We start from the raw sequence: 57,671 nt of genomic DNA on the forward strand, positions 1-57,671 counted from the left end.
CCCGCATATTGCCGTCAAACTTCTTCTCGACACCAGTCTGCATGTCGATAACCACGTAGCTGGTCCCCGACTCGTGGCCAGGCGCCGGCGATTCATCGGGCACCCCTGAAGCTTTTTCAGTCGTCCAGATGTAACCGCTGGTGACATTCCATTGACCTGCGAATTGCTTCTGCAGTTCGCGCGCGGCGCTCAGGGTGGGCAACCCACCATGGGTTTGCGCCTCGCGGGCGCAGTTGTTGTAGGTATCGGCATCAATCCGCTGGTATCCATCATTGTGCGTAGACATCAGGCTCTCCAGACACTTCGGGGCTAAGTTGAGCTTGAAAACTAACAGTAGCCACTTCGCCGCAGCACCTGACAGAAATGACAGTCCCGACAGACGGCGGCGCCTTGGCGTCGACCTTCACTCACACCTCCAACAACCGATACCCCACCCCCGCCTCGGTCACGATAAACCGAGGCCGTGTGGGATCATCCGCCAGTTTCTGCCGCAAATGCCCCACCACAATCCGCAGGTAATGGCTGTCCTCGGTGTGTGTCGGCCCCCAGATATCCTTGAGCAATTGCTGCTGAGTGATCACCCGCCCAGGATGCCGCGCCAGTTGCGCCAGCACCGCGTACTCCTTGCGGGTCAGCGCCACTTCTACGCCGTCGAGCAACACCCGCCGATAGGCCAGGTCCACAGTCAACGGGCCGAAATTCAACGCTGCCTGTTGCGCCTCGCCAGCAGGTGCCTGACGCAGCAGCGCACGCACCCGTGCGAGAAACTCCTGGATGCCAAACGGTTTGGTCACGTAGTCGTTGGCGCCGCCATCCAGCGCCTCGACCTTCTGCCCTTCGCCGGCGCGCACCGACAACACCAGTACTGGTGCCGTCGCCCATTCACGAAACTCGCGCAGCACTTGCTGGCCGTCCATGTCCGGCAGGCCAAGGTCGAGCACCAGCAGGTCGGGTTTGTTCAACGCTGCCTGCGCCAGGCCCTCGGCACCGGTGCCGGCCTCCAGCACTTTGTAGCCTTGCGAGGCGAGGCTGATGCGCAGGAATTTACGAATCTGCGGTTCGTCGTCAATGACCAGAATGGTCGAGGTCTGGCTCATGAATTCACATCGATACAAAAGATTGGCAAGAGAGTAGCGCAGTCGGCATCAGGCTTCATTGTCCATCCCCGGTTGCGCCTGCAACGGCAAGTGCAGGGTGATGCAGGTACCACGTCCTTCGATGCCGTCAGCGACAGTGATGCGCCCGCCATGCGCGCCGACCATGCCCTGACAAATCGCCAAGCCGAGGCCCGTGCCCTGGCCGCCACGATCACCACGCGCGGCGGTGTAGAACATGTCGAAAATCTTCGCCCGCTCGTCTTCGGGAATGCCCGGCCCTTCGTCGCTGACCGAGAAGAAAATCTCGCTGTCATCGGCCCCGGCGCGCAACGCCAGACGACCGTGAGGCGGTGAGAAACGTGCAGCGTTTTCCATCACATTGACCAGCGCCTGTTCGATCAGCGCCGCGTGCACAAACAGTAACGGCAACTCGGCCGGCACCTCGGTGCTGACCTGCAACGGCGCCAGCACCGCGCGCAGGCGATTGAGCGAACTGCCGACAATGTCGGCCGGCGACACCCAGTCCCGCGCAAGCTTTAAAGCACCGTGGCCGAGGCGGGTCATGTCGAGCAGATTCTGGATATAGCGGTCGAGGCGTTCGGCTTCATCGCGAGTGCCTTCAAGCAGCTCGCGGCGATCTTCCAGCGGGATGGCTTCGCCGAGCGCCAACAGGCTGTCGATACTGCCGCGCATGGCCGTCAACGGTGTGCGCAAATCATGCGAAACCGAGGCCAGCAGCGCACTGCGCAATTGTTCGGTTTCGCCATGCAGGCGCGCCGCCTCCAGATCATCCGCCAGTTGCGCGCGGGCCAGTGCCTGCGCCAGCGGCTGACTGAGCGCAGTCAGCAAACGCCGACGCTGGCCGCTCAAGGTCTGGCCCTCTTTAGCGCAGACACCGAGCAGCGCCAGCGGCCCGTCCTCGACGGAAAGCGGCCACCACCACCAACGCCCGAACGGCAATGTGCCGGTGCCCATACCCGCCGGTTGATCGTGTTGCCAGGCCCAATCGGCGGCGGCACGCTCAGACTCGGTGAACTGCAGCGGCCCGCCGGTTTCAACTTTCCAGCCGCCCTGCCCGTCACGATTGAGCAGGCACAGTTGCAAATCGCTCCAGCCGTTGAGGTGCTGCGCGGCGGCACTGACCACGGCTTGACGATCGGTCGCGGCGGTAAGTTTGCGCGACAGATCGAGCAGCTCGCTGGTCTCTTCCTGGGTGTCACGCAGCGCTTGTAATTGCCGACGCTGCCGCGCCGCGAGGTTGCCGGTGAGCGCCGCCATCAAGAGGAAAAACAGCAGTGTCAGTACGTCTTCTTCGCGCTGGATGCTGAAGGAAAAATTCGGTGGAATGAACAGAAAATCGTACGTCAGAAACGACAGCGCCGCACACGCCAGGGCCGGGCCCAGACTGCTGCGCACCGCCACCAGCAACACCGCGGCGAGGAACACCAGCGAGATGTTCGGCAGCGGCAACACACTCGACACCGCCCACGCCAAGGCACTGGCCAGCAGCGTGGCGACCAGCGCCAGCGCATAGTCGAACCACACCAGTGTCAGCGGGTTTCGCGGACGCGATTGCGGGTGTTCATGATCGTTGTCGAGGACGTTGATTTCCAGGCCATGGGCCTGACGCAACAGACGCGCGGCCAAGCCACCGCCGAACAGTCGACGGCGCAAACTTGGCCGCGACTGGCCGACCAGCACCAGACTCGCACGGCGTTCAGTCGCGTGCTGAATCAGGGTTTTCGCCACTTCACCGGCGCGCAATAACACCACTTCACCGCCGAGGCGTTCGGCCAACTGTTGCGCGCTTTGCAGGCGCAGGCGTGATTGCTCGTCGCGCACGCTGCCGTTGTCGACGTGCACCAGGCTCCACGGCAGATGCCGACGCTGGGCAACGCGACTGGCGTGACGCACCAGACGTTCGGCCTGCACATCGCCATCGACGCCGACCAACAATCGACCGCGCACCGCCGGCGCTGCCTGACCAAGCTGGCGATAGCCTTGAGCGAGATCGTTATCGACTTGCGCAGCGGCGGTTTGCATCGCCAGTTCGCGCAATGCCGTGAGGTTGGTCTGGGTAAAAAATGCGTCGATGGCCGCGCGTGCCTGCTCCGGGACGTAGACCTTGCCTTCACGCAAACGCTCGAGCAATTCGCGCGGCGGCAGGTCGATCAGCAGCAGTTCGTAGGCTTCTTGCAACACCCAGTCCGGCAGGGTTTCGCGCACCTGCACACCGGTGATGCCACGCACCTGGTCGTTGAGACTTTCGAGGTGCTGGACGTTGACCGTGGTGAACACATCGATGCCGGCGGCGAGCAGTTCCTGAATGTCTTGCCAGCGCTTGGCGTGACGACTGCCGGGGGCGTTGCTGTGGGCCAGTTCATCGACAAGTACAAGCTTCGGTCGGGCCGCCAGAATGCCGTCCAGGTCCATTTCTTCGAGCATCACGCCACGGTATTCCGAGCGCACCAGCGGTTGCTGCGGCAGGCCGCCGAGCAGCGCTTCGGTTTCAGCGCGGCCGTGGGTTTCGACGACCCCGGCGAGGACTTTCACGCCCTGGCGCAGTTGCGTGTGGGCGGCCTGGAGCATGGCGTAGGTTTTACCGACACCGGGGGCGGCGCCGAGGAACACCTTGAGGCGGCCACGGCCGTCGCGGGGCAGGTCTGCTAACAGTGCGTCGGCGCGCCCGGAGTCGCTCATGCTTGATGCTCTCTCTTCCTGATGATCGTTCCCACGCTCTGCGTGGGAATGCAGCCCGGGACGCTCTGCGTCCCACCAAAGCGGACGCGGAGCGTCCATTGATGCATTCCCACGCAGAGCGTGGGAACGATCATCTTCTACAGTTTTTCCAGGGCCATGTTCAGCTCAAGCACATTCACCACCGGCGGCCCCACCAGCGGCTGTTCGATGTGTTTATCAAGCAACTGCTGCAACGACGCTACCGGCAGATTACGCGCCGCCGCGACACGCGCCAGTTGATAGGCAATTGCCGCCGGTGGCAAGTGTGGATCGAGGCCGCTGCCCGAAGTCGTCAGCAGCGCCAGCGGCACCGGACCTTGCCCCGGAACCTGCAATTTATTGGCATCGTCGATCACCCGCGTGGCGAGTGCCGGATTGCTCGGTGCGAGGTTGCTCGCGCTGCTTGAAACAGTGGCAAACGCACCGGCGGAGGGACGCGGATGGAACCACGCATCGCCGACAAAATCCTGGGCGATCAGCGATGAGCCACGCACCTTGCCATCGGCATCGTGAACCAGACTGCCGTTGGCTTGCGCGGGGAACGCGACTTGCGCGACACCGGTCACCACCAGTGGATAGCCAACGCCGGTGACCAGGGTCATCAGCACCAGCAGGCTGAGGGCGGGACGTATCATTGTGGACATTTCAAAATCCTCGAATTCGTTGGGCAAAATTTTGTGGGGTGTCAGGGGCATCGTTTCCCCCTCACCTCAGCCCTCTCCCCAAGGGGGCGAGGGGGAAAGGGAGCCGATCTTCGTGCTCTTGGAGACCTGAGTTCGGCTCGGTATCTCAAGTCGGTGCAGCTCTCACAAACCCCTCGGTCAGTCCCCTCTCCCTCCGGGAGAGGGTTAGGGTGAGGGGCTCTTCAAGAATCAAACCAAATGCAACGCCGTGAGCAACATGTCGATCGCCTTGATCCCCACGAACGGCACCAGAATCCCGCCCACCCCGTAGATCAACAGATTGCGTCGCAACAACGCCGCCGCACTCGCCGCCTGCACGCGTACACCGCGCAAGGCCAGCGGAATCAGCACAACAATGATCAACGCGTTAAAGACGATGGCCGAGAGAATCGCGCTCTGCGGACTGCTCAGGTGCATGATGTTCAGCACCCCGAGTTGCGGGTAGATCGAGGCAAACAGCGCCGGCAGGATCGCGAAGTATTTGGCCACGTCATTGGCGATCGAAAACGTCGTCAACGCACCGCGCGTCACCAGCAATTCCTTGCCGATCTGCACCACGTCCAACAGCTTGGTCGGGTCGCTGTCGAGATCGACCATGTTCGCTGCTTCGCGCGCCGCTTGTGTACCGTCGTTCATCGCCATACCGACGTCAGCCTGGGCCAGTGCCGGAGCATCGTTGGCGCCATCGCCGCACATGGCGACCAGACGCCCGTCGTTTTGCTCATGACGAATGCGCGCGAGTTTTTTCTCTGGAGTCGCCTCAGCGAGAACGTCATCAACACCTGCTTCGGCAGCAATCGCAGCAGCTGTCAGCGGGTTGTCGCCGGTGACCATCACGGTACGAATCCCCAGTTTTCGCAGTTCGGCAAAACGTTCGCGGATACCCGGTTTGACCACGTCCTTGAGGTGGATCGCGCCGAGCAGTTTGCCGTCAGCACAGACCAGCAACGGCGTGCCGCCGCTCTGGGCGATTTTGTCGATTTCCCGCGACAGCGCCGGAGCCAGATCCGAGCGTTTCTGGCCAAGGAAACTCAGCAGCGAATCCACCGCGCCTTTGCGATACACACGACCTTGATAGTCGACGCCGGACAAGCGGGTTTCTGCACTGAACGGCACGGCAGTCAGGGTTTCCAGCGCCGGCTCAGCCTGTGGATGCAGACCGCGCAGGTACTCGACAATGGATTTGCCTTCCGCCGTGTCATCCGCCAGCGAGGCGAACAGCGCGCCTTCAGCCAAATCGCGACCGCTCACACCGGGCGCGGCATACACCGCGCTGCACCGACGGTTGCCGAAAGTGATGGTGCCGGTCTTGTCGAGCAGCAGCACATGCACGTCGCCCGCCGCTTCCACGGCGCGGCCGGATTTGGCGATCACGTTGAGGCGCACCAGACGGTCCATCCCGGCGATACCGATCGCCGACAGCAGACCACCGATGGTGGTCGGAATCAGCGTGACCAGCAGCGCCACCAGGAACACCAGCGGCAGGCTGCCGTTGGCAAAATGGGCGAACGGTTGCAGGGTCACGACCACCAACAGGAAGATCAGAGTCAGGCCGATCAGCAGAATATCCAGCGCCACTTCGTTCGGGGTTTTCTGGCGTTTGGCGCCTTCGACCAGGGCGATCATGCGATCCAGAGTCGACTCGCCCGGGTTGACGGTGATCTTCACCAGCAACCAGTCGGACACCAGTCGGGTGTTACCGGTGACGGCCGAACGGTCGCCGCCAGACTCACGAATCACCGGCGCCGATTCACCGGTGATCGCCGCTTCGTTCACTGCGGCGATGCCTTCGATGACTTCGCCGTCACCGGGGATCATTTCCCCCGCTTCGACGCGCACCACATCGCCCTTGCGCAGACTTGCCGCAGGCACGACTTGAAAGCTGCCATTGGCCTGTTTGCGCCGCGCACTGAGGCCTTCGCTGCCGGCCTTGAGACTGTCGGCGCGGGCCTTGCCGCGACCTTCGGCCAAGGCCTCGGCGAAGTTGGCGAACAACACGGTGAACCACAGCCACAGAGCGATTTGTGCGGCGACAAAGGTCGGCACATCGGCGTCGGGAATGAAGCACAGCACGGTGGTGAAAATCGCGGTCAGTTCGACCACCAGCATCACCGGCGAGCGCTTCAATTGCCGCGGATCGAGCTTGACGAAAGCTTGCACCAGCGCCGGCCGCCACAGGGCCGAGATCGCGGTTTTCGCCTGTTCCGGCGCCTTGACGGCAGCGGGTTTGATTGCGGGCATATTCATCATTCAGCTCCTTAGAAGCCCATGCTCAAGTGTTCGGCAATCGGGCCGAGCGCCAGGGTTGGCAGGAAGGTCAGGCCGCCCACCAGCAAAATGGTCACGGTCAACAGGGTCACGAACAGCGGGCCGTGGGTCGGGAAGCTGTTCTGGCCGATCGGTGCGGTTTTCTTCATCGCCAGACTGCCGGCCAAGGCCAGAACCGGGAGGATGTAACCGAAGCGACCGATCAACATACCTAGCCCCAACATCAAGTTGTGAAATGGCGTATTCGCGCTCAGACCACCGAACGCCGAGCCGTTGTTGGCACTTGCCGAGGTGTAGGCGTAAAGCAACTGGCTGAAACCGTGCGGGCCGGGGTTGCTGATGGTCGCCGCAGCACTGGGAACCGTGGCAGCAATCGCACCGAGCACCAGCACGCCGACCGGCATCACCAGCAGCGTCACCACCAGCAGTTGCACTTCACGCGCCTGGAGTTTCTTGCCGAGGTATTCCGGCGTACGTCCGATCATCAAACCGGCGAGGAACACCGCGATCAGCACGTTGAGCAACATGCCGTAAAGCCCGGCACCGACGCCGCCGAAGATCACTTCGCCGACCATCATGTTGACCAGCGCGACCATGCCGCTGAGCGGGTTGAGGCTGTCGTGCATGCCGTTGACCGAACCGTTCGACGCCGCTGTGGTGGTCACCGACCAAAGCACGGTGGCGGTGGTGCCAAAGCGCACTTCCTTGCCTTCCAGCGGAGCGGTCTGCTCAACAGCAGCATTGTTCAGGGTTGGATTCGGTTGGTATTCAGCCCACAGCGAGGTCGCGCCGCCGATCAGGAACAGCGCCAGCATGCAGGCGATGATCGCGCGGCTCTGACGCAGGTCTTTGACGTAATGGCCGAAGGTGAACACCAGCGCCACCGGGATCAGAATGATCGAGGTGACTTCGAACAGGTTGCTCCACGCGGTCGGGTTCTCGAATGGATGCGCTGAATTGACGCCGAAGAAGCCGCCACCGTTAGTGCCCAGTTGCTTGATCGCAATCTGACTCGCGGCCGGGCCCAGGGGAATGACTTGATCAACGCCCTGCATCGTCACGGCATTCACGTACTGCGCGAACGTTTGCGGCACGCCCTGCCAGACCAGATACAGCGCCAGCAACAGGCACAGCGGCAGCAAGCCGTAGAGGGTGGCGCGGGTCATGTCGACCCAGAAGTTGCCGAGGGTTTTCGTCGATTTGCGCCCGATGCCACGGCACAGCGCAACCAGTACGGCGAGGCCGGTGGCGGCGCTGACGAAGTTCTGCACGGTGAGGCCGACCATCTGGCTCAGGTAGCTGAGGGTCGCTTCGCCGCTGTAGGACTGCCAGTTGGTGTTGGTCATGAAACTGACCGCGGTGTTGAACGCCTGCGTCCATTCCTGGCCCGGCAGGTTCTGCGGATTGAGCGGCAAGTGATCCTGGAATAACAGGATCGCGAACAGCAGCAGGAAACCGGCAAGGTTGAACGCGAGCAGCGCCAGCGTGTATTTCTGCCAGCTCTGTTCAACCTCGGGATCGACCCCGGCGATGCGGTAGCAACCGCGCTCGACCGGGCCGAGAATCGGCGTCAGCCAGGTGCGCTGACCTTCCATCACTTTGTAGTAGAAGCGCCCGAGCAGCGGCGCTGGCAGCAAGACCACCGCGAAAAACGCGAGGATCAGCCAATAGTCATAACTGTGCATAGCCGCTCCTAGTTCCGATCCGCGCGCAACAGCGCAACCAACAGATAAATGAACAGCCCCACTGCCAGCAGCAGTGACACCCCGTCCAGAACGCTCATGGAAGATCTCCGTGTTACGGCGTATTGCCGCGTGTGGGGTGATTGTCCGAAAGGCGGCTGTAAAGGAACGAGACCGAGGGGGTTGGCTAGGCATAAAGAAAGCGTAAAGAGTGGGTTTATGCGGGCTTTACGGCGGTGTTTGCACCTGCCTCATCGCTGGCAAGCCAGCTCCCACAGGTTTCTGGGGTGTACGCAATATTTGTGAACGACCGAGATCACTGTGGGAGCGGGCTTGCCCGCGATGACGGCGGCCCTATCGGCATCGCACCTAGATGGCGCGCAGATTCGTTGGCGCTGCGACTTGAGCATCCCCGATACGACAGTTTTCAACTCATTACGACTTGTTTCAGCGCAATGGCACGCCCACTGCACACGCTCTCCCCCGAGCTTTCCAAACCGTTCAGGGAGCAAGCGCATGAACATACAACTCAAACCCACGCTGGGCACGTTGCACCTGTGGGGCATTGCCGTCGGGCTGGTGATTTCCGGTGAGTATTTCGGCTGGAGTTACGGCTGGGGCGTCGCCGGCACACTGGGCTTTCTGGTGACCTCGTTCATGGTCGCGACCATGTACACCTGCTTCATTTTCAGTTTTACCGAGTTGACCACTGCAATTCCCCACGCCGGCGGGCCGTTTGCCTACAGCCGCCGTGCCTTCGGTGAGAAAGGTGGTTTGATTGCCGGGCTGGCGACGTTGATCGAGTTCGTCTTTGCGCCCCCGGCCATTGCGCTGGCGATTGGCGCGTACCTGAATGTGCAGTTTCCGGCGCTTGATCCGAAACACGCGGCGGTCGGCGCTTACATCGTGTTCATGGGGTTGAACATCCTCGGCGTGAAGCTGGCGGCGACGTTCGAATTGATCGTCTGCGTGCTGGCCGTTGCCGAATTACTAGTGTTCATGGGCGTGGTGGCTCCGGCCTTCAGCTTCAGCAACTTTGCCCTCAATGGCTGGGCCGGTTCCGATGTGTTCGGTGCTCCGGCAATTGCCGGGATATTCGCGGCGATACCGTTTGCGATCTGGTTCTTCCTGGCCATCGAAGGTGCAGCGATGGCTGCCGAAGAAGCCAAGGACCCGAAACGCACGATCCCCAAGGCCTACATCAGCGGCATTCTGACTTTGGTTTTACTGGCGATGGGTGTGATGTTCTTCGCCGGCGGCGTCGGCGACTGGCGCACCTTGGCCAACATCAACGACCCACTGCCGCAGGCCATGAAAACCGTGGTCGGCGACAACTCCGGCTGGCTGCACATGTTGGTGTGGATCGGCCTGTTCGGCCTGGTGGCGAGCTTCCACGGGATCATTCTCGGTTACTCGCGCCAGTTCTTCGCTCTCGCCCGCGCGGGTTACCTGCCGGCTTCACTGGCGAAACTCTCGCGCTTCCAGACGCCACACCGCGCCATCATTGCCGGCGGCGTCATTGGCATCGCCGCGATCTACAGCGACGGCCTGATCAACCTCGGCGGCATGACCCTCACCGCCGCGATGATCACCATGGCGGTGTTCGGCGCGATCGTGATGTACATCATGAGCATGCTCAGCCTGTTCAAATTGCGCAAAACCGAACCGAACCTGGAGCGCACCTTTCGCGCGCCGTGCTATCCGTTGATTCCGCTGATCGCGCTGGTGCTGGCGGTGGTGTGCCTGATCGCCATGGCGTGGTTCAACGCCCTGATCGGGCTGATTTTCCTCGGCTTCATGGCCGTGGGATTCGCCTACTTCCTGCTCACCGGCCAGTTGCGCGCCAACGCCCCGGCCGACGCCATGCTCACGGGCCAGTAACCCCTCATGTAGGAGCTGCCGAAGGCTGCGATCTGTTGACTTTGTTTTTTTAGAAACAAGATCAAAAGATCGCAGCCTGCGGCAGCTCCTACAGGGAATTAAGGTGCAGCAGGGATATCGGGCCTAGAATGGAACCACTGCGAAGTCGCTTCGCTCAAAAGTGGTAAGCAGCATCGCACGACGAAATCCTCGTCGGTCGATCTGCCATTAAGGAGAGCCGTTATGCCCTGGTATGCCTGGTTGATTCTGGTCGTTGCAATCGGCTCGATCGTTGGCGGTCTGATGATGTTGCGAGACACCGCCAACAAGGTCGAACTGACCGATGAAGAACGCAAACGCATCGCTGAGCGCAATGCCGAAGCGGATGCCAAAGAAGCGCAAGACCGCTGAAACAAACCCCGCCCAATCGGCGGGGTTTGTGTTTTTTCGACGCTTTGGACTTATCTGCATGCTTTTTAGAAGTAGAAGTACAGTCACCATTTAATTTTCCGTGGTTAAGATGGTGGCCTTGTTGCGGAGAGAGTTTCAGATGCGTTACTCGCAGGACCATAAAGCCCAGACTCATCAGCGCATCATCAAGGAGGCTTCGGCACGATTTCGCAAGGACGGAATTGGCGCCACTGGCCTGCAACCCTTGATGAAAGCGCTAGGTCTGACCCATGGCGGCTTCTATTCGCACTTCAAGTCCAAGGACGAGTTGGTGGAGAAGGCCCTGCAGGAAGCAGGGGAACAACTTGATGCACACTGCGCGATGTTGTTTTCCGAAGCGCTGCCACTGCAAGCCTTCATCGACAGTTACCTGTCCGAATGGCACTACACCTCGCCTCATGAAGGCTGTCCGCTGCCCACCATGTCTTCCGAGCTCGGCTTGCGCGGTCAGCCAAGCCCGACCACCGACGGCGTGCTCAACGCCCGCCTGGAACAAGTGCAAAACACTCTGGGTGGCGAGAGCGCCGCCGATCGCAGCATCGTCATCATGGCCACCCTGGTCGGCGCGCTGGTGCTCGCACGCAGTGTCGAGAACCCGCAATTGGCCCAGCGGATTCTCGACGTCACACGCGCTCATCTGAAACAGGATCAGGACTGATCCGGCCAGCGCTTGAACAGTACGCTGGCGTTCACACCGCCGAAACCGAAGCCGTTGGACAGCGCGTATTCAATCGGCATCGGCCTTGCCTGACCATGGACAATGTCCACGCCCTCGGTAGCCGGATCCGGGTTGTCGTAGTTGAGCGTCGGCGGCACCACTTGATCGCGAATCGCCAACAACGTGAAGATCGCCTCCAGCCCGCCGGCAGCACCAAGCAAATGCCCGGAGGCTGACTTGGTCGAAGTAACGGCGATCTTGTTGTCCTGACCAAACACACTCTTGATCGCTGCCAACTCCCCCAAATCACCCACCGGCGTGGAAGTGGCGTGAGCGTTGAGGTGTTGCACCTGATCCGGGTTTACTCCGGCTTGAGTCAATGCCAACGCCATCGCCCGGCGCGCACCGCTGCCATCTTCCGGCCCGGCGGTCAGATGATAGGCGTCAGCGCTGGTGCCATACCCGACGAGTTCAGCCAGAGGCCGAGCGCCCCGGGCCAAGGCATGTTCCAGTGATTCGATGACCAACAGGCCGGCGCCTTCGCCCATGACAAAACCGTCGCGCCCGCTATCAAAGGGGCGTGAAGCACGTTCGGGGGTGTCGTTATAGCCGCTGGACAGCGCCCGAGCGGCAGCGAAACCGGCGAGGCTGACCCGATCAATCGCCGCTTCTGCCCCTCCGCACACAGCAATATCCGCTTCGCCGGCGCGAATCAGCCGTGCCGCATCGCCAATCGCCTGAACCCCGGCGGCACATGCCGTCACGGGTGCGCCCAAGGGACCTTTCAAACCGTGCTGGATCGACACATGCCCGGCCGCCAGATTGACCAGAAACGAGGGAATCGTAAATGGCGACAAACGTCGTGGACCGCGACTGTCGGTGGTGCGCACGGCGTCGGCAATGGCGCCGAAGCCGCCGACACCGGAGCCGATGATGGTCGCGGTGCGTTCCTGATCGACGCTGTCGGTCGGATGCCACCCCGCCTGCTCCAGTGCCTGGCGGGCGGCCTCCATGGCGAACAGAATGAAGCGGTCCATTTTCTTCTGTTCTTTCGGTGGCGTGGCGCGATCCGGATCGAATCCCGCCTCGGCATCCTCCTCAAGGGTCAAAACCCTGCCGCCAACGCTGGTCGGCAAGTCGGCGACCACTGCGTCGGGCAAATTACGCAGACCCGAGCGTCCGGCCAGCAAACGCCGCCAGACAATTTCGACATCACTGCCCAAGGGTGAAACCAGGCCCATCCCCGTGACGACTACTCGACGCTGATCCATACCGTGGTGTCCTCTGATCAATGGATTGGCCTTACTTGTAACGTTGGGCTGCGGAACTGTGCGAAAGGTTCGGAGCCATGACAAGGCGCGCGGCGACGAATGCTTGCCAATCGGCGGCATCGGGCAGTGACGGAATGGTGATCAACTCGCCCTGATCCAGACCGGTCAGCGCTGCATCAACCATCTCGCCGGCTTCCATGACCATTTCCGCCGGAATGCCGCTGGCATCGATCCCGGAACGCTCCCAGATTTCAGTGCGGGTAACCCCCGGCAATACGGCCTGGACCTGAACACCGGTGCCCTCAAGCTCGGCGTTCAGCGATTGACTGAGGCTCAGCACGTAGGCCTTGCTGGCGCTGTAGGTAGCGTTGAAGCGCTCCGGAAACAGCGCCACCACCGAGGCGATGTTAATAATCGTACCCCGCCCGGCCTTGGCGAAAGCGGCAGCGGCCGCCGAAGCCAGACGCGTGACTGCGGTGATGTTCAACTGGATCAGGCGCTCCAGTTGATCCAGATCGGCGTTGGCCAGTAGACCGTCGGCGGCAACACCAGCGTTGTTCAGTAACAGGCTGATGCTCGAATCGCTGCGCAGACGCTGTTCGACCTTGAGCACATCGTCCTTTTGCGTCAGATCCGCTTTGAGCACCTCGACCTGCACACCGTGGGCTTCGCGCAATTGGCTTGCAGCGCTCTCCAGACGTTCCTGATCACGTGCTACCAACAGTAGATCAAAACCACGTGCGGCCAGACGCTCGGCGTAGATCGCACCGATACCGGACGATGCGCCAGTCACCAGAGCCGTGCCTTGGGATTTTGCGGAATTCATGCCAGTACTCCTGAAAATGCTCGAAATGAGAAAGCCGCACAGGACATGACAATCCGTGCCGACAATTTATTATAGGCATAATCTAAAACCGATATGATAGTCGTAATTTTTTATCGTCCGACAAACGTCTTCACGCCCATTACGACTTGCATCAAACAGCTGCAACAAAAAAGGCCGGTCAATGACCGGCCTCATGGCTTGGAAAAATCAGCTTAGTTCACTTCCAGCTTTTCACGATTGCGATCAAGGATCGCCTTGCCAATCCCCTTCACTTCCAGCAATTCATCCACGGATGCGAACGGCCCATTTGTTTCTCGATATGCAACAATCGCTTTCGCCTTGGCTTCACCGACTCCGGACAGCTCTTTCTGCAACATTGCCGCATCGGCGTCGTTGAGATCGATTTTTGCGACTTGGGAAGTGGCGGCCAAGTCAGTCACGAGAGGCGCCTTCGGCAACTCCGGCGTCGTAGCAGGCGCTGCAATCGCCGTTATCGAGGCGCTGGTCAGCAAGGCAAAAATCAACGAGTAGAAATAACCGGTACGCATAAGTGACGCTCCATCATCATTTGAGAAAGCAGCTTTTCCGAAGCTGCTCTCCAAACGTAGGTCATGAGGGGCACATGTCAAAAATGCGAGCGTTACAGGATGTGAAACAATCAGGGCTCGAGACGGCGTTGCTGATAGATCCAGTCAACGATTTCGCCATCGGGGGTGTAGCCGCTGACAGTTTCGCGCAGCAATTGACGTACTCGCGAATAGTCATCCCGTTCGACGGCAGCGAGCAATTCGCTCAATCGGGCCTTCAAGACATCCCAGGGCAGATGATCTTCATTGGCGGTCATGATCATCGGATGTGGCGTCGCAGCGACGTTGTCGCCGATCAGCAGCTCCTCGTAGAGCTTCTCGCCAGGGCGCAATCCGGTGAACTCGATGGAAATATCACCTTGGAGGTTACGCTCGGAACGGATGCTCAAACCGGAAAGATGGATCATTTTTTCCGCCAGCTCGACGATTCTTACTGGCTCTCCCATATCGAGAACGAAAACATCTCCGCCCTGCCCCATGGACCCCGCCTGAATGACCAATTGCGCCGCCTCAGGGATTGTCATGAAATAACGGGTAATTTTCGGATGAGTGACCGTCAGTGGACCGCCCGACTTGATCTGGCTGTGAAACAACGGAATGACGGAGCCGGAAGAACCCAGGACATTTCCGAATCGAACCATGGTGAAACGGGTTTTGTTAACCCGTGAAACATTCCCGTTATCGCCGAACAATACCGGCGCAATCTCACGGCTGAGCGCCTGCAGCGTGAGTTCTGCAAGACGTTTGGTGCTGCCCATCACGTTGGTCGGTCTGACAGCCTTGTCCGTCGAGATTAGAACAAAGTTCGCAACGCCGGACTGCAAAGCCGCCTGTGCGGTATTGAGGGTACCGATAACGTTATTCAAAACACCTTCAGCGATATTGTGTTCAACCATCGGCACATGTTTGTAGGCCGCCGCGTGATACACGGTGTCGACCTGCCAGGTTTTCATCACATCCAGGAGTTTATCCTGATAACGAATAGAACCAAGAACGGGCAACAAACGAATCGGAACCGACTCTCGGGAACAGCGCTGCTCCAGCTCCGATAAAATGCTGTAGAGGTTGAACTCACTGTGTTCAAACAGAATCAGGGTCGTCGGCCCCAAAGTAAAAATCTGTCGGCACAGTTCAGAGCCGATTGAACCGCCAGCACCGGTTACCATGACGACCTTGCCTTTGATGCAACGAGCCAACAGATCGGGTTGAGCCGGCACCGAGTCACGTCCAAGCAAATCCGCTATATCGACTTCCTGAATGTCTTCAACTTTCACCCGCCCGCTGGCCAGATCAGTGAAATTCGGCACACTGCGAACGTGTAACGGGAAACCTTCGAGTAAATTGAGTACTTCCCTGCGACGTGCCCGGGTTGTCGACGGCAGAGCCAGAAGAATCTCCTGCGCTCCTGTGACATCAATCATTTGCTGGATGTGCTTGGGCTTGTAGACCTGAAGACCGGAAATCGAGCGATCCGATATGCTCTGGTCATCATCGATGAAGGCGACCGGCCGCATGACCCGCCCCATCCGCAGGGCGGCCACGAGTTGATTGCCTGCCACTCCCGCACCGTAGACCGCCACCTTGGTCAGTCCATCATCACGACTTGTAAAAGGAACATGTTGGGCGGCCGTGAACCAATCACCCATGAAGTACTGGCGCATGCACAGTCGCAAGCCACCGATGATGACGAGACTGAGCCACCAGTAGTTGAAGATGATCGAACGGGGGACGACTGCTTCGTGGTTGCTGTACCAGTAAACGACCAACGCCAGAATCAACGACGAAAGGCTCACGGCCTTGATGATTGCTATAAGCGCATCGTTGCCGAAGTAACGCATGACAGCCCGGTACATGCCGAACCGGATGAAAAGTGGAATGGCGACAACGGGAGCGCATGCAAAAAGCCAGAAATGGACACGCAATGGGTTGTACATGTCGTCCAGGCCGAGCCGGACGATGAAAGCCAGCCATAGCGAAGCCCAGACCAACAGAATGTCGGTAGCGATCTGAATCAGACGCTTTTGGCGACGAGGCAGATTTAATAAAAGGGTGCGTAATTTATCCATAAATCTTAACCAACGAGGTTCGATCCCGCTCAAGGTCTGCAGTCATTATACGAGGCTGGCGGGAATCGCTCCCGGCTCTCGACAAGATAGCTTAGCATTGCCGAGGGTTGGCATGGGTTCCTGAAATCATGGCAGTAGCAATTAACCGCAAGATCAATGGAAAAGGCTGGGCTTAGCGAAGTGAATGCGCCGCAGCATGACTCGACGGACTTTACCCCGTTGAGTCATGCTGCGGATAATCAGGCTCTACGAGCGTTGATGGAGTTCCATCCAGACAGAAGCAACTGCTTCGACCAAGTGGCTCCCGCGCGCACCAGATATCGATCCATAGCGAGCGAAATCAACGTGCCGCCGGCAATATAAATAGCCCAGGTGTGTACTGTATCCCACTGATAATAAGGGCCCACAATATCCACCGGCTTGATTATACCGATTGCACACAGTACGAGATTGATAAGGAAGAACCCAAAAAGGTGGTGAAGCAAGATCGGAAATGAATTGCGTCCAATATAACCGGCACATTACTGCATGATTGATTTTTCGCGAGAATATCGGAGATCGCGTAGAAAAATGCAATACTGAGAACACTGCTTACCACGGGCAGATAAGCATTCTGATATTTTGAAGCCTGCATCCAGAAATCAAGATTACCGGCCACCACCCAGAATTGCTGCTGGATAGCATACAGCGCCGCAATTACAAAAACATGTTTGAGGAACCGCTGGAGATTGTATTTTTGGAACAGGGCACCCCGATAGTAAAAAACAGTGCAAACGCAAAACGCAAATAAGGGATTTTTCCCCAGTCAACTGTTTGACTGTTGTACATCGCAACACTGTATCCGACAGCAGCGAGTCCCAGCAAAAAATAAGCGACCAGAAAAAAAACTGAAATCGCCGACTTCCCGCCCTCATTCCGATTCAACAAGCAAAACAATCTCACATGAAAGATCGAAAAATAAACCCGAACAAACAACAGGCATGGAGTAAACCAGTAAGCGGCAGTAAAAACGTAAGCCCCTGAACCACCAAACTGATTAAAGATTATTTTTTATCGAGAACGACTCCGAGAAATAGCTGAAGCCATAAAAATTCAATATTAGGCAGACGCACGCATATGCAAAATAGAAAAATGTCGAATACAACAGCAACACTCTTACATTTTTCTTTAAAACCGAAACGATTCCTTCGCGATGACTTTCAGAAAAGAAAATTCCGGAAAGAAAGAAGAACAGTGGCATATGAAATGAATATGGCGTAAACGGATATAAGCCGACACCACTGCTCGCATGGCCAGCGACGACTGAAAGTATCCCTATTCCCCGAAATACGTCGACACTGAGATTCCGAACCACACGCCCTCCTTCAAATCAGCAAAAAACCATTACTTGACTGATTCAAAAAACAAAATACCGCAACCCTTTTAACTTGCAGGGCAGCGGTATTTTTAAAAAAATCATACCCCCATCACAAAACGATATCTGCTCGCTCAAACCGCACGGCCCACGTATTATCGCTCACAAATTTACTACTACCATCCAAGGCTTCCCTGAAATCAATAGCTGCAACAACGGAGCGACCGATATCATTTTTTGACTTGCTGATGAATGTGCCTGCAGCGCTCTCTCGAAAGCTCATCTCGCCAAAATCGGTAGAAACAACTGTCAGGCCCAGCGCTCGATATTCATAGTACTTGATCGGATCAACTGAGACGGTCAGTTCATTTTTCTTGAAGGGAATAAGCCCAACATCAAAATCGCGCATCGCGCGAAGCGCAACATCATGGGCGCAGGGCGGCAACATCTCGATATTGGCAGGCAACTGAAAAGGAGCCGGAGAAAAGACCGGGCCGATCAAACGGATAACGTCATCGGGTCGCAACTTGGCCAGAGCCAGAATCCAGTCCCAATCGAACCAGGCGCCAATAGTGCCAACATAGCCAAATACTGTTTGCTCACGCTCTGAACGGATCTCAAGAGGTGCAGGCAGCAATGTTTCATCAAGTGCATTGGGGACGAAACACACGCTTGCCTTCTCAGCCGACCAGCGGCTTTTCAGAGCGGTACTCGATACCCATACCTTCTCTACAGCCTGAACGAGTCGGCGCTCTCGATACGCCATAGCCATGCGTGAAAGTCCGGCGTAAAACGCCGGAAAATCGTCCATGGCATCGTATATGGAGTGCTTAGGCTTGAACACCTTCAGTATTTTCAGCGCCAACACCGAAGGCTTGCCCACGACAACCAAAGGATCCTGCACACCCAGTTGTTGCTTTACATCTTTGATCAATGGCGACCAGAGAATACTGTTGATCCACACCGAGCCTGGTAGCGGCTCAATGGGAATCGCACGAGGCGTCAGCACTCTCAACCATTCGGGAATGACTTTGCTCGCGCCCTTTTCAGCCGTTCCACCGCGCTTCAGATCGTCTGGCTTGGGAAAACGGGTTGGATAGGGTTCGATCCAGATTACTTGTCGCCCGGTGCGGCCGTGGAACCACTCGACAAACTTGTGAGGGCGCTGGGAAAAGCTGGACCAGGGAACGGGCGACAAATAAACCAGAGTCATCAGTTAAAGTACTCTCGCAGCGAATTTACAATCCGTTCTGCGCCATGCCCGTCACCATAAGGAGAAACGCCACGAGCCATTTCACGATAGGCCGCTTCGTCATCCAGCAAGCGCTGCGCCTCACTAACAATAACGTCGTAGTTAGAGCCAACCAGTTTAACCACACCGAACTCAACTGCTTCCGGCCGCTCTGTCTCTTCACGCAGCACCAATACAGGCTTGCCCAACGCCGGCGCCTCTTCCTGAACACCACCAGAGTCCGTCAAGATCAAGTAGGCACGCTTCATCGCCGCCACGAATGGCGCGTACTCCAGCGGGTCGCAGAGAACAAAGTTGGACACAGGCCCCAGGAGTTCATGGGCAACATCCTTGACGTTCGGGTTCGGATGTACCGGATACAGGAACTGAACGTCAGGATTATTTTCAGCCAACGTGCGCAGGGCACGGCAAATATTGCGGAACGGCTCGCCAAAGTTCTCGCGGCGGTGCGAAGTCACCAGAACAAGCCGCTTGTTCGGATCCAATTCGATACCCAGTTCCAGATCCTTCGCAGCGGTCATCAACAACGCATCGATCACGGTATTGCCGGTGACGATGATGTCGGAGTCGGGAACGCCTTCACGCAGCAGGTTTTGCCGGGAACCCTCGGTAGGCGCGAAATGCCAGCGTGCCAGTTTGCCCGCAATCACACGATTAGCCTCTTCCGGGAAAGGGTTTTGCATATCCCAGGTACGCAGACCTGCCTCTACATGACCAATTGGAATCCGGTGATAGAAACACGCGAGCGCGACGGTCATGACGGTAGTGGTGTCGCCCTGAACCAGAACGATGTCCGGCTTCTCGGCATTCAATACGCCGTCCATTTCCAGCAGCAATCGAGCAGTCAGCGTAGTGAGTGCCTGATTGGGACGCATGATGTCCAGATCGATATCTTGCTTGATGCCGAAAAAGCTCATGACCTGGTCAAGCATATGACGGTGCTGGGCAGTCGCCAGAACTCGAACATCTGCCCACGGTTCGTTTTTCAGTGCCAGGATGACGGGGGCCATCTTGATCGCTTCCGGACGGGTCCCTACAACGCAAAGAATTTTTCGTTTCACAAGCGTACTTCCTAAATATCAGTTATTAGCTTCGAGACTTTCAATTTTTTCTACATAAGCAGACGCACGAACATTCCAGCTGTTCTGATCTGCCAAGTCTCGCAATCTTGCACGATACGCTTCATCGTCGCAGACCGTGAGGGCCTGGCGAATCGACGTAATCAGCCCGGCAGCATCACTGCCAGAAAAAACCTCGGGATAAGAGGTGCATTCGTTCATGTCAGCGGTTACGACCACCGGTTTCTCGAGTGCAAAATATTCGTACAGTTTGAGAGGTGACGTCGAACGTGCAACATCTCCCGGCTTGAACGGTATGAAACAAGCGTCGAAGAAGCGGGCATGCGCAGGCAGGTCGGCATACTTGACGGGGCCAAGATAGAGAACGTTTTCAAGCTTTGGCAACAACGGAACACACCCGCTGTAGTCAGGCCCAATGAACACGAAACCGACATCGGGCATCTTTGCGCAAACCTGCTCAATGACTTCGTACCAGAGCCAAGGGGCAATCGCACCAAAATAGCCGACAACTTGCTTGTAGCGCCCCTTGAACTCTACGAGGGAGGCCGGCACTACAACCGGAGAATCCCCGGCGCCACGATAATGAGCGACATCTACCCCGTTGGGAACGCAAACACAACGTGCCTGCCCGCACTCGGCCAAGGCTTCTTTTTGCAACGCCGCAGCCGAGGACACGATGACATCTGCCACGCCTTCGAACGCTGCCGCTTTCAGATCCAGAAGACGACGGATAGCGCCCTTGCCACCGGAAATCGACGCGTCGATGTGGTCGATATACTCATAGACCACGCGCCCCCTCCGACGCGCGGCACTCATAGCCTCACGGGTAGCGAGCAACGAGGTACTGTAGAAGCAGCGCACCGCATTCGGAATTTCATCCACGATCGAATCATTGGCGATCCAGACGTTTTCAGCGACCTGCCTGAATCCGAGGAGGTCATCACCGGTTGTCTGAAAAATAACCAGGCAGTCCTGACGGCCCAAAGCCAGCGCCATGTGATGAGGCCGCTGAAACAGCGTTATGCCCCAATCGACGTTTGCTTCGAGAATGACGACAAGTCGATGATCGGCAGCGTTGAGGACCTCATCACTAAATCGGGCAGCGGTCATATCCCCTTGCTTGATCTCGATGCGTACGCTCCGACTGCGCAACCAACGGACAATCGCGTGCCGCACACCGTGCAGGCGGTTGCGCAAGGTGGCAGGCAACAGCCAGAAACAACGACGCGCCAGTGAATGCACTGATAGACGAGAGCGATTACCCATTTAATTGAGCTTCATGGCAGGCAAATCGCTTGATTCATCCTGCTCAGCTCCGATCAGTTGCTGAATCAGGTCCACATACCGTTTATAAGTACGATCTTTTCCGATTTCTCGCAATTCATCTTCCGACAGTTCCGGGCGAACATGATTGCTCCAGGTGCGCAACATCGCGGCAGCTAAACGCTGTTCAAATTCGGCCGTCGATTTCATTTCCGAAACACTGCCGTTATAGAGCGTCATGTCATAAACCGGATCGACAAGCTCGATACCCGCACGTCCGGCGAACTGCGTCGCGCAACCAACATTGGACATGGCGACGGGCAGATTCGCCTTGATCGCCTCGAGCAATGTCAGCGGTCCACCTTCAAAAAAAGTCGCCGATGCAAACGCATCAGCCATGGCCAGATATTCATGAACATTGGAGGCCGAACCACAATAAGTCACGCGATTCTGCAAACCTCGCTGTTCAATGTAAGCCTGTATCTCGACCAGCAATTGAGGTTCGTAAACGGGCCCCAGAATCACCAAGCGCAGCTTGTCGCTCGCCTCTGCTGCAATCTCGAATGCCTTGACTGCCCCCAGATGATTTTTCTGATGATTGATAGAACCGATATCGATGAATACAAATTCATCATCAGCCACATTGTATTGAGCGCGAAGTCGAGCACGAGCTCCCGCTCGTTCCAGCGTGGCGAAAGGTGTGAAATCAATGCCATTGGGAATGACAACGCAACGTTGCGAAGGTATGTCCAGGCGCGAAACACTGTAATCCTTCACTTGCTGCGACACCGCAACAAATGCAGTTGTGCTTTTCGCTACCGAAGCGAATTCCTGACGCTGCTGATCGTTGAACCACATGTAAATGTTGTGGATGACCTGCACGAACCCGATACCCTTCTCGCGATAAACATCCACGCCGGTAAACGAGTAATGTGCCAGGACGACCTTAGGCTGCAACTTCTCTATAAGAGTGCTATGAGACTGAGCAGTATATGGACGGCATACAACGGTGTGGCCCGCGTCTCGGGAGCGTTTTACTGCAGCGCCTTGAGTGCCTTGAACAAGCAGCACAACGCGCAATCCAGCCTTGATGAGCGTTTCGTTCAAGTCATGAACAACATTCTCCAAGCCTCCGGCCTCAAAGTTGTCGACTTGAACCAGAATGTCGCATGCGGACAAAGTCTCTTGAGAAACATCAACCACGCTGGTCGCGACAGGCTGGGCGAGTGACGAAGAAGTCCCTAGGAAAGGGCGTAACTTTCGCCAGACCCGACGAGCCGCTCGCCCCTGGAGCGTATTGGCTGGAAATACTTTACGCGCTATATCAGCCACGAACTGACGCGCGCCACTTTTACGAACCGGGCGCGTGAAGTAGGCAAATATTTCTTCCGCCCCCGTCTGGCGCACATCTTTCAGTCGCTCATAAACCGAGATGTTGGCCTCCGCCAGTTTCAGACGTTCAGCTTCATCCGGTATGTTGCCAGCCAGGAAGTCTTCCAGAGTGACGTAGCGCATCCCCAGCGTCTTGAAGTCGCCTATGTCTTCGCAATCGACGATAGGCACGATCCCCATGGCAAGGTATTCGACCAGCTTGGTAGGGCACGCGGCCCGGTTCACGATGATGTCCTCCCGAAGAATGAAACCATAGTGACACTCAGGGTACAGCGTCATCAGCTCGGCATGGGTCTTGGCTTCCACGTCGACACTGCCAAGCAACGCTGGCGGCAACATGTCTTTTACAAGCTGAGGCTCCGGGCAATAAAAGCGATGCTTACACTGGTCCGCTGTCCGAATGATCGCATCGATCATCTTTGGAACCTGCTGCCACTTGTGCAAGCCACCTGCGTAGACCACCACTGGTTTGCCATCAATCAGCGGACGAGTTGCATGCGTCGGAGTGAAGCGGGGAAAGATCGGAAACGAAACCGATCGAGCCTTGAGGGCGCCTCGGAACTTCTGTTGAAGATAGTTCTTCATCGCCTCGGTCACGACAATGACAATACCCGCCTTCTGAACCGCAAGTCTTTCTTCTTTCTCATAAAGAACGGCACTGAAGAAATCATTGTGCATGCGGAACTCTTCAGGAACCACGCCATGAATATCGACCGCCTTACGAATGAACGGAAGGTGCAGAAGCTTGCCAAAGCGGTTGTCGTACATACGCAATACGCTGTGAAAGTAAACTTTTCGGCAGCGCAACACAGCAAGCAGAGCCAGGAAACGAACCAGCATCCGGCGTTTTTTAGTGCCGTTGATCCGCAATACGAGCACGTTGTGCTCAGGACGATCAAACCAGATATTGCGCCCTTTCAACTCGTCGCTTTCTACATAAACACGCCAGCGGTCGGTAAACATGCGATCGACAATCTGAATCCGCTGAAAGTAACCGTCGCTCTGGCGCTCAGGGTAAAAATAGCCGCCAAAGAAAACAATTCCATCGAACTTCAGGATGAAGTCAAGACTGCGCCGTATGAACCAGAGAAGCCGGCCCAATCGAGAGTCTGGTCGAGTAGAGAACGCCGCCGAACTGGCAGGAGGGGGAAGATCAACACCACCGGCTCCATCCTGCCCTGGAGCAGTGATGAATGTGTGGATGGCAAAATTGCAGTCAACTCGGTCATAGACTCCGGTGGCAATATGGTCAAGATCAGCCTTGACGAGGGCGGACTCATTGTCTGCAACTGAGCCTCCGGCCAGCACACGCTGAATCCTTGCAACGACTTTCTCCCAAAGCGACAGCAAATCGCCATGGGCGTGCGCCGTTGATACTGCCTTCAACAACTCGGCCGGCACAACGCGCCCTTGGGCAGTCAGTGCCTCGGTCAACTTGCCAAACTCGGTCTCGAAATAGCTGATCTGTTTGGCGAGATTTGCAACATACAGCTCAACGAAAGGTGCCTGTAACGAAAGACGATCCAGGTGCGCCAACATGAATTCGACGTCCATGGCGAAAGAAACGATGGGTTTCTCCGGCCGGCGACGCCAGGTTATACCGTGCTTGCTCTCAAGATACGCTTTATTGCGCTGTGCCCGATCGCTGAAATATTGGTATTGCAACTGACCAAAAGACGCCGAGCCCCAGTGATGCATGAAAACATCCCGTGCCAGATGAATTTCATAACCGGCGTTACGGGCGCGCAGGCAGTAATCATCATCCTCGAACCCACCCGGAAAGAAGGTATCGTCAAGCAGGCCAATTTTTTCAAAGGCCTCTTTTGTCACCAGCACGCAAAAGAACGTTACATCCGTTTCAACAAGGTTGCCCTTCCAAGTGGTATGCCAACGCTCCGTAAAATCGGAGACCCGCTGATATACCTTGTCGTTAAGCGATTCCGAGCGTTCATCCAGACACTCGGGAAGCGTCAACTGATAATCGACCGGCACACACTGCTCGCCATCCGCCTTGTTGGTTACGGCACTGATGAGGTCCGATTTGCTTGCCAGAAGTCTATCGAGCCAATAATCGGTAACGATGACATCACTGTTCAGCAGGCAGATATGAGTGATTTCATCATCGGCAAGAAACTCGGCAATACCCACGTTGTTGCCGCCCGAGAATCCAAGATTGGTATCTTGCTCGATGTAACGCCACGAAGGACCGACCTCGGCGATATGATGGGACATGGCTTCGCGAATCTTGCTTCTCTCGGCAGATTCCGACGCATTGTCGACCAGTATCAACTTGAAGCCGGCTTCGTTGAAGGCGCGACGTACGCTTGCCAAAGTAACCCTGACCGCCTCCGAGGCGTTATAGGAAACGATGACTATTCCGGTTTTCGTCGCCATGCTACTCATTGACCCATTCTCCGCTTTACACCACGCAGGACTCTCTTCCAAAAAGGCTGCAGCGTACCTTTGCTGGCTTGACTCAGCAGGCGAGCAATCTCGGCATCCCTTTGACAAACTTCTCGTGCAAGCCCTTGAGCATGCGCGTCTTGTCTTATGACCTCACTTGCAAGTTCATGCGTGCGGCTATCGAGCGCGCTGACTTGTTCGACAAGGCCTTTACAAACGACGTCTTTCTCATCCAGCACCTTGATCAGGCCGCTTACAGCCGAATTCAATTCGCTCAGCTTTCGGTCCCGCTCAACCAATTGACGCTCAAAAAAACCGCTCGACTCTTGATAAACAGTACCGGGTCTGAGTGATGCGTCATCAATCACCGACAACATGTAAGCGGCACGCGATGCTTTATCCAGCAGTTGAGCGGACTCAGCCAGACCAAACGGCAGAGGCGATTGAGTCTCACCGCTGATGTTCAACCAGGATCCGCCAAGAAGTCGCTGAACCTCACTGACCGAACTCAACAAGTGAGCTTTGGCGGAAACTTTGTCGTGACGAGCCAACGCGAGCACCGCGAGCAAATACCGGGCATCAACCACTTTGTTGCCGAGCAGAGGGCTGTAGGACAGAACATCCAGCGTGGCACAGGCGGTAAACAGATCGATTGCATCGTCGAACTTCCCCCGACCGCGCGCGAGCTCGCCACCAGCGAACAGCAACGATACCTGCCAGCGCAATTGATGCGGAGCAGGGTCGGCAATAGCGGCATAACGTCGAACTTGAGTCAGGAGGTCTTGATACTGCTCATCGGGTAACTCTGCTGCACTCGCGCAGGCGTAAACCTTGCCGCAGAGCGCAGCGCCATAATCGACAGAATCCAGCGCAGCCGAAGCCATCACTCGATCCTGCATCGACTGCAACAAGACGCTGGATCGCACGCGTTGCCCCTGAGCAACCATCCCCTTCACCAACCAAGGATTCTGATAGTCGCGGGCAAACGCACTAACGGCGAATTCAGGGGAGACAGGAAGCGTCCATTGCGTTTCTTTATAGGGAACACTCGCCCCCTCCACGGGATCTTTCATTCCCAACAGGAGCACCCACTCCGCCTCCTCTTCAAGAGGGCGATCGGCCGGCACGGTTACCCATTTACGGCTTGAATGGTGGCACTTCATAGCCCCACCCGCCGTTTGCAACATACCTTGCTCCAAGAGGAATTGACTGCCGCATTCAGCGACCAGGCGCTCCCAGGTGTAGACGTGCAAATGGTGCGGGTTGGGATCCTTGCCGGTTTCATCTGCCCAATCGTTTGGAGCACAGACCATCACGCGGCCGCCCGGTTTAAGGACACGCTTCAACTGGAGCAGATATTCCATAGGTTCAGGTACGTGTTCGATCGTTTCGAACGCAGCGATGAAATCTATGCTGTTGTCAGCAATCGAACTCAGGGCTTGAGCATCGCCAACCTGGAACTCGACTTTGCCGGCGCAACCGTAGTGGGCATTGGCATAAGCAATGCCAAAATCGCTCAGATCCACACCTAGTACATAACTGGCTTGCGATGCCGCATAGATCATATGGCTTCCATAGCCAAGACCACAGGCAACATCCAGTACCCGATCACCCGGGCGTACAAACTCGGCGGCTTTCTGATACCGGATGCAGTGTGCATCGCCGCGCCGCCCAACTTCCCGCAACATGTCGGTATGCAGCAAGCGCTCTTCCACGAGAACAGACAGGTCATAGTGGCGCAATGCTTCGGTGGGAACCTTTTCCATCAGGACAAAGATTTGCCGACCGTCTTCGTTCAACGCCTCGTAGGGGTTGATTTGATAATAAAGCGTGTGTTTACGAAAGCCAGCTTCGAAACATTGCGCTTCCCACCAGGCACGCCCTTCAGATGTCAGGAGTGCGCGCTCGCCATCCTCGGCCACTGATGCAATCTGCAGAAACACATATCGGGAAGAAACACGATAGATTTCGCGCAAGGCCGCGGGCACATCGGCGCGGGAAAGGTGCTCCAGACAATTGACGGAGACTACCGCATCGAACCGACCATCGGGGTACGGCAATGACAAAACCGAGCCTTGTTTGAAACGGTCGGGATGCCGTTTGCTGGCTGCATCCACTGCAAGGGTAGAAACATCCACGCCTTCGGCGTCCACGCCCCGCTCAAGGAGTGCAGAAACCATCCCACCGCTACCGCAGCCGATATCCAGCGTCGATCCGATGCCGCAGGTTTTCACTACCCACGAAGCGGTATTGCGAAAGTCTTCATGGCGCTTGCCGGATTGAAGGATGCCTTTCCAGTAATCATTGCCGAGCGAGATATAATCAATTTCGTTTGCTGAACTCATAATTACCACCTCGCGGCCATATGTAGGTCGGTTATCCCACCGAAAAAGTATTCATCCTGCCGCATCAGTGTTTGGAAGAATGCTGCTTCATCTTTCCAATGCAAAATCCGTTGAGCGGAATAGTCAGGTTTGGCCTCATAGGATATCGAAGCCTGGATCTCATAGAGATTCGAACCTAGAGAACAGTCACACTCCAGCCAGACATGGAACTTTTCTCCCGCCTTGAGTTGGCGCTTCCAGAAAAGATCACCTTCCCGCAGCCCGGAAAGAACCTGCATATCTTGGTTCAAAGTGCCCCAAGAGTAGATTTTTATCCCTTCTCTGCTGCGAATTCTCACGCCGACGTTGATGCAATCCGTATCAATGCGTGAAATGCAATCGACGCGAATGCGAATAACATCCCCAGGATAAAATACCGCGCAAGGCTCATCATCGGCACCGAAGGTGCCAACTGCCAAAACCTCGACACCACCATCTCCGAACGACATCTGATCGGCACGTCCGGCGAGAGCAGGAGCTTCTGTCACGCTTTGGGAATTACCTTGCAGTTCGGCAACCTCACTCTCTTGAGGTGCTTTGGATGTCTCTCCACGAGATGCGGCAGCAGGTGTCTTTTCTGCGGCTGGCTGCATGAGTTTCGCGAAATAGGCGGACTCTTCCTGATGTAGCAATTTGCGGTAGTCCAGCAGCACCTGCGATGCAGACCCCATTGTGACTTCCCGTCCACCTTTGAGCAGAATCGCACGATTGGTCAGTGTCCGAACCGACTCCTGATCATGAGAAACAAACAGAAGCGTTACACCGTCGGAAAGCAACTTTTCAATCCGACCGAAACAGCGTTTCTGGAATAGCGCATCGCCGACGGCCAGCGCCTCATCCACGATAAGAATGTCCGGCTCGATCTGAACTTGAACGGCGAACGCCAGCCGTACTAACATTCCGCTCGAATATGTCTTGACCGGCTGATCCAGGTAATCGCCGATATCAGCAAAAGCAGCAATCTTGTCAAAGCGCTCATCGACTTCGGCATGGGTCATGCCGAGCAACATGGCGTTAAGATAAACGTTATCGCGACCCGTGAATTCAGGATTAAATCCTGAGCCCAGTTCCAGAAGTGCCGCAACTCTGCCTCGAGTCTCAACAGTACCGACGGTCGGTGCGATGGTCCCCGTGATGAGCTGGAGAAGCGTACTTTTTCCGCTCCCGTTTCTGCCGACGATGCCAAAAGCCTCGCCCTTGCGAATATCGAAAGAAATATTCTCCAGTGCCCAATATTCACGGCAATAGGAGGAGGGCTCATACCCCACCAGACGCTGGATCGGGGGAATGATGAACTGCTTCAAGCGATCACGTGGCGTGGCATAAATTTCGTAGCACTTGCCAAGACCATTTACGCGGATCGAGTAATCATCAGAGGACATCTGCAAACCCCTTTCGAGTCTTCTGGAACCAAACAAAGCCAAACCAGGCAATTGCACAAGAAACAGTCAGGTAGAGCGCCCAGAGACGCCAGTCCAGCGACTCACCCCAGTACATGAGGCCGCGTGTCTGCTCTACCGCAACGGTGATGGGGCTGATTTGAACTACAGCCTGAAATCGCTCAGGCAAACTCTTGAGCGGGTAAAAGACGGGCGACAGGAACATAAGAACAGGTACGAGTGTACTGATAACCTGAGCAACATCGCGAAGGTAAACCCCGAGAGAGGCTACAAACCAGGTCACTCCAAGTGTCATGAGTGCAAGAGGCAAAAGCACCAGAGGGAACAGCAGAACGCCTACATGAGGCAAACCGTAGAAAATCACATAGAAAACCAACCACACTATGAAATTGATCAGCAGGTGAAAAAGTGCAGACCCCAATGTAACCAATGGAAGGATTTCCAAAGGAAAGATCACCTTCTTTACATAATTGACATTGGAAAGAATCAGACTGGGCGCTCTATTTATACACTCCGAAAACAGGTTAAACACCATTAGCCCCGCAAAGAGCACAAGTGCAAACTCGGTTTTTGAACCACTCCCACCTACCCAGCGCGCCTTAAAAACAACACTAAAAACAAACGTGTAGACAGCCAACATAAGAACAGGGTTGAAAAACGACCACATCAACCCCAAAACAGATCCACTGTAACGACCAGCAATATCTCTTTTGATTAAACTATAAATCAAACCGCGATTAGTTTTAATTGAGCGAAACAGTGTGATGGGAGAGGTTGAACGAACAGCGTGCGGGTTCATGCGTAGCCCTTTGGGTTTTCTGTCATTTTCATTTCTGGTTTCGACCTTTCAGAGGAGTTGATCAACGCACTCAGCATGACCACCAATCCCCCTAGCCGGGAGCACCTGTACCCACCCGGAGACCTTGGGCATCCGGCAAAAAGTGTGACTGACAACAGCTTCCTTGACCAAATTTCGAACATCCTATTGCATTGACGACAATATTCACTGCCAATATTGCTTCCGCTCCCTGGCTATTCACCAATCACCCTCGTTAACTCGAACCAGTAAGCGAATGGAAAACTTGTCAAGCACCATACAGACCCGTCGATGAACGGGAGCATCCGAAGCATCAATTTAATCGCCAATCGTAACAGATTTCGCCGCCTCCATTCAACGCTCGGCCGCCCGGCCGGCGTACGCCGAGCTACCAATCAATACCACACTCGCCCGCCTATCAAAAAAACCTACACTTCGCCTTTACCTGCGTTGAATTTAATCGCGAGAAAAACTAACGGAATATAGGCCAACACTACACCGAAGATCCCATCAAAAAATTCCAATCCAACCATAATCGCAATTGGGAATAGCCAAAAAAGATTAACTGCGGCAACACCAAAAGTAACTACTTTATGGCTGGCATATTTCCTGGCTGCAAATTGATAAGCATGGCTGCGATGAGCCTGATACACCTTCTCCTTGCGAGAAAGCCTTATCAATAAAGTCATCGTTGCATCCACGACAAAAACCCCCAGCAAAATCAGCCAACACCATATCAAGTTGGCACTACTCCAGGCGGAATACAACGAAAGAACCCCCAGTACAATCCCTAGAAACCCGCTCCCGGCATCCCCCATGAATATTTTTGCCGGCGGAAAATTCCAGAATAAAAACCCGGCAACCGCGAAGGAAAGCAATAACGCAGCCCATAAGGTTGCGTCGCTACCCACCATCCATGAAACAAAACAACTGGCCAAACAGACAAAGACCGCCTGGACGCTGGCTATACCATCTATACCATCCATGAAGTTATACAGATTCAACATCCATACAAGATAAACGGAGGCGAGTACCGTTCCTGACCACCCAAAATCGATGCTTGCACCAAACACCGACAAGGGAGCCAGTCCCGTCATCCAGTACAGCGCCCAAACAGCTGCAACAAAGTGTCCTAGCAATCGCCACCTCGCCGCGATATGCCCATGATCGTCCGCAAACCCTACAATCGCCACCAACGCTCCCGAACCCAACAATCCATACAACAGATTCAGATCAAGAAACCCCAGACCATAAAGAAATGGAAGCAGCAGGATAAAAGCGACGACAATCGCCACCCCTCCCCCGCGCGGAGTCGGTACCGAGTGAGAACTTCTCTCGTTGGGAACATCCATCAAACTCTGAGCGACGGCATAACGACGCAAAAAAAGAGTGCCACACCAAGAAATAACAAAACCCGCGAGCAGCAGCCACCAAACATTCATTTCGGTTGTATATCCATAAAATAGCCCGCAGTCTGGCGCAAGGCCCGGTCCACACTTACCGGAGGTTTCCAGCCAAGCAACTCATAATTCTTACTAATATCGACCTGCAAGGACCCACACAAACGCCGAGCAACAGCTTGCCTGCCAAGCAAGGAAGCAGCCACTTTCAACAACACCTCAGGCAACGGCACCAACCACACCCGACGCCCCAACATCTTGGACAAGCGGCTCAGAAGCTGAGTTGTCGACATGTCCTCCCCATCACTTACAAGAAAAACCTGATTGGCGGCCGCCGGATGATCAATACACCGAACAATCAGACTGATCAGATTCCCTAGGGATACGAGACTTCGACGATTTCTGATCGCCCCCAGTGGCAATGGAATGCCCCGACTCAACCAACCCAACATCGTCAGGAAGTTGGCTTTGACTCCAGGCCCATAAACCAAAGGTGGACGAATGATCACAATTTCCATCCCGGTTTCGAGCCCGATACTCTTCAAGGCCTGCTCAGCCTCATACTTGGAAGTACCGTAAGCATCCTCTGGTGCGGGAGAATCATCAGCCCTGAACACTTCACCGCAAAAGGTATTCTCGCCGTTGACCTTGATTGAACTTATGAAAATGAAACGCCTGACGCCCTCCGCAGCCGCACGCTGCGCCAACTTGACGGTACCTTCCACATTCAGCTTGCGAAACTCTCCCAGCACATCCTTAGCGGTGTCATGCATGACATGCACACGAGCTGCTGCATGAACCAATACATCAATGCCTTCGAGAGAGGGCAAATTATCGAGGCGAGTCAGATCGAACGGTAGCACCTGACACAGTCCGCTCAAGCGCGTAACGCCTCGTGTCGCTGCGACGGCACAGAACCGCTTGTCCACCAACAACTTGTAAACCAGAGCCTCCCCCACAAAACCGTTGGCGCCGGTAATTAAAACCTTGCGAGCTGTCATTGAACTTTTTTCCCTATCAAAGCAGTCGCCCAGCAAATAAAGAAGAAAAAAAACTTGTCTCGCAATCGACGCCGACAACTTCGGGCACTAAACGACAAACCGAGAAGTTGCAAAGGATGTAGTTTCAACCACTTTTTCACAAATGGATCGGAATCAACCCCGACCAACCGAGCAATTAATTGAACCTGGCTAAACCACCACCCATCATGAATCGTCTTGTAACGAGCGATTAACGGGCTAAGCCCCTTATTGGCGCCTACCTGGTTACGCTCATGCTGGCGATACTCCATGGAAGATACTGGATCAATGCACCACCGATATCCATGGCTTCGCGCAAAGGCGTAGCAGTACCAATCGTGTAAGCTAACCTTTTGCAACTGCGCCCAATTGGTGAGCATGGAACTCCTGATCACCTCGACAAGCTCTTTTGTCATAACATAGGTACAGCCAGGCCCGGCAGCCTCGAATAGAAAGTCCCACTCAACCTGTGGCTGCGCTTTGTTCAATATATGAGTTCTGCCGTCTGACCAGAATGCAGTGACATTACTGGAATATGCATCGAAACTACCATCCAACAGAACTTGAGTCGCCCGCTGCAGCTTGTCCGGGCGCCAAATATCGTCCTGATCAGCAAACGCAACAAAGTCGCAATGTTGAAAATCAACATCACGAACCAACCGAAAGAAATTTCGAGAAGCGCCACCAAAAACACCAGCAGACGGCAAAACAACCACCGAAGAAAAACTTTCCGCGTACTGCTTACACCAAGACTCAGTTCCATCAGCGGAAGGATCAACACTAATATAAACAGTTACATCTACACCCGTCTGCCCGAGGATCGAGACCAACTGTTCCTCGATCCATTGCATACCATTGTATGCAGCCAGCAAAACCGCAACCTTGGGAAGTTTCACTGACATGCCATTCCTGCTGCTTCGGTTAATCGTTAAATATTCTGACAATCAACGTGAAGGCGAGTCTAAAAGCTTTTGCAGATACTGACCGTAGCCTGTTTTCTTCAGCGCATCAGCCTGGGATGCCAATTCTTCAGCAGTGATCCAACCGTTGTGATAGGCAATTTCTTCAAGACACGCCACTTTCAAACCCTGACGCTGCTCGATGGTATGCACGAAATGACTGGCCTCAAGCAGAGAGTCATGGGTACCAGTGTCCAGCCATGCGAAGCCACGACCCAACATTTCGACATTCAATGACTTCTGATTGAGGTAGGCCTGATTGACATCGGTGATCTCAAGTTCGCCGCGCGCCGACGGTGTTATACCTTTCGCGATATCGACCACCTTGTTGTCATAGAAGTACAAACCAGTGACAGCATAATTTGACTTGGGCTTTTGCGGCTTTTCTTCAATGCTCAGCGCACGCCCGGAAGCGTCGAACTCGACCACTCCGAATCGCTCAGGATCGGAAACGTGATACCCAAAGACCGTGGCGCCCTGTACCTGATTGGTAGCCGCCCGGAGATTATCAGAGAAGTGCTGACCATAAAAAATATTGTCCCCAAGAATCAGACAGCAAGGGTCTTTTCCGATGAACTCTTCGCCAATGATAAACGCTTGCGCCAACCCGTCAGGCGCAGGCTGCTCGGCATAAGTCAGCTGAATTCCGTACAGACTGCCATCACCCAAAAGCTTGCGAAAACATGGCAGATCTTCCGGCGTGGAGATGATCAGAATTTCACGCATTCCTGCGAGCATCAGTACCGACAGCGGATAAAAGATCATCGGCTTGTCGTAGATTGGCAGCATCTGCTTGGAAACGCCGAGTGTCAGCGGGTGCAGGCGCGTGCCCGAACCACCGGCGAGAATGATGCCTTTACGATTTGTCGTGGTCATTTATTCAGAACTTCCCTAAGCATTCGGGTTACACCACTTTGCCAATCCGGCAAGTGTAGAGAAAAATTGTCGCGCAGTTTTTGAGTATCCAGTCGGGAATTCAAAGGACGGCGCGCAGGTGTCGGGTAAGCGGTGGTATCGATGGGATTGATCGCCGTGACGGCAAGCGCTTCACCATTGGCCTTGGCAAAGTCAATCACATGGCTGGCATAACCGTGCCAGGAGACTTCGCCGGCGGCGGCCAAATGATAGAGCCCAGCCAGTTCCGGACGCAGCAGGACCTGCCCAATAGCCTGCGCGGTGACGTCGGCGATCAGCTCAGCACCGGTCGGCGCGCCAATCTGATCGGCGATCACACCCAGTGTGTCGCGATCCTTGGCCAGACGCAGCATGGTCTTGGCAAAATTGTTGCCACGCGCGGCATAGACCCAACTGGTACGGAAGATCAGGTGCTTGCAGCCCGAAGCGACGATCGCCTGCTCGCCCGCCAGCTTGCTGGCGCCGTAATGATTCACCGGCGATACCGCATCGGTCTCCCGCCACGGCGTCAAGCCTTCACCACTGAACACATAGTCGGTGGAATAGTGAACCAGCCACGCACCCAGTGTTGCGGCTTCCTGCGCCATCACCTGAGTAGCGAGACCGTTGACGCGATCAGCCAGTTCGATGTCGGATTCGGCCTTATCGACAGCGGTGTAAGCTGCTGCATTGACGATAACGTCGGGTTTGACCTGACGAATCGTCGCGCGAAGTGCATCGAGGTCGGATAAATCGCCGCTCAAGCTGCCTACTGGATGACGATCCAGGGCAATCAATTCGCCAACAGGTGCCAGGGAGCGTTGCAACTCCCAGCCTACCTGGCCATTTTTGCCTAGCAGTAGGATTTTCATGCTTTGTTCGAACGATCTGCGTAGTTCTGATCGATCCACTGCTGGTAGCTGCCGCTCTTCACGTGAGCAACCCACTCGGTGTTCTGCAGGTACCATTCAACCGTTTTGCGAATGCCGGTATCGAAGGTTTCTTCCGGCGTCCAGCCCAACTCCCGCTGAATCTTGCTGGCATCAATTGCGTAGCGCTGGTCATGACCAGGACGATCCTGCACGTAAGTGATCAAGCTTGCGTGCGGACGATACGCGGAGTCTGGACGAAGCTCATCAAGCAGCGCACAAAGCGTATGAACAACTTCGATGTTCTGCTTCTCGTTGTGACCACCGATGTTGTAAGTCTCACCAATGACACCTTCGGTAACGACTTTATACAACGCACGTGCATGGTCTTCCACGTAGAGCCAGTCACGAACCTGGTTGCCTTTGCCATAAACAGGCAACGGCTTGCCTTCCAAAGCATTGAGGATGATCAGCGGGATCAACTTCTCGGGGAAGTGGCAAGGACCGTAGTTGTTCGAGCAGTTGGTGACTAGAGTCGGCAGGCCGTAGGTGCGGGCCCATGCGCGCACGAGATGATCGGAACTGGCTTTGCTGGCCGAGTATGGCGAGCTTGGCTGGTAGGGCGTGGTTTCAGTGAACAGGTCTTCCGGGCCTTCCAGGTCGCCATACACTTCGTCAGTGGAAATGTGATGGAAGCGAAAGCTGGCTTTACGTGCATCATCAAGCGCAGCCCAGTAATGACGAGCCGCCTCGAGCAACGTGTAAGTGCCGATGATGTTGGTTTGAATGAATTCGGAAGGCCCCGAAATCGAACGATCAACGTGCGACTCTGCAGCAAGATGCATGATCGCATCCGGCTGATGGTCTCGCAGGACGCGGTCGATTTGATCGCGATCACAGATATCAACGCGTTCAAATGCGTATCGCGAGTCTTGGCTGACTTCAGCCAAAGACTCCAGGTTACCGGCGTAAGTCAGCTTGTCGACATTGACGACAGAATCGGCGGTGTTGGAAATGATGTGGCGAATGACTGCCGAGCCGATGAACCCGGCGCCGCCGGTAATTAGAATTTTCACGCGAAAGCATACCCTTGAGCTGCGGACAGTGACACCAACGAGCACTGTCTAATCCATGAATGCAGAAGCCATCAAAACTGAAGCTTCTGTCAGAGTCAGTCTGAATCGAAGTGGGAATAGGCCACTATCGAACAAGGGCTGCATTTTACAGCTTAATGAAGGTTTTACTAATGGATATAGACAGGCAGAGGTGCAATTTCGACAGATGCCCTGCACCTGTCGTTTTCAGACAAGGCGCTTGCGTGCAGCTCTGGACGAGCGCCCCAGAAACCAGCCGAGAATCGGGCCGATAAACATGCCGATCAGCAATGCCACGACAACAACCAACGACAACGGAAGTTGCGGCCCGGACCAACCTAGAAACAACAACGACACCGCCTGCTGGTTTTCAAGGACAAAGGCCAGAACAACCAAGACAAGCAACAAAACGAAAACGCCAAGAAGTATGCGTTTGAGATTACGCATGAGCATCTCCCTGATATTCAGCAGCGAGGATCAAACGCCCTCCTCCTCTTCCTCGTTCACACGATCGCGCAGTTCTTTGCCCGGCTTGAAGTGTGGAACGAACTTACCGTCAAGGCTGACGGACTGACCGGTCTTTGGATTGCGCCCTACACGCGGCGCGCGATAATGCAGTGAGAAGCTGCCAAACCCACGGATCTCGATACGATCACCGGTGGCCAGACACTGGGACATTTGTTCAAGCATGGTCTTGATGGCCAGCTCCACATCCTTGGATGAGAGCAGCCCTTGATGGGTGACAATTCGTTCGATCAACTCCGACTTCGTCATATTTTTCCCTTCTTTTTCAAGCAGCTAGATCAGCGCTTGAAAGGTTTTAGCACGCCCGGAAGATTTTGAACAGCCCAGGGATTGACATATCTTCCTTAGCGTCAAAACGCCCATTTTCAGAGCATCAGATCACCAAACCGGTTCACCGCACTCAGCGGCAGATCACCAGCATGGTACGCGTCACGTAGCCAGCTGGATTGAAGCCAAAGGGAAACTCATCTTCATCCTTGGCGTCATCAGATCGCGTCACCACCTTATAGCCTGCACCCTTGCACTCCTTCGCTGCACGCTTCTGGCACTTCTCCCAGCCCGAGCCCAAACCGGAACAATCGACTTCAATACCACTGACCCCGCGCACCGCATGGGTCTTGGCACTTGTAGTACAGCCAGCGCTCAACAAGATCGCTATGAGGACAATAAACTTGTTCATCCACTTCCTTATGCCAGGCAACTGCCCGACTACTGCGCACCCAAGTCCAAGCTTAGTCGCGAATAGACGATTGATCCGAATAAAGAAACAGACAGCCCAGGCGTGAGATTGGTTTCACCGGAAACCTGACCTGCCGCCAAATCGCAGACACAAAAAAGGGCGACCGAAGTCGCCCTTTTTCATGATCAAGCAGAACTTAGTTCTGTTTGGCCATTGCTTGCTTCAGCAGTGCAGCCATGGTGGTGTCAACTGCTTCGCCTTCCGGAGCTGCTTTCAGGCTCTGGATAGCTTCTTTCTCTTCAGCGTCGTCTTTCGACTTGATGGAGAGTTGGATCACGCGGCTCTTACGATCAACGCTGATGATCTTGGCTTCTACTTCTTCGCCTTCTTTCAGAACGTTGCGCGCGTCTTCAACGCGGTCACGGCTGATTTCGGAGGCTTTCAGAGTCGCTTCGATATCGTCGGCCAGAACGATGATGGCGCCTTTGGCGTCAACTTCTTTCACAGTGCCTTTAACGATGGCGCCTTTGTCGTTAACCGAGACGTACTCGGAGAACGGATCGCTTTCCAGCTGCTTGATACCCAGGGAGATACGCTCGCGCTCTGGGTCAACCGACAGGATAACGGTGTCCAGCTCGTCGCCCTTCTTGAAACGACGTACGGCTTCTTCGCCCACTTCGTTCCAGGAGATGTCGGACAGGTGAACCAGGCCGTCGATGCCGCCGTCCAGACCAATGAAGATACCGAAATCGGTGATCGACTTGATGGTGCCGGAGATTTTATCGCCCTTGTTGAACTGGCCAGAGAAATCTTCCCATGGGTTAGATTTGCACTGCTTGATGCCCAGGGAGATACGACGACGCTCCTCGTCGATGTCCAGAACCATAACTTCCACTTCGTCGCCGACTTGTACGACTTTCGAAGGGTGGATGTTCTTGTTGGTCCAGTCCATTTCCGATACGTGTACCAGACCTTCAACGCCTTCTTCCAGCTCAGCGAAGCAGCCGTAGTCGGTCAGGTTGGTTACACGAGCGGTAACGCGAGTGCTTTCTGGGTAACGGGCTTTGATAGCAACCCATGGATCTTCGCCCAGTTGCTTCAGGCCCAGGGAAACACGGTTGCGTTCGCGATCGTATTTCAGAACCTTGACGTCGATTTCGTCACCAACGTTAACGATCTCGGAAGGATGCTTGATGCGCTTCCAGGCCATGTCGGTGATGTGCAGCAGGCCGTCCACGCCACCCAGATCGACGAATGCGCCGTAATCGGTGAGGTTTTTGACGATACCTTTGACTTGCTGGCCTTCCTGCAAGGATTCCAGCAGAGCTTCACGCTCGGCGGAGTTCTCGGCTTCCAGGACGCTGCGACGGGAAACGACAACGTTGTTGCGCTTCTGGTCCAGCTTGATGACCTTGAATTCCAGCTCTTTGCCTTCCAGGTGCGTGGTGTCGCGCACTGGACGGACGTCAACCAGGGAACCTGGCAGGAACGCACGGATGCCGTTAACGTCGACAGTGAAGCCGCCTTTAACCTTACCGTTGATAACGCCCTTGACCACTTCCTCAGCTGCGAAGGCTGCTTCCAGAACGATCCAGCACTCAGCGCGCTTGGCTTTTTCACGGGACAGCTTGGTTTCACCGAAACCGTCTTCAACCGAGTCCAGAGCAACGTGAACTTCGTCACCGACATTGATAGTCAGATCGCCAGCGTCGTTGTAGAACTGCTCAAGCGGGATGAGTGCTTCAGACTTCAGGCCAGCGTGAACGGTTACCCAGCGAGCTTGGTAATCGATATCAACGATAACACCGGTGATGATGGAGCCTGCCTGAAGGTTCAGGGTTTTTAGGCTTTCTTCAAAGAGTTCCGCAAAGCTTTCGCTCATTTTAATTCCTGTAAATGAGGGCGAAGGATACGCCCATCTCCACACCCCAGACGGTGTGGGTTAGTTTCAAATAAAAGAAGCGCCACAGGACTATGACTGGTCCCCTGCAACCTTCTTGGTCACCCGGCGATATCGCGAATGGCGATCTCGCTCATGATGCGTTCAAGCACCTGATCAATGGACAACTCCGTGGAATCCAGCTGTATGGCGTCAGCCGCCGGCTTAAGCGGGGCTACCGCTCGCTGGGTGTCACGCTCATCGCGTGCACGGATCTCATCTAGCAGACTCGACAGACTAACACCCTCGACTTTGCCCTTCAACTGCAAATATCGACGGCGCGCCCTCTCCTCGGCACTCGCGGTGAGGAAAATCTTCAGCGGCGCATTCGGAAAAACCACCGTGCCCATATCGCGACCGTCGGCCACCAGGCCCGGCGCCTCCTGGAAAGCGCGCTGACGCTGCAGCAGCGCCTCGCGTACAGCCGGCAATGCAGCCACTTGCGAAGCACCGGAACCGATGCTCTCGGTGCGAATGACATCGCTGACTTCGTCACCTTCCAGGATGATCCGCTGCAACTGACCATCGGTCGCCGCGATGAACTGCACATCCAGATGAGCGGCCAGTTTTTTCAGCAGCTCTTCATTGGTCAGGTCAACGCCATGGTTGTGCGCAGCAAACGCCAGCAAGCGGTACAGCGCGCCGGAATCCAGCAGGTTCCAGCCCAGACGCTTGGCCAGAATCCCGGCGACCGTGCCTTTGCCCGAGCCGCTTGGCCCATCGATGGTGATGACCGGTGCAATGTTTTTCACGACTGAGCCTCTTGTGCCACACGAATGCCGACCTGCGCGCACAACGCGAGGAAGTTCGGGAACGACGTCGCGACGTTGGCGCAATCATGGATGCGGATCGGCGCAGTGGCGCGCAGCGAGGCCACGCTAAAAGCCATCGCAATGCGGTGATCGCCGTGACCATGCACTTCGCCGCCGCCAATCCGGCCACCGTCGATGATGATGCCGTCCGGGGTCGGTTCACACTTGACGCCCAGCGCCAGCAAACCGTCCGCCATGACCTGGATACGATCCGATTCCTTGACGCGCAGTTCTTCAGCGCCGGTCAACACAGTGCGCCCTTCGGCACAGGCAGCGGCGACGAACAATACCGGGAACTCGTCGATGGCCAGCGGAACCAGCTCCTCGGGAATCTCGATACCCTTGAGTTTAGCTGCTCGCACGCGCAGGTCAGCCACAGGCTCGCCGCCGACTTCGCGCTGGTTTTCCAGAGTGATGTCCGCGCCCATCAGGCGCAGGATGTCGATGACGCCGGTACGGGTCGGGTTGATGCCGACGTGCTCGAGCACCAGCTCCGAACCTTCGGCGATCGAGGCCGCGACGAGAAAGAACGCCGACGACGAGATGTCACCCGGCACTTCAATATGAGTTGCAGTGAGCTTGCCGCCAGGCTCGACCGAAGCCGTAGCGCCTTCAACACTTACCGGATAACCGAAGCCGCGCAGCATGCGCTCGGTGTGATCGCGAGTCGGGGCCGGCTCGGTCACGGTGGTCTTGCCTTCGGCGTACAGGCCGGCGAGCAGCAGGCAGGATTTCACCTGAGCACTGGCCATCGGCATGGTGTAGGTCAGGCCTTTGAGCTTGTGCCCGCCACGAATAGTCATCGGCGGACGACCTTCAGCAGCGGTTTCGATCACAGCGCCCATTTCTCGCAGCGGATTGGCCACGCGATTCATTGGACGCTTGGACAGCGACGCATCGCCAGTCAAAGTGCTGTCGAAGTTTTGCGCGGCCAGCAGGCCGGACAGCAGACGCATCGAAGTACCGGAGTTGCCCAGGTAGATCGGGCCCGGCGCCGGTTTCAGACCATGCAGGCCGACACCATGAATGGTCACGCGGCCGTGGTGCGGGCCTTCGATGACCACGCCCATGTCACGGAACGCCTGCAAGGTCGCCAGGGCGTCTTCGCCCTCGAGGAAGCCTTCGACTTCGGTGACGCCTTCGGCCAGCGAACCGAGCATGATCGAACGGTGGGAAATCGATTTGTCACCCGGTACGCGAATCCGACCGGACAGGCGGCCACCAGGTTGAGCCAGGAAGATCAGATCGTTGGAATTCATAGCGTCCACATAGGCCCTGCGGGCCAGGATTTTACTGAAATGCTCGCGGGCAACCCGGGCGCGAGTGAAAACGCCCAACAATTGGTGCCCATCCCCTGCATCGACCGCGTCGCGCAAGGCGTCGAGGTCGCTGCGAAATGTATCGAGTGTGCGCAGGACAGCCTCGCGGTTGGCGAGGAAGATGTCGTGCCACATCACCGGGTCGCTTCCGGCAATTCTTGTGAAATCGCGGAAACCACCGGCAGCGTAACGGAAGATCTCAAGGTTTTCATTGCGCTTGGCCAACGAATCGACCAGACCGAAGGCCAGTAAGTGCGGCAGATGGCTGGTCGCGGCCAACACTTCATCGTGACGCTCGACTTGCATGTGCTCGACGTCGGCGCCCAATTCGCGCCACAGACGATCAACCACAGCCAACGCGGCCGGATCGGTTTGCTCGAGCGGCGTGAGAATCACTTTGTGACGACGGAACAGCTCAGCATTGGAGGCTTCCACCCCGCTCTGCTCGGAACCGGCAATCGGATGGCCCGGCACGAAACGCGGCGGCATAGCGCCAAACGCCTCGGTTGCCGCGCGCACCACATTGCCTTTGGCGCTGCCGACGTCGGTCAGAATCGCCGAGCCCAGATCCATGCTCGCCAGACGCGCGAGCACTTTTTCCATGGCCAGAATCGGCACCGCCAGCTGAATTACGTCAGCACCCTGGCAAGCCGCTGCCAAGTCATCTTCACAACGATCGACCACACCCAACTCGACCGCGAGCTTGCGCGATTGCGGATCGAGATCGACCCCGACCACTTCACGGCACACACCGCTTTCACGCAAGCCTTTGGCAAACGAACCACCGATCAACCCCAGACCGACCACCACAAGGCGACCGATCATAGGTGCAGCAGATTGCATTGCAGTGACATCACCCACGAGCCAGAACCTTGCGCAGCGCTTCGAGGAAGCGGCTGTTTTCCGCTGGCAGACCGATGGTCACCCGCAGGTGGTTCGGCATGCCGTAATTGGCCACTGGACGCACGATCACGCCTTCGCGCAGCAAGCCCTGGAACACAGGGGCTGCAACCTGGCCGAGATCGACGCAGATGAAGTTGCCTTTCGACTCGATCCAGCCCAGACCCAGCTCACGGAAACCGGCCTGCAACTGCTGCATGCCCGACTCGTTGAGCTGACGGCTTTGCGCCAGATACTCCTCGTCTTTCAGCGCTGCGCAGGCTGCTGCCAAGGCGAGGCTGTTGACGTTGAACGGCTGGCGAACGCGGTTCAGCACGTCAGCAACAACCGGAGTCGACAGGCCGTAGCCAACGCGCAACGCCGCCAAGCCGTAAGCCTTGGAGAAGGTGCGCGAAACCAGCAGATTCGGGTACGCGGCGAGGAAATCCAGACCATCCGGCAGATCGCTGCCTTCGGCGTACTCGATGTACGCCTCATCCAGCACCACCAACACGTGCTCCGGAACATCCTGGAGGAACTCGTCCAGCGCTTCTGCGCCGAACCAGGTGCCGGTCGGGTTGTTCGGGTTGGCGATGAACACCACGCGGGTGTTGGCATCGATGGCCGCGAGCATTGCAGGCAAGTCATGCCCCCAATTCTTGGCCGGCACCACTTTGGCTTGCGCGCCGACCGCCTGAGTGGCAATTGGGTACACAGCGAAAGCGTGCTCACTGAACACCGCATTCAGGCCCGGCGCCAGATAGGCGCGCGCGACCAGCTCAAGAATATCGTTGGAACCGTTACCCAAGGTGACCTGATTCAGGTCGACGCGGCACTGCTCGGCCAGCAAGGATTTCAATGCGAAACCATTGCCATCCGGATAACGGGTCAGCTCGGCCAGCTCTTCGCGGATCGCCGCCAAGGCTTTCGGACTGGCGCCCAGCGGGTTTTCGTTGCTCGCCAGTTTGACGATTTTCGCCGGATCTAGATCCAGCTCGCGCGCCAGTTCGTCCACAGGCTTGCCCGGAACGTACGGCGAAAGTTGTTGCACGCCCGGCTGTGCCAGAGCGAGGAAGTTGCCACTCATTTGCTACCGCCCCTTAGAGAACTGCTTTCGGGTAGGAACCCAGCACTTTGAGTGCTACTGCTTCCTGACTGATCTTTTCCAGCACACCTTTGATCAATGGATCACGGTGGTGGCCGACGAAGTCGATGAAGAATACGTAAGTCCATTTGCCGCTGCGCGACGGACGGGTTTCGATGCGGGTCAGGTCGATCCCGTTGTCGTGGAACGGCACCAGCAGCTCGTGCAGCGCGCCGGGTTTGTTGCTCATCGACACGATGATCGAGGTCTTGTCGTCGCCGGTCGGCGGCACTTCCTGATTACCGATCATCAGGAAGCGCGTCGAGTTGTCCGGACGGTCTTCGATCTTCTCGGCCAGACGGGTCAGGCCATACAGCCCTGCCGCCATATCACCGGCAATCGCCGCCGAATTCCACTCGCCTTTAACCCGCTTGGCCGCTTCGGCGTTGCTGGAAACCGCGACGCGTTCGACATTCGGGTAATGCGCGTCCAGCCACTTGCGGCACTGGGCCAGCGACTGCGCGTGGGAATAGATGCGGCTGATGCTGTCGGTCTTGGTGTTTTCACCAACCAACAGATGATGGTGAATGCGCAACTCGACTTCGCCACAGATGACCATGTCGTGTTCGAGGAAGCTGTCCAGCGTGTGGTTGACCGCGCCTTCGGTGGAGTTCTCCACCGGTACCACGCCAAAATTCACCGCACCGGCCGCCACTTCACGGAACACTTCGTCGATCGCCGCCATCGGCTTGCTGATGACGGCGTGGCCGAAGTGTTTCATGGCTGCGGCTTGGGTGAAGGTGCCTTCAGGGCCGAGGTAAGCCACTTTCAGCGGCTGCTCCAGCGCCAGGCACGACGACATGATTTCGCGGAACAACCGCGCCATCTCTTCGTTACCCAGCGGCCCCTGATTGCGTTCCATGACACGCTTGAGCACCTGAGCCTCACGCTCAGGACGATAGAACACCGGCACTTCGCCTTCGGCCAGCGAGGCCATCTTTACTCGCGCGACTTCCTGGGCGCAACGCGCACGTTCACTGATCAGCTCCATGACTTTGGTGTCCAGAGCGTCAATGCGAACGCGCAGTGCCTTGAGTTCTTGCTCGGACATCAGCCGTGTTCCTTCTCGAATTCAGCCATGTACGCCACCAGCGCGTTGACCGCGGTGATGTCGACAGCGTTATAGATGGAGGCGCGCATGCCGCCCACGGAGCGGTGGCCTTTCAGATTGAGCAGGCCGCGTTCTTCGGCACCGACCAGGAATGGCTTGTCCAGACGATCATCGGCCAGACGGAACGGCACGTTCATCCACGAGCGATCCGATTTGTTGATCGGGTTGCTGTAGAGGCCGCTGGCGTCGATGAAGTCGTACAGCGTGCGCTGTTTGACATCGTTGAGTTTGGCGATCGCGTCAACGCCGCCCTGCTCTTTCAGCCACTGGAACACCAGACCGGACAGGTACCAGGCCAGCGTCGGCGGGGTGTTGTACATCGAGCCGTTATCCGCCGCGACTTTGTAGTCGAGCATGGTCGGGCACAGCGCACGCGCCTTGCCGAGCAAGTCTTCGCGGATGATGTTGACGACGATGCCGCTCGGGCCGATGTTCTTTTGCGCGCCAGCGTAGATCATGCCGAAACGCGAAATATCGACTGGACGCGAGAGGATGTCCGAAGACATGTCGGCCACTAGCGGCACGTCACCGACTTCCGGGATCCACTGGAATTCCAGACCGCCGATGGTTTCGTTCGGCGCGTAGTGAACGTAAGCGGCGTCTTTCGACAGCTTCCACTCGTTCTGGCCCGGGATGGCGAAATAGTCGTAAGGCTTGGCGGTGGCGGCGACGTTGACGTGGCCGTAGCGCGAGGCTTCTTCGATGGCTTTCTGCGACCAGATACCGGTGTCGATATAGTCGGCCGAGCCGCCTTCAGGCAACAGGTTCAGTGGAATCTGCGCGAATTGCTGGCTGGCGCCACCTTGCAGAAACAGCACTTTGTAGTTCGACGGGATATTCAGCAGGTCACGCAGATCCTGCTCGGCCTGGGTGGCAATGGACACGAACTCATCGCTGCGATGGCTCATTTCCATGACCGACAGACCCTTGCCGTGCCAATCAAGGAGTTCACCCTGGGCGCGCTGCAGGACAGCTTCAGGAAGCGCCGCAGGACCGGCGCAGAAGTTATAGGCTCGCTTGCTCACATCCAATCTCGCTCTGATTTGGTGGTCACTTAAATCTTTTAGTCTGCGGATGATCGTTCCCACGCTCTGCGTGGGAATGCATCCAATGACGCTCTGCGTCATGGGACGCGGAGCGTCCCGAGCGGCATTCCCACGCAAAGCGTGGGAACGATCCCGTGCAGTGTTGCAAATTTTCAAACAGGACAAATAACAAGGGGGCGAATTTTCATCCGCCCCCTTGGTTGCCCGCTTATTCTTGCGGTTCTTCGTCTGCTGCGGCGTCGAGTTGCTGGTCTTCAACAGCATCGTCGATCACGACGGTGCCTTCGAATTCCTCGCCCTCTTCCCCTTCAAGCTCTTCACCTTCGATTTCCGAAGGTTCCTGAACCCGCTCCAGCCCGACCAGGGTTTCATCCTTGGCCAGCTTGATCAGTGTCACACCTTGAGTGTTACGACCCAGGCTCGACACTTCGTCGACACGGGTACGCACCAAGGTGCCCTGATCGGAGATCAGCATGATTTCTTCACCGTCCTGCACCTGAACCGCGCCGACCAGACGGCCGTTACGCTCGTTGCTGACCATGGCGATAACGCCCTGACCGCCACGCTTGTATTCAGGGAACTCGGTGATCGCCGTACGCTTGCCGTAGCCGCGCGCGGAAGCGGTGAGGATTTCGCTGCCTTCTTCCGGAATCAGCATGGAGATCAGCTTCTGCCCTTCTGGCAGACGCATGCCACGCACACCGCGGGCGGTACGGCCCATGGCGCGAACTTCGGATTCCTTGAAGCGCGTTACCTTGCCGCCGTCGGAGAACAGCATGATTTCCTGCTCGCCATCGGTGACAGCAGCGGAGATCAGGATGTCGCCTTCGTCCAGTTCCAGCGCGATCAGGCCAACGCTGCGCTGACGGCTGAAGGCCACCAGCGGAGTTTTCTTCACGGTGCCGTTGGCGGTCGACATGAAGATGAACGGTGCTTTCTTGCGGTCAGCAGCTTTGATACGGGCACGACGTTCTTCGTCGGTCTCGTTGCTGTTTTCGATTTCTTCTACATCAACCTCAACGCCTTCAGCCTCTTCTTCTTCAGCCTGACGCTTCATGGCTTCGAGATCGACCGGCAACATGGTGGTGATGTATTCGCCTTCGCTCAATGGCAGAAGGTTGACCAGCGGACGACCACGGGCAGCGCGGGACGCTTCCGGGATTTCGTAGGTCTTGAGCCAGTACACCTTGCCCTTGCTGGAGAACAGCAACAGCGTGGTGTGGCTGTTGGCAACCAGCAGGTGAGCGATGTAGTCCTCATCCTTGACGCCGGTGGCCGATTTGCCTTTACCGCCACGACGCTGAGCCTGGTACGCAGCCAATGGCTGGGTCTTGGCGTAGCCACCGTGGGAGATGGTCACGACACGCTCTTCTTCCGGGATCATGTCACCCAGGGTCAGATCGAGACGGGCATCGAGAATTTCGGTGCGGCGCACGTCGCCGTATTCGGCACGAATCACTTCCAGCTCTTCGCGGATCACTTCCATCAGGCGCACAGCGCTGTTGAGGATGCGGATCAGCTCGCCGATCTGGTTGAGAATCTCTTGATACTCGGCCAGCAGTTTTTCGTGCTCCAGACCGGTCAGACGGTGCAGACGCAGTTCCAGAATGGCTTGCGCCTGTTCTGGCGACAGGAAGTACTTGCCTTCGCGCAGACCGTATTGCGGATCCAGAGTCTCCGGACGGCAGGAATCAGCACCGGCACGCTCAACCATCGCAACCACGGCGGAGGATTCCCACGCGGTGCTGATCAGCGCTTCCTTGGCTTCCGACGGCGTCGGCGAAGCCTTGATCAGCGCGATGACCGGGTCGATGTTCGACAGGGCAACGGCCTGACCTTCGAGGATGTGACCACGCTCGCGCGCCTTGCGCAGTTCGAAAACGGTACGGCGGGTAACCACTTCGCGACGGTGACGGACGAAGGCTTCCAGCAGATCCTTGAGGTTCAGGATGCGTGGGCGGCCGTCGATCAGCGCAACGATGTTGATGCCGAATACCGATTGCAGCTGGGTCTGGGCGTAGAGGTTGTTGAGGATCACCTCAGGCACTTCGCCGCGACGCAGTTCGATCACGACGCGCATACCGTCCTTGTCGGACTCGTCGCGCAGTTCGGTGATGCCTTCCAGCTTCTTCTCTTTGACCAGTTCGGCGATCTTCTCGATCAGACGCGCCTTGTTCAACTGGTAAGGAAGTTCGGTGATAACGATCTGCTGACGGCCACCGACCTTGTCGATGTCTTCAATGATCGAGCGGGCGCGCATGTAAATACGGCCGCGACCAGTGCGGTAGGCTTCGATGATGCCGGCGCGACCGTTGATGATCGCCGCGGTCGGGAAGTCCGGGCCGGGGATGTATTGCATCAGTTCATCGACGGTCAGCTCAGGGTTGTCGATGAGCGCCAGGCAACCGTCGATGACTTCACCGAGGTTGTGCGGCGGGATGTTGGTCGCCATGCCCACGGCGATACCGCTGGAGCCGTTGACCAGCAGGTTTGGAATACGGGTCGGCATGACCGCCGGGATCATTTCGGTGCCGTCGTAGTTCGGCACCCAGTCCACGGTTTCTTTGTGCAGGTCGGCCAGCAGCTCGTGCGCCAGCTTGGTCATGCGCACTTCGGTATATCGCATCGCCGCAGCGTTGTCGCCGTCGACCGAACCGAAGTTACCCTGACCGTCTACCAGCAGATAGCGCAGGGAGAAAGGCTGGGCCATACGAACGATGGTGTCGTACACGGCAGTGTCACCGTGCGGGTGATACTTACCGATCACGTCGCCGACAACACGGGCAGATTTCTTGTACGGCTTGTTGTAGTCGTTGCCCAGCTCGCTCATCGCGAACAGTACGCGACGGTGCACGGGCTTGAGGCCATCGCGCGCATCCGGCAGTGCACGGCCGACGATTACGCTCATCGCGTAGTCGAGGTAGGACTGCTTCAGCTCGTCTTCGATATTGACCGGGAGGATTTCTTTGGCCAGTTCGCCCATGAGAAGCCTGATTCCTTTTTCTGGTGAAACTTCGTCATATCCATGTGGGAGCAACGAAGCTCGTCGGGGCCGGCCGAGTGCCATGCGCCGACTTACGACAAATCAACATTGGATCGCGGATTTGCGCAGTAAAGACAGCTTCGTGAAGCTGCCTCGGAAAACGCCGGATGTTATCACAAAGGCCGCCACGCACCTATCCCCCAGATGCGCATGGAGCATAGTTAGTTGACCGGTGACAGGCTTAACGGGGACGAGAGAGGCTCAGAGCTTCTTTGAGCGCAGATTTGTGGTGTGGATTAGCGATGTTTATTGACATTCAAGGGTAGGCACACATGTATGAGCTGCCGAAGGCTGCGACCTTTTGATTTTGTTTTTAGAAGATAAAGTCAAAAGATCGCAGCCTTCGGCAGCTCCTACATTGAGTGTCACCGCATTAGTGCAGGCGTTTGCGGCACATCAACTGGGCCATTTTGGCGGTATCCGGGCGCTCGACGATGCCTTTCTCGGTGACGATCGCGTCGATAAGGTCGGCCGGCGTCACGTCAAACACCGGGTTGAATGCTTCAACGTCGGCACCGACGCGCTTGCCGCCGACTTCCAGCAGCTCGGCGCCATCACGTTCTTCGATCGGAATGTCATCACCGCTAGCCAGGTTCATGTCGATGGTCGAGCTCGGCGCCACGACCATGAAACGCACGCCGTGGTGCATGGCGTTGACCGCCAGTTGATAGGTGCCGATCTTGTTGGCCACGTCACCGTTGGCGGTAATGCGGTCGGCGCCAACGATCACCCAGGTCACACCTTTGGTTTTCATGATGTGCGCAGCGGCGGAGTCGGCATTCAGGGTCACCGGAATGCCTTCGTTGGCCAGTTCCCATGCGGTCAAGCGCGAACCCTGCAGCCATGGACGGGTTTCGTCGGCGTAAACGCGCTCGACCATGCCTTCAATAAAGGCTGCGCGAATCACACCCAGTGCCGTGCCAAAACCACCGGTGGCCAGTGCGCCGGTATTGCAGTGGGTCAGGATCGCCTGGGCATTGCCCTGATGTTTGCGGATCAGGTCGACGCCGAGCTGCGCCATGGTCAGATTGGCTTCGCGATCGCTTTCATGAATGGCGATCGCCTCAGCTTCCAGCGCCGCCAGCGGATCGGCGTTTTCTTTCAGGCGATCCAGTCGATCGTGCATACGACCCAGCGCCCAGAACAGATTGACTGCGGTCGGACGGGAATCGGCCAGCAAGGCGAAATCCTCTTCCAGCGCTGCGTACCAGTCGCCACCTTCAGCAATCCGCGCCCGGGCCGCAAGCACGATGCCATAGGCCGCACTGATGCCGATGGCCGGCGCGCCGCGCACCACCATCGAGCGAATCGCCTCAGCGACGCCGGCGGCGCTGGTGTAGGCAATCCAGGTTTCTTCAAACGGCAAAATACGCTGATCCAGCAGGTGCAGCGCGCCGTCTCGCCACTCGATGGCCTTCACTTTCTCCGCAGCCAACAGTCGATCGCGCATCCCACACCCCGCACTCATGAACAAAAGCCGCCGATTATAGCGATCCCCCCGCGAAGACGCTCGGGTATACTTCGCCATCCTTTACAAAAGCACTGGAACCGACCCTCGATGCCGAAACCTGCCATTGCGCTCGACTTATTATTGCTGCCGACCTGGCTGGTACCCGTCGAACCCGCTGGCGTTGTGCTCAAGGAGCATGGCCTGGGCATCCGCGACGGTCGCATCGTGTTTATCGGCCCGCGCGCCGAAGCATTGAAGTGTAACGCCACAGAAGTTCGCGAACTGCCGGATGTGCTGCTCGCCCCCGGCCTGATCAACGCCCACGGCCACGCAGCAATGACGCTGTTCCGTGGCCTGGCCGATGATCTGCCGCTGATGACCTGGCTGGAAAACCACATCTGGCCGGCCGAAGCGAAATGGGTCGACGAAGATTTTGTCCGCGATGGTACTGATCTGGCCATCGCCGAGCAGATCAAGGGCGGCATCACTTGCTTCTCGGACATGTACTTCTTCCCGAAAGTCGCCAGCGAGCGCGTGCACAACAGCGGCATTCGTGCGCAAATCGCGATTCCGATCCTCGATTTCCCGATCCCGGGCGCCAGCAGTGCCGATGAAGCGATTCGCCAAGGCGTCGAGCTGTTCGGCGACTTGAAGCATCACGAACGCATCAAGATCACCTTCGGCCCTCATGCACCGTACACCGTCGGCGACGAGAATCTGGAAAAAATCCGCGTGATCGCCGAGGAACTGGACGCGTCGATCCACATGCACGTCCACGAAACCGCGTTCGAAGTCCAGCAAGCGCTGGAGCAGCGCGGCGAACGCCCGCTGGCCCGCCTCGGTCGCCTGGGCCTGCTCGGCCCACGCTTCCAGGCCGTGCACATGACCCAGATCAGCGATGACGACCTGGCGTTGCTGGTAGAAAGCAACACCAGCGTGATCCATTGCCCGGAATCCAATCTCAAACTGGCCAGCGGCTTCTGCCCGGTCGAGCGTTTGTGGCAGGCTGGAGTGAATGTCGCAGTCGGCACTGATGGCGCGGCGAGCAACAACGATCTCGACCTGCTCGGCGAAACCCGCACCGCCGCACTGCTGGCCAAAGCCGTCGCCGGTTCGGCCACCGCGTTGGACGCCCATCGTGCGCTGCGCATGGCCACCTTGAATGGCGCGCGAGCATTGGGGATCGAGGCGCAAGTCGGCTCGCTGGAAATCGGCAAAGCCGCCGACATCGTCGCCTTCGACCTGTCCGGTCTGGCCCAGCAACCGGTCTACGACCCGGTTTCGCAGCTGATCTATGCCACCGGTCGCGACTGCGTGAAACACCTGTGGGTCGCCGGCAGACAACTACTCGACGACCGACGCCTGACGCGCATGGACGAAGAGCAACTGGGCGCCACCGCCCGGGCCTGGGGCCAGCGCATCAGCGGCCACACCGAATCGTAAACACCCCGGGGCAAACTCCGGGGCTACAGCCCTTTTTCAAGTTTTAGAGGATTTAACATGAGCAACGTCGACCACGCCGAAATCGCTAAATTCGAAGCCCTGGCCCATCGCTGGTGGGATCGTGAAAGCGAGTTCAAACCGCTGCACGACATCAACCCGCTGCGGGTCAACTGGATCGACGAGCGGGTGAATCTGGCCGGCAAGAAAGTCCTCGACGTCGGTTGCGGTGGCGGCATCCTCAGCGAAGCGATGGCCCAGCGTGGCGCCACCGTGATGGGCATCGACATGGGCGAAGCGCCGCTGGCGGTCGCGCAACTGCATCAGCTGGAATCCGGCGTCAACGTCGAATACCGCCAGATCACTGCCGAAGACCTCGCAGAAGAAATGCCTGAGCAGTTCGACGTCGTCACCTGCCTTGAAATGCTTGAGCATGTACCGGATCCATCGTCGGTGATCCGTGCCTGCTTCCGTATGGTCAAGCCCGGCGGCCAGGTGTTCTTCTCGACCATCAACCGCAACCCGAAGGCCTATCTGTTTGCCATCGTCGGCGCCGAATACATCATGAAGCTGCTGCCGCGCGGCACCCACGACTTCAAGAAATTCATCCGCCCGTCCGAGCTCGGCGCGTGGAGCCGCATGGCCGGCCTGACCGTCAAGGACATCATCGGCCTGACCTACAACCCGCTGACCAAGCACTACAAACTGGCCAGCGACGTTGACGTCAACTACATGATCCAGACCCTGCGCGAGGAATAAGTCGATGGCCATCAGAGCAGTCCTTTTCGACATGGACGGCACCCTGCTCGACACGGCGCCGGACTTCATCGCCATCTGCCAGGCCATGCGCGCGGATCGTGGCTTGCCGCCTATCAACGACAAGCACATCCGCGACGAGATCTCCGGCGGCGCCAAAGCCATGGTTGCAGTGACATTCTCGATGGACCCGGAATCACCGGGCTTCGAGGAGCTGCGCCTGGAGTTTCTCGAGCGCTATCTGGTCGGCTGTGCGGTACACAGCAAGTTGTTCGACGGCATGGACGAATTGCTCGCCGACATTGAAAAAGCCAATCTGGTCTGGGGCGTGGTCACCAACAAGCCGCTGCGCTTTGCCGAGCCGATCATGCAGCAGATGGGGCTGGCCGAGCGTTCGGCGTTGCTGATCTGCCCGGATCACGTGAAGAACAGCAAGCCGGATCCGGAACCGTTGATCCTTGCGTGCAAGATGCTTGATCTGGATCCGTCGACGGTGTTGTTTGTAGGCGATGATCTGCGTGATATCGAGTCGGGCCGCGATGCTGGCACGAAAACGGCGGCGGTGACGTTTGGCTACATCCACCCGGACGACAACCCACGGCATTGGGGCGCGGATGTGGTGGTGGATCACCCGTCGGAGTTGCGCAAGGTGCTCGACAGCGCGATTTGCAGCTGCTGATCTGAATCAGATCTTGTGGCGAGGGGATTTATCCCCGTTGGGCTGCGAAGCGGCCCCCGCTTTCATCCAGGCGATGTGACACACAGGTTTTGCGACGGCTTCGCCGCCGAACGGGGATAAATCCCCTCCCACAGGGTGAAGCAGGTCTTCATGAATGGATTGTGAGGTTTTTATGTTTGATTACTCCGCTCGCCCCGAATTGCTCAAGGATCGGGTCATTCTGGTCACCGGTGCCGGTCGTGGCATTGGCGCGGCTGCGGCGAAAACCTACGCCGCTCACGGCGCGACCGTGCTGCTGCTGGGCAAGACCGAGGCCAATCTGACCCAGGTCTACGACGAGATCGAAGCCGCGGGCCACCCACAACCGGCGGTGATCCCGTTCAACCTCGAAACCGCTCTGCCCCATCAATACGATGAGCTGGCGGCAATGATCGAGACTGAGTTCGGCCACCTCGATGGCCTGCTGCACAATGCTTCGATCATTGGTCCGCGCACGCCGATCGAGCAGTTGTCCGGGGAAAATTTCATGCGCGTCATGCAGGTCAACGTCAACGCCATGTTCATGCTGACCAGCACCTTGTTGCCGCTGCTCAAGCTCTCGCAGGATGCGTCGGTGGTGTTCACCTCCAGCAGTGTTGGTCGCAAGGGCCGCGCATACTGGGGCGCTTATGGCGTATCGAAGTTCGCTACCGAAGGCTTGATGCAAACCCTGGCCGATGAGGTCGACGGCGTTGCACCGGTGCGCTCCAACAGCATCAACCCGGGCGGCACCCGCACCAGCATGCGCGCTCAGGCTTATCCAGGGGAAAACCCGCTGAACAACCCGACGCCCGAGGAGATCATGCCGGTCTACCTCTACCTGATGGGACCGGACAGCAGCGGTATCAACGGCCAGGCATTCAACGCCCAGTAATGCCATACGTCGCATTTGTTGCCGTGGCGGAATCCCGTCGCGGCATGCATTTGCCGCTGTCGACTGCAACAATTGAGTCAATTATCCAGCGCCCTTCTACCCCGAAAGACCACAAGCCATTGAATATAAAGGGTTTTAATAAACCTGAACCGAATGGCACGACTTTCGCTCTAAATTGCCTCAAAGCATGCCGTGTGAAGGCAATGGGGCAAGGCCGATTTCGATAGCTTACTAATCGTCATCAGGCAGACTAAACTTATGCCAAATGTCCTACGGGACTGATGGATCAGTATGACGCGCAGCCCATAGCCGCTCTCACCCAGCCTGTAAGACAGACTTACTGCTTAGGGGCTCACGCCATATGAAATCACCTTCCCAGACCAATGCAATTGACTTCGACAGTGCCAAATTGCAACGCCTGGGTTTCGGTCAGCAGCCGCCACTTCTGGAGCGGCCCGCCAGTCTTGCGCAATTGCGCCAGCAACTGAGCCTGCAACTGCAAACCAGTCTCGAACCACAACGCATCCTCGGTCTGTTTTTCCGCGAAGTTCAGCGTCTGGTGCCGCTGGACGCCTTGAGCTACGTGCACAAGGGCAGCGACCTGCGCCTGGAGTTTGGCGCGCGCGGTCATCACTCCGTCAGTTACAGCCTGAGCCACGAAGGTGAGCACATGGGCGAACTGGTGTTCCGCCGCAATCAGCGTTTCAACGAGCATGAACAAGGCAATCTGGAGTCGCTGCTGTCGTCGTTGCTGTTCCCGATGCGCAACGCCCTGCTCTACCGCGCCGCGACCCAGAGCGCCTTGCGCGATCCGTTGACCGGTGCCGGTAACCGCATTGCCATGGAGCAGACCCTGCAACGCGAGATCGAAATGTCGCGTCGGCACCTGCAACCACTGTCGGTGTTGATGCTCGATATCGATCACTTCAAACGGGTCAACGACAGCCACGGCCACAGCGCCGGCGATGACGTGCTCAAAGCTGTTGCCGCCTCGATCAAGGGCCAACTGCGCAATGTCGACATGGTCTTTCGTTATGGCGGCGAAGAGTTTTTGATTCTGCTGTCGAACACCAGCCGCGAACCGGCAGCGATGGTCGGCGAACGCCTGCGTTACGCGGCGCAGGCGGCGGAATATTACGCCGATGGCCAGTTGATCGAACTGACAGTCAGCCTCGGCTGTTCGACGTTGTTGCCGGGTGAATCGGCGGAGAGCCTGCTGCGCCGTGCGGATAGCGCGCTATATGTGGCCAAACGCGAAGGTCGTAACCGCTTGGCAATGGCGGGCTAAGCCCTCCGGACACCCCCAAATCAAATGTAGGAGCGAGCCTGCTCGCGATGCGATCTGACATTCAACAATGATGTTGACTGACAGTCCGCAATCGCGAGCAGGCTCACTCCTACATTATTTACGCGGTGTCAGCTGTAATCAGCTTTCGACGACAGCCCGGCGTTCACGGCTTACCAGCAAACGCTCGGACGTCTCCAGTTGCATGCAGCGTTCGAGGAACAGGTACATATAGTCGTAGCTCTTGCACACCGCCTGACGCAACTCGGTTTGCAAAGCCATACTCGGGTTCATGCCGGCGAGGGTGCAAATGATCTCCAGCGCTTCCCACGGATGCGCATCGTCGTACTGCGCGTGCATCTTCAGCCACTTCATCGCGCGCTTGCGATCCTCTTCCGGGAACGCGGCGGCGTACACCCCCGTCGAGCAGACCAGTGCAGACCACTCACCGGTCGCGCCTTCGATTGCGTAATTGGTCGCGGCGATGGCGACAATCAGCGAATCGGCGGAACTGGTATGCCAGCACCAATGACTCAAGGCGTGCAGTTCCGGCGGCACTTGCTGCGCCTGCAAGTCTTCCAGGCTGACACCATGGGCGCGACTCCAGTGCAGCCAGTAATCGGCATGATTGAGTTCAACGCGAATATTGCGCATCAGCCAACGCCGCGCCATGTCTTCGCCAGGGTGGCGGGCAAACCTGGTCTTGGTCAGGTTCTGCGCCATGTACAACGCGAACTGCTCAACTACCGGCCAGCCCCCGACCAGATACTGGCGCATGGTTTTGGCGCTGAGCTTGTTATCCCGCATGCGCATATACAACTCATGTTCGACAACCCGGCGCTTGCTCTCGCTGCAATCCTCAATGAGCTGTTGTGCCCAGGCAGGATAACTTGCAGCTTCCATGAGTGGTCCGGTTCGGTTGAATGTGTCGATCACTGTTCGGCTCCTTTTGATTTGTGATTATAAGGATCGGCGAGAGACTTCAACGGAACGTGCCAGGCGCTTTGAATAACAGCGGCTGCGGTCTGGCGGGCCGACTTTGCAAACTGTCACAGGTAAACAATTGCGGACGTTCGATAATATAACCCTGAGCGTAATCAACGCCAATTTCAAGCAATGCCTGCTCGATCTGGGTTGTTTCTACAAACTCGGCAATTGTCTGTTTCCCCATGACATGCCCGATGTGATTGATCACTTCGACCATTGCGCGGTTAATCGGGTCGTCCAGCATATCCTTTACGAAACTCCCGTCGATCTTCAGGAAGTCTACAGGTAAATGTTTCAGATAAGCGAATGAAGACATTCCGGCACAAAAGTCATCCAGCGAGAAGTAACAACCTAAACCTTTGAGTTCATTAATAAAACGTATTGCACTGCCTAAATTTGAAATCGCACTGGTTTCAGTAATTTCAAAACAAATCATTTCAGGCGGTATGGCGTAGTTAACAAACTGCTCACGCAGGAAGTGCAAAAAAGCGTCATCTCCTATAGTAATGCCTGACAGATTAATCGCACACATCGCCAACGGACCTTCATGTTCTTCGGCAATACATTGAGCAATAACCTTAAATACGTTTTGCACTACCCAACGATCTAACTGACTCATCAAACCATAACGTTCAGCGGCCGGAATGAAACTGTCCGGGAGAATCATCCGCCCCGCTTCATCATGCAGACGCAGCAGAATTTCGATGTGCGCACGCTCTCCCCCGGTGGCACCCAACGGCGCAATTTCCTGGGCGTACAGACAAAACCGGTTCTCCTCCAGTGCCATGTGCAAGCGCTGTACCCAGGCCATCTCACCGAAGCGCAACGACAACTCCGAATCGTCGGCGTGGTAGACCTGCACCCGATTACGGCCCTTTTCCTTGGCCATGTAGCAGGCCATGTCGGCGGCACGCAACGACGCTTCGAGGGTGGTCGGCGTCTGGCCGACATGCACCAGGCCGATACTGACGGTGGTCAGAAATGGCCGGCCCTTCCACACGAAATGCAGGTTCTGCACGGTCTGGCGCAGGCTGTCGGCGATCTTCTCGGCCGCCTCCAGCGCACAGTTCTCCAGAAGAATGCCGAATTCGTCACCGCCCAATCGCGCCAAGGTGTCGCCCTCGCGCAAACCGGACTGCAGCAACGCGCAGATATGCCGCAACAGTTCATCGCCGGCGGCATGCCCACAGGTGTCGTTGACCAGTTTGAATTGATCCAGATCGAGAAACATCAACGCATGCCGCCCGCCCTGACGGGTGAGATTGTGCAGCGCCTGCTCCAGGCGATATTCGAACTCACGGCGATTGGCCAACCCGGTCAGCGCATCGTGGGTCGCCTGCCACGACAGGTTGGCAATGTATTGCCGCTCCTGCGTCATGTCGTGCAGCACCAGCACCGTGCCACTGACTTTGCCGGCATTGCGGATCGGTGCGCCCACCAGCGTCACCGATACTGTACTGCCGTCGAGGCGCTGGATCAGTTTCGAATGCTCGCTGCCACCACTGAGTTTGCCACTGAGGATGTGCTCGATCAGTGTCAGCCCTTCGGTCTGCGCGTTGTCGTCGAGCAGGTTGAAGAGCGCCGCCAAGGGCAAACCGGCAGCCTGCTCGGCTTTCCAGTGCGTCATGGCCTCGGCGGCCGGGTTCATGTAATCGATGGCCCCGGCAACGTCAGTGGTGATCACCCCGTCGCCGATCGAATGCAGGGTGACGTGGGCCCGGTCCTTCTCCAGTTGCAGCGCTTCGGCAAAGGCATGGCGCTGCTTGAGCAGCTTGTGCGTGCGCAACAGCGCCAGCACGATCAGCCCCAGCGCCGTGGCAAGGTTGGTCAACAGCAGCAGGCGCAGAATCATCCGCGACCCCTCGCCCAAGGCATCACTGAACGCCTTGGCCGCCGGA

General features: G+C 56.8%; 46 protein-coding genes (2 of these 46 cut by a window edge). 8 read left to right on the plus strand and 38 right to left on the minus strand.

What is annotated here, in order from left to right:
- The 7 genes from ACQ4MY_RS21995 to kdpF form a co-directional block, all read right to left on the minus strand.
- Positions 1-286 carry the 5' portion of a hypothetical protein gene (locus ACQ4MY_RS21995; protein ID WP_440096447.1) on the minus strand. The gene continues 29 nt to the left of window position 1, outside the view, so 286 of the gene's 315 nt are visible here — the first part of the coding sequence; the start codon lies at positions 284-286; the stop codon falls past the left edge of the window.
- A 121-nt stretch (positions 287-407) separates the two neighbouring features.
- A complete protein-coding gene (locus ACQ4MY_RS22000; protein ID WP_440096448.1) occupies positions 408-1,097 on the minus strand; it encodes a response regulator in 690 nt (229 codons plus the stop codon).
- A 48-nt stretch (positions 1,098-1,145) separates the two neighbouring features.
- Complete coding sequence (locus ACQ4MY_RS22005; protein WP_440096449.1) at positions 1,146-3,797, minus strand: DUF4118 domain-containing protein; 2,652 nt, start codon at positions 3,795-3,797, stop codon at positions 1,146-1,148.
- Between the two features lie 137 nt (positions 3,798-3,934).
- Positions 3,935-4,480, minus strand: coding sequence for a potassium-transporting ATPase subunit KdpC (gene kdpC / locus ACQ4MY_RS22010; protein ID WP_440096450.1), 546 nt, complete (start codon positions 4,478-4,480; stop codon positions 3,935-3,937).
- Positions 4,481-4,708: 228 nt separating this feature from the next.
- The gene (gene kdpB, locus ACQ4MY_RS22015; protein ID WP_440096451.1) at positions 4,709-6,766 is read right to left on the minus strand and encodes a potassium-transporting ATPase subunit KdpB; all 2,058 of its coding nucleotides are present in this window, start codon (positions 6,764-6,766) and stop codon (positions 4,709-4,711) included.
- Between the two features lie 11 nt (positions 6,767-6,777).
- Positions 6,778-8,472: a potassium-transporting ATPase subunit KdpA gene (gene kdpA / locus ACQ4MY_RS22020; RefSeq protein ID WP_440096452.1), complete on the minus strand. Its 1,695-nt coding sequence runs from the start codon at positions 8,470-8,472 to the stop codon at positions 6,778-6,780.
- A gap of 8 nt (positions 8,473-8,480) precedes the next feature.
- Complete coding sequence (gene kdpF / locus ACQ4MY_RS22025) at positions 8,481-8,570, minus strand: K(+)-transporting ATPase subunit F (protein ID WP_007899818.1); 90 nt, start codon at positions 8,568-8,570, stop codon at positions 8,481-8,483.
- A 415-nt stretch (positions 8,571-8,985) separates the two neighbouring features.
- Between kdpF and eat the strand changes: the two genes are divergently transcribed.
- The 3 genes from eat to ACQ4MY_RS22040 all read left to right on the plus strand — a co-directional run bounded on the left by eat (position 8,986) and on the right by ACQ4MY_RS22040 (position 11,437).
- Positions 8,986-10,350, plus strand: coding sequence for an ethanolamine permease (eat, locus tag ACQ4MY_RS22030; RefSeq protein WP_440096454.1), 1,365 nt, complete (start codon positions 8,986-8,988; stop codon positions 10,348-10,350).
- A gap of 222 nt (positions 10,351-10,572) precedes the next feature.
- Positions 10,573-10,740, plus strand: coding sequence for a DUF2897 family protein (locus ACQ4MY_RS22035; RefSeq protein ID WP_008079868.1), 168 nt, complete (start codon positions 10,573-10,575; stop codon positions 10,738-10,740).
- A gap of 139 nt (positions 10,741-10,879) precedes the next feature.
- Entirely contained in the window at positions 10,880-11,437 is a 558-nt protein-coding gene (locus ACQ4MY_RS22040; RefSeq protein ID WP_008079866.1) for a TetR/AcrR family transcriptional regulator, read from the plus strand.
- Here the strand turns inward: ACQ4MY_RS22040 and fabF are convergent.
- The 29 genes from fabF to mtnA form a co-directional block, all read right to left on the minus strand.
- Positions 11,428-12,708, minus strand: coding sequence for a beta-ketoacyl-ACP synthase II (gene fabF, locus ACQ4MY_RS22045; protein WP_440096455.1), 1,281 nt, complete (start codon positions 12,706-12,708; stop codon positions 11,428-11,430). The genes ACQ4MY_RS22040 and fabF overlap by 10 nt on opposite strands.
- Before the next feature lie 31 nt (positions 12,709-12,739).
- The gene (locus ACQ4MY_RS22050) at positions 12,740-13,534 is read right to left on the minus strand and encodes an SDR family NAD(P)-dependent oxidoreductase (RefSeq protein WP_440096456.1); all 795 of its coding nucleotides are present in this window, start codon (positions 13,532-13,534) and stop codon (positions 12,740-12,742) included.
- 212 nt (positions 13,535-13,746) lie between these two features.
- A complete protein-coding gene (locus tag ACQ4MY_RS22055) occupies positions 13,747-14,082 on the minus strand; it encodes a ComEA family DNA-binding protein (protein ID WP_158835871.1) in 336 nt (111 codons plus the stop codon).
- Between the two features lie 110 nt (positions 14,083-14,192).
- Complete coding sequence (locus ACQ4MY_RS22060) at positions 14,193-16,187, minus strand: polysaccharide biosynthesis protein (protein WP_440096457.1); 1,995 nt, start codon at positions 16,185-16,187, stop codon at positions 14,193-14,195.
- Positions 16,188-17,223: 1,036 nt separating this feature from the next.
- On the minus strand, positions 17,224-17,541 hold the full coding sequence (locus ACQ4MY_RS22065; protein WP_440096458.1) for an acyltransferase family protein: 318 nt from the start codon (positions 17,539-17,541) through the stop codon (positions 17,224-17,226).
- A gap of 112 nt (positions 17,542-17,653) precedes the next feature.
- Complete coding sequence (locus ACQ4MY_RS22070; RefSeq protein WP_440096460.1) at positions 17,654-18,754, minus strand: glycosyl transferase; 1,101 nt, start codon at positions 18,752-18,754, stop codon at positions 17,654-17,656.
- The gene (gene wecB, locus ACQ4MY_RS22075) at positions 18,754-19,854 is read right to left on the minus strand and encodes a non-hydrolyzing UDP-N-acetylglucosamine 2-epimerase (RefSeq protein ID WP_440096461.1); all 1,101 of its coding nucleotides are present in this window, start codon (positions 19,852-19,854) and stop codon (positions 18,754-18,756) included. Before wecB ends, ACQ4MY_RS22070 begins: the two co-directional genes overlap by 1 nt.
- Before the next feature lie 18 nt (positions 19,855-19,872).
- Positions 19,873-21,138 carry a hypothetical protein gene (locus ACQ4MY_RS22080; protein ID WP_440096462.1) on the minus strand — a complete coding sequence of 422 codons (1,266 nt, stop codon included), beginning with the start codon at positions 21,136-21,138 and terminating at the stop codon, positions 19,873-19,875.
- Positions 21,139-24,921 (minus strand): glycosyltransferase, encoded by a 3,783-nt coding sequence (locus ACQ4MY_RS22085; RefSeq protein ID WP_440096463.1) that lies wholly within the window; start codon positions 24,919-24,921, stop codon positions 21,139-21,141.
- A 5-nt stretch (positions 24,922-24,926) separates the two neighbouring features.
- A complete protein-coding gene (locus ACQ4MY_RS22090) occupies positions 24,927-27,275 on the minus strand; it encodes a class I SAM-dependent methyltransferase (protein WP_440096464.1) in 2,349 nt (782 codons plus the stop codon).
- Positions 27,276-27,277: 2 nt separating this feature from the next.
- Positions 27,278-28,696: an ABC transporter ATP-binding protein gene (locus ACQ4MY_RS22095; RefSeq protein WP_440096465.1), complete on the minus strand. Its 1,419-nt coding sequence runs from the start codon at positions 28,694-28,696 to the stop codon at positions 27,278-27,280.
- Positions 28,686-29,513: an ABC transporter permease gene (locus ACQ4MY_RS22100; RefSeq protein ID WP_440096466.1), complete on the minus strand. Its 828-nt coding sequence runs from the start codon at positions 29,511-29,513 to the stop codon at positions 28,686-28,688. The genes ACQ4MY_RS22095 and ACQ4MY_RS22100 overlap by 11 nt, the downstream gene beginning before the upstream one ends.
- 446 nt (positions 29,514-29,959) lie before the next feature.
- Complete coding sequence (locus ACQ4MY_RS22105) at positions 29,960-30,973, minus strand: MraY family glycosyltransferase (protein WP_440096467.1); 1,014 nt, start codon at positions 30,971-30,973, stop codon at positions 29,960-29,962.
- The gene (locus tag ACQ4MY_RS22110) at positions 30,970-31,932 is read right to left on the minus strand and encodes a UDP-glucose 4-epimerase family protein (RefSeq protein WP_440096468.1); all 963 of its coding nucleotides are present in this window, start codon (positions 31,930-31,932) and stop codon (positions 30,970-30,972) included. Before ACQ4MY_RS22110 ends, ACQ4MY_RS22105 begins: the two co-directional genes overlap by 4 nt.
- Positions 31,929-32,852: a glycosyltransferase gene (locus ACQ4MY_RS22115; RefSeq protein WP_440096469.1), complete on the minus strand. Its 924-nt coding sequence runs from the start codon at positions 32,850-32,852 to the stop codon at positions 31,929-31,931. Before ACQ4MY_RS22115 ends, ACQ4MY_RS22110 begins: the two co-directional genes overlap by 4 nt.
- A 42-nt stretch (positions 32,853-32,894) precedes the next feature.
- A complete protein-coding gene (gene rfbA, locus ACQ4MY_RS22120; protein ID WP_440096470.1) occupies positions 32,895-33,785 on the minus strand; it encodes a glucose-1-phosphate thymidylyltransferase RfbA in 891 nt (296 codons plus the stop codon).
- Positions 33,782-34,675: a dTDP-4-dehydrorhamnose reductase gene (gene rfbD, locus ACQ4MY_RS22125; RefSeq protein WP_440096471.1), complete on the minus strand. Its 894-nt coding sequence runs from the start codon at positions 34,673-34,675 to the stop codon at positions 33,782-33,784. Before rfbD ends, rfbA begins: the two co-directional genes overlap by 4 nt.
- The gene (rfbB, locus tag ACQ4MY_RS22130) at positions 34,672-35,748 is read right to left on the minus strand and encodes a dTDP-glucose 4,6-dehydratase (RefSeq protein ID WP_440096486.1); all 1,077 of its coding nucleotides are present in this window, start codon (positions 35,746-35,748) and stop codon (positions 34,672-34,674) included. Before rfbB ends, rfbD begins: the two co-directional genes overlap by 4 nt.
- Positions 35,749-35,973: 225 nt before the next feature.
- Positions 35,974-36,213 (minus strand): lipopolysaccharide assembly protein LapA domain-containing protein, encoded by a 240-nt coding sequence (locus ACQ4MY_RS22135; protein ID WP_440096472.1) that lies wholly within the window; start codon positions 36,211-36,213, stop codon positions 35,974-35,976.
- A 30-nt stretch (positions 36,214-36,243) separates the two neighbouring features.
- The gene (ihfB, locus tag ACQ4MY_RS22140; protein WP_003189779.1) at positions 36,244-36,540 is read right to left on the minus strand and encodes an integration host factor subunit beta; all 297 of its coding nucleotides are present in this window, start codon (positions 36,538-36,540) and stop codon (positions 36,244-36,246) included.
- A gap of 151 nt (positions 36,541-36,691) precedes the next feature.
- Positions 36,692-36,970 (minus strand): hypothetical protein, encoded by a 279-nt coding sequence (locus ACQ4MY_RS22145; protein ID WP_158835750.1) that lies wholly within the window; start codon positions 36,968-36,970, stop codon positions 36,692-36,694.
- 196 nt (positions 36,971-37,166) lie between these two features.
- On the minus strand, positions 37,167-38,852 hold the full coding sequence (rpsA, locus tag ACQ4MY_RS22150; RefSeq protein ID WP_008079785.1) for a 30S ribosomal protein S1: 1,686 nt from the start codon (positions 38,850-38,852) through the stop codon (positions 37,167-37,169).
- 119 nt (positions 38,853-38,971) lie between these two features.
- Positions 38,972-39,661 carry a (d)CMP kinase gene (gene cmk / locus ACQ4MY_RS22155; protein ID WP_158835747.1) on the minus strand — a complete coding sequence of 230 codons (690 nt, stop codon included), beginning with the start codon at positions 39,659-39,661 and terminating at the stop codon, positions 38,972-38,974.
- Positions 39,658-41,865 carry a bifunctional prephenate dehydrogenase/3-phosphoshikimate 1-carboxyvinyltransferase gene (locus ACQ4MY_RS22160; RefSeq protein WP_440096473.1) on the minus strand — a complete coding sequence of 736 codons (2,208 nt, stop codon included), beginning with the start codon at positions 41,863-41,865 and terminating at the stop codon, positions 39,658-39,660. Before ACQ4MY_RS22160 ends, cmk begins: the two co-directional genes overlap by 4 nt.
- 28 nt (positions 41,866-41,893) lie before the next feature.
- A complete protein-coding gene (gene hisC / locus ACQ4MY_RS22165; RefSeq protein WP_440096474.1) occupies positions 41,894-43,006 on the minus strand; it encodes a histidinol-phosphate transaminase in 1,113 nt (370 codons plus the stop codon).
- Positions 43,007-43,019: 13 nt separating this feature from the next.
- A complete protein-coding gene (gene pheA, locus ACQ4MY_RS22170) occupies positions 43,020-44,114 on the minus strand; it encodes a prephenate dehydratase (protein WP_007908404.1) in 1,095 nt (364 codons plus the stop codon).
- A complete protein-coding gene (serC, locus tag ACQ4MY_RS22175) occupies positions 44,114-45,199 on the minus strand; it encodes a 3-phosphoserine/phosphohydroxythreonine transaminase (protein WP_180698459.1) in 1,086 nt (361 codons plus the stop codon). Before serC ends, pheA begins: the two co-directional genes overlap by 1 nt.
- 229 nt (positions 45,200-45,428) lie before the next feature.
- Complete coding sequence (gene gyrA, locus ACQ4MY_RS22180; RefSeq protein ID WP_440096475.1) at positions 45,429-48,203, minus strand: DNA gyrase subunit A; 2,775 nt, start codon at positions 48,201-48,203, stop codon at positions 45,429-45,431.
- A 433-nt stretch (positions 48,204-48,636) separates the two neighbouring features.
- On the minus strand, positions 48,637-49,713 hold the full coding sequence (gene mtnA / locus ACQ4MY_RS22185) for an S-methyl-5-thioribose-1-phosphate isomerase (RefSeq protein WP_440096476.1): 1,077 nt from the start codon (positions 49,711-49,713) through the stop codon (positions 48,637-48,639).
- A 108-nt stretch (positions 49,714-49,821) separates the two neighbouring features.
- Here mtnA and ACQ4MY_RS22190 point away from each other — a divergent pair, with 108 nt between their 5' ends.
- From ACQ4MY_RS22190 to ACQ4MY_RS22210, 5 genes are all read left to right on the plus strand, one after another.
- Positions 49,822-51,156 carry a TRZ/ATZ family hydrolase gene (locus ACQ4MY_RS22190; RefSeq protein ID WP_440096477.1) on the plus strand — a complete coding sequence of 445 codons (1,335 nt, stop codon included), beginning with the start codon at positions 49,822-49,824 and terminating at the stop codon, positions 51,154-51,156.
- Between the two features lie 57 nt (positions 51,157-51,213).
- Entirely contained in the window at positions 51,214-51,912 is a 699-nt protein-coding gene (gene ubiG / locus ACQ4MY_RS22195) for a bifunctional 2-polyprenyl-6-hydroxyphenol methylase/3-demethylubiquinol 3-O-methyltransferase UbiG (RefSeq protein WP_008079776.1), read from the plus strand.
- Between the two features lie 4 nt (positions 51,913-51,916).
- Positions 51,917-52,588, plus strand: coding sequence for an N-acetylmuramic acid 6-phosphate phosphatase MupP (gene mupP, locus ACQ4MY_RS22200; RefSeq protein ID WP_440096478.1), 672 nt, complete (start codon positions 51,917-51,919; stop codon positions 52,586-52,588).
- Positions 52,589-52,760: 172 nt separating this feature from the next.
- A complete protein-coding gene (locus tag ACQ4MY_RS22205; protein WP_095125179.1) occupies positions 52,761-53,501 on the plus strand; it encodes a YciK family oxidoreductase in 741 nt (246 codons plus the stop codon).
- Positions 53,502-53,862: 361 nt separating this feature from the next.
- Positions 53,863-54,789 carry a GGDEF domain-containing protein gene (locus ACQ4MY_RS22210; RefSeq protein WP_008079773.1) on the plus strand — a complete coding sequence of 309 codons (927 nt, stop codon included), beginning with the start codon at positions 53,863-53,865 and terminating at the stop codon, positions 54,787-54,789.
- A gap of 138 nt (positions 54,790-54,927) precedes the next feature.
- On the opposite strand, the gene ACQ4MY_RS22215 is transcribed toward ACQ4MY_RS22210, so the two are convergent.
- A complete protein-coding gene (locus ACQ4MY_RS22215) occupies positions 54,928-55,689 on the minus strand; it encodes a TenA family transcriptional regulator (protein WP_440096479.1) in 762 nt (253 codons plus the stop codon).
- Positions 55,690-55,768: 79 nt separating this feature from the next.
- Positions 55,769-57,671, minus strand: partial view of an EAL domain-containing protein gene (locus ACQ4MY_RS22220; protein ID WP_440096480.1) — the 3' portion only. Its footprint extends 557 nt past the window's final position; 1,903 of the gene's 2,460 nt are visible here — the last part of the coding sequence; its start codon lies beyond the right edge, outside the window; it ends in the stop codon at positions 55,769-55,771.

The organism is Pseudomonas sp. SM4 (assembly GCF_051913165.1).
Lineage (GTDB): Bacteria > Pseudomonadota > Gammaproteobacteria > Pseudomonadales > Pseudomonadaceae > Aquipseudomonas.

Coding starts and splice junctions, on each gene's coding strand:
- ACQ4MY_RS22000 (WP_440096448.1), bottom strand. CDS start 1,097: ATGAGCCAGACCTCGACCATTCTGGTCATTGACGACGAACCGCAGATT.
- ACQ4MY_RS22005 (WP_440096449.1), bottom strand. CDS start 3,797: ATGAGCGACTCCGGGCGCGCCGACGCACTGTTAGCAGACCTGCCCCGC.
- kdpC (WP_440096450.1), bottom strand. CDS start 4,480: ATGTCCACAATGATACGTCCCGCCCTCAGCCTGCTGGTGCTGATGACC.
- kdpB (WP_440096451.1), bottom strand. CDS start 6,766: ATGAATATGCCCGCAATCAAACCCGCTGCCGTCAAGGCGCCGGAACAG.
- kdpA (WP_440096452.1), bottom strand. CDS start 8,472: ATGCACAGTTATGACTATTGGCTGATCCTCGCGTTTTTCGCGGTGGTC.
- kdpF (WP_007899818.1), bottom strand. CDS start 8,570: ATGAGCGTTCTGGACGGGGTGTCACTGCTGCTGGCAGTGGGGCTGTTC.
- eat (WP_440096454.1), top strand. CDS start 8,986: ATGAACATACAACTCAAACCCACGCTGGGCACGTTGCACCTGTGGGGC.
- ACQ4MY_RS22035 (WP_008079868.1), top strand. CDS start 10,573: ATGCCCTGGTATGCCTGGTTGATTCTGGTCGTTGCAATCGGCTCGATC.
- ACQ4MY_RS22040 (WP_008079866.1), top strand. CDS start 10,880: ATGCGTTACTCGCAGGACCATAAAGCCCAGACTCATCAGCGCATCATC.
- fabF (WP_440096455.1), bottom strand. CDS start 12,708: ATGGATCAGCGTCGAGTAGTCGTCACGGGGATGGGCCTGGTTTCACCC.
- ACQ4MY_RS22050 (WP_440096456.1), bottom strand. CDS start 13,534: ATGAATTCCGCAAAATCCCAAGGCACGGCTCTGGTGACTGGCGCATCG.
- ACQ4MY_RS22055 (WP_158835871.1), bottom strand. CDS start 14,082: ATGCGTACCGGTTATTTCTACTCGTTGATTTTTGCCTTGCTGACCAGC.
- ACQ4MY_RS22060 (WP_440096457.1), bottom strand. CDS start 16,187: ATGGATAAATTACGCACCCTTTTATTAAATCTGCCTCGTCGCCAAAAG.
- ACQ4MY_RS22070 (WP_440096460.1), bottom strand. CDS start 18,754: ATGACTCTGGTTTATTTGTCGCCCGTTCCCTGGTCCAGCTTTTCCCAG.
- ACQ4MY_RS22080 (WP_440096462.1), bottom strand. CDS start 21,138: ATGGGTAATCGCTCTCGTCTATCAGTGCATTCACTGGCGCGTCGTTGT.
- ACQ4MY_RS22085 (WP_440096463.1), bottom strand. CDS start 24,921: ATGGCGACGAAAACCGGAATAGTCATCGTTTCCTATAACGCCTCGGAG.
- ACQ4MY_RS22090 (WP_440096464.1), bottom strand. CDS start 27,275: ATGAGTTCAGCAAACGAAATTGATTATATCTCGCTCGGCAATGATTAC.
- ACQ4MY_RS22095 (WP_440096465.1), bottom strand. CDS start 28,696: ATGTCCTCTGATGATTACTCGATCCGCGTAAATGGTCTTGGCAAGTGC.
- ACQ4MY_RS22100 (WP_440096466.1), bottom strand. CDS start 29,513: ATGAACCCGCACGCTGTTCGTTCAACCTCTCCCATCACACTGTTTCGC.
- ACQ4MY_RS22105 (WP_440096467.1), bottom strand. CDS start 30,973: ATGAATGTTTGGTGGCTGCTGCTCGCGGGTTTTGTTATTTCTTGGTGT.
- ACQ4MY_RS22110 (WP_440096468.1), bottom strand. CDS start 31,932: ATGACAGCTCGCAAGGTTTTAATTACCGGCGCCAACGGTTTTGTGGGG.
- ACQ4MY_RS22115 (WP_440096469.1), bottom strand. CDS start 32,852: ATGTCAGTGAAACTTCCCAAGGTTGCGGTTTTGCTGGCTGCATACAAT.
- rfbA (WP_440096470.1), bottom strand. CDS start 33,785: ATGACCACGACAAATCGTAAAGGCATCATTCTCGCCGGTGGTTCGGGC.
- rfbD (WP_440096471.1), bottom strand. CDS start 34,675: ATGAAAATCCTACTGCTAGGCAAAAATGGCCAGGTAGGCTGGGAGTTG.
- ACQ4MY_RS22135 (WP_440096472.1), bottom strand. CDS start 36,213: ATGCGTAATCTCAAACGCATACTTCTTGGCGTTTTCGTTTTGTTGCTT.
- ihfB (WP_003189779.1), bottom strand. CDS start 36,540: ATGACGAAGTCGGAGTTGATCGAACGAATTGTCACCCATCAAGGGCTG.
- ACQ4MY_RS22145 (WP_158835750.1), bottom strand. CDS start 36,970: ATGAACAAGTTTATTGTCCTCATAGCGATCTTGTTGAGCGCTGGCTGT.
- rpsA (WP_008079785.1), bottom strand. CDS start 38,852: ATGAGCGAAAGCTTTGCGGAACTCTTTGAAGAAAGCCTAAAAACCCTG.
- ACQ4MY_RS22160 (WP_440096473.1), bottom strand. CDS start 41,865: ATGATCGGTCGCCTTGTGGTGGTCGGTCTGGGGTTGATCGGTGGTTCG.
- hisC (WP_440096474.1), bottom strand. CDS start 43,006: ATGAGTGGCAACTTCCTCGCTCTGGCACAGCCGGGCGTGCAACAACTT.
- pheA (WP_007908404.1), bottom strand. CDS start 44,114: ATGTCCGAGCAAGAACTCAAGGCACTGCGCGTTCGCATTGACGCTCTG.
- gyrA (WP_440096475.1), bottom strand. CDS start 48,203: ATGGGCGAACTGGCCAAAGAAATCCTCCCGGTCAATATCGAAGACGAG.
- mtnA (WP_440096476.1), bottom strand. CDS start 49,713: ATGCGCGATCGACTGTTGGCTGCGGAGAAAGTGAAGGCCATCGAGTGG.
- ACQ4MY_RS22190 (WP_440096477.1), top strand. CDS start 49,822: ATGCCGAAACCTGCCATTGCGCTCGACTTATTATTGCTGCCGACCTGG.
- ubiG (WP_008079776.1), top strand. CDS start 51,214: ATGAGCAACGTCGACCACGCCGAAATCGCTAAATTCGAAGCCCTGGCC.
- mupP (WP_440096478.1), top strand. CDS start 51,917: ATGGCCATCAGAGCAGTCCTTTTCGACATGGACGGCACCCTGCTCGAC.
- ACQ4MY_RS22205 (WP_095125179.1), top strand. CDS start 52,761: ATGTTTGATTACTCCGCTCGCCCCGAATTGCTCAAGGATCGGGTCATT.
- ACQ4MY_RS22210 (WP_008079773.1), top strand. CDS start 53,863: ATGAAATCACCTTCCCAGACCAATGCAATTGACTTCGACAGTGCCAAA.
- ACQ4MY_RS22215 (WP_440096479.1), bottom strand. CDS start 55,689: ATGGAAGCTGCAAGTTATCCTGCCTGGGCACAACAGCTCATTGAGGAT.